The organism is Streptomyces sp. URMC 127 (assembly GCF_051386535.1).
GTDB lineage: Bacteria > Actinomycetota > Actinomycetes > Streptomycetales > Streptomycetaceae > Streptomyces.
Genome location: NZ_JBPQTW010000041.1, coordinates 1 through 42,282 on the forward strand (window position 1 = coordinate 1; position 42,282 = coordinate 42,282).

The window sequence follows — 42,282 nt, forward strand, 5'->3', positions numbered from 1 at the left end:
GGCCCGCCGCGCCTCCCACCGCGCGCCGGGCCTCCTCGACCTCGGCCGGGTCGAGGAGGATGTCGATCCCGCCCGGGGCGTTGCCGAACAGCTCGGGGCGGGTGGCGCGCAGCCGCTCGTACAGAGGGTCGGGACCGGGGTCGGTCAGGGGGCTGGACGGTGAGTCGGACAGGGAGTCCGACGGAGAGTCGTGCAGCCGGTCGTGAGGACTTGCCACGGGCTCTTCGCACACGGGTTCAGTACTCCGGTTCAGTACTCCGGGATGTCGTCCTGGACGGTGGCCGAGCCGGTGGCGGCCGGCGAGCCGCCCTGCTCCCGGTAGCCGGGCAGCCGGCGCACCATGCCGTGGAACCTTTCCCACTCCCGGCTGCTGTCGAACCGGACCGCGGCCATCTCCCGGGCGAACTTCTGCTCGCGTCGTCCCTCCAGCCGGTTGCGGAGCACCAGTTGCACGGAGCCGCCGTACTTGGCCGAGACGCCGCCGAGGCTGCCCGCGACGCTCCAGGACTCGTCACCGGTGATCGCGGTGAACACCGCCCCGCCGACAGTGACGACGACCTCGATGACGGGCAGCCACTTACTGGCCCCGGTCCGCCGGTCGCCGCGGGCCTCGGCGAGGCGGACGATCTCGGAGTTGAGCCGGACGTAGCGCTCGAAGACCGGCCCGACACGCTCCTGGAAGGCCGCCGGGTCGGCGGTCAGCTCGTCGAAGGCGCTGACGTACGCGTCCCAGGGGTCGCTCTGGCGCAGGCTGCAGATGTCCTCCAGGGCGAGCGCGTCGACCGCGGACGGGGTGAGGGCGAGCCGGTCCTGCACCGTGGAGAACGCCTGGCGCTGCAGGAACAGCAGGAGCTGCTCCGGGTCGGTGACCGTCCCGCCCGCCGTCGTACGGACGTCGCGCCACTCCTGGAGCGCGACCCGCCGCAGGCTGCCGGCCGGAGTGAGCGGATACATGCCGAGGGCGTCGGCGAGGTTCACGTTGTAGATGAGGTCGAGGAGCTGTTTGATCTCCGCGGCGAACGGTTTGGCCCGGTCGTACCGGCCCTCGGAGACCGGGACCCCCGGCACCGTCACGAACTCCTCGTAGAGCAGGTTGCGCGTGACGAAGTCACCCCGGATGCTGAGCTCGTTGCTCCGCCGCACCACCTCGCCGATCCGCTCCGCGAACGCCTCGTACCGCTGCTCCGGCACCCCTACCTGCCTGGCCAGGAGGGGGATGTCCTTAGCGGTCAGCGCCTGCACGCGCGCGGCGAACGCGTTGAACAGCGCGCTCCTGGTCGCCTCCCGGTTCTCCTGGTCCTCCCAGGAGAACCGGACGCACTTCACGCGCTCGCCGGCCGGCATCCCTTCGAGGGTCTCCTGCCAGGCGGCGAACGCCCGCGCGTCGTAGTCCACTCCGGGGCGCGGGGGCTCGGCGGGGTCGCGCTCGGTGAGCAGGTAAGGCACCAGGGCCTCCTGCGCCAGCAGCTTCTGGTGCGCGCGGCGGGCCGCGCCGCCCTCCAGGAGATCGCAGCTCACGGCCGCGTTGTTGTAGAAGAACACGCGGTTGGCCACCACCTGGCGAGTGTTGATCAGACTGCGGAAGTACTCGGCCCGCACCTCCTTGTCCCGTACGCTCCCGACCTCCTGGAGCGACTTCCCGCGGGCGATCATCTCCTTGGTCAGCTCGGCGGTCACCCACTGGTTGTCCAGGGACTGCGCGATCACCGCGCCCGGCGCGAGGTCCGCCGGTCTCACCCTGACTGCCGCCTCGGTAGCTTGCCGGCCCATTCCTCCACACCCCCGGTCTCCGTCCCCCGGTGACGCTGTGCTCACGTCCGCATCCACGCTAGCCGTGAACCGGTGGCCCGGACCCGCCCTTGCGTCAACTGGACTGGTGTGCACGGTGGTTGCCGACCGATCCGCCGGCGTCGCGTCTTGCGTGGGGCGCCGCGTCCGAGGGCCTAGACGGTCTGTGCGTCCGAGGGCCTACGCGGTCGGCGCGTCGAGCGCGCGGGCCAGGGCCGCGATGGCCTCCGGCCCCACCCGGCAGCAGCCGCCCAGGAGGCGGGCGCCCGCCGCGCGCCAGGCGCTGACCCGCTCCGGGGCGAAGGTCGGCCGCCCCGTCCAGGAGCGGGCGGCGGCATCCCACTCCTCCCCGCTGTTGGGGTAGACCACCACGGGCTTACGGGCCGCCTCCGCCGCCGACCGGACCGCCTCGTCGGCATCCGCGGGAGTGCAGCAGTTCACCCCCACGGCGACGACCTGGTCGTTCCCGGCGGCCAGGGCGAACGCCTCGCTCAGCGGCTGGCCCGCGCGCGTGCACCCGCCCGCCGCGCTGTACGAGAGCCACACGGGCACCCCGCAGCCCGCCACGGCCCGCAGCAGCGCCTCCGCCTCCGTCACGTCCGGCACGGTCTCCAGCGCCAGGACGTCCGGCTCCGCCTCCACCAGCGCCTCGATCCGCGGCCGGTGGAAGCGCTCCAGCTCGGCGGTGCTCAGCCCGTACCGGCCGCGGTACTCGCTGCCGTCGGCCAGGAAGGCCCCGTACGGGCCGACGGACGCGGCGACCCACACGTTCTTCCCTGCTGCCTTCCCTGCTGCCTCCTTCTCCGCGGCGGTACGGGCCAGCTCCACGCTGCGGCGCAGCAACTCCGCCGCCTCCGGCCGGCCCAGGCCGCGGCGGGCGAAGCCCTCGAACGTGGCCTGGTAGCTGGAGGTGATGAGCACCTGCGCGCCCGCCCGCACGTACGCGGCGTGCGCCTGCTCGATCTGCCCGGGATCGTCGGCGAGCAGCCGGGCCGACCACAGGGCGTCGGACAGGTCGCAGCCCTGCGCCGCCAGCTGGTTGGACAGCCCGCCGTCGAGGACGAGCGGACCGCGCTCCAGCGCATCGGCCAGGGAAAGGGTGGGGGCGGGCGTCACGGGGGTGCTCCTCCGAGGGGACGGCTGCCGGGGCCGGAAGCCGGATGGGGCGGGCGTCAGCTCAGCTGGGACTGGACCTCGGAGGCGATCAGCTCCAGTTGGTCGAGGTCGTCCAGGTCCAGGATCTGGAAGTAGATCCTGGACGAGCCGACGGCCGCGTACCGGCCGATCTTGTCGACCACCTCGGCCGGGGAGCCGGCCAGACCGTTCTCCTTGAGCTCGTCCACCTCACGCCCGATGACCGCCGCCCGTCGCGCGACCTCCGCGTCGTCCTTGCCGACGCAGGCGACGAGCACGTTGGAGTAGACGAGGTCGTCGCCCTTGCGGCCGGCCTCCTCCGCGGCCGCCCGCACCCGGCCGAACTGCCGCTCGCTGTCCGCGACGGAGGCGAACGGGATGTTGAACTCGTCGGCGTACTTCGCGGCGAGGCGCGGCGTACGCTTCGCGCCGTGCCCGCCGATGAGCACGGGCAGCTTCTCCTGGGCCGGCTTGGGCAGCGCAGGGCTGTCGGTGAGCTGGTAGTACATGCCGTCGTAGTCGAAGGTCTTGCCCACCTCCGTCTCCCACAGGCCGGTGATGATGGCGAGCTGCTCCTCCAGCCGTCCGAACTTCTCCCTCGGGAAGGGGATGCCGTAGGCCTTGTGCTCCTCCTCGAACCAGCCCGCACCCAGGCCCAGCTCGACGCGCCCGCCGGACATCCGGTCCACCTGCGCCACCTGGATGGCCAGCACGCCGGGGAGCCGGAAGGTGCCCGCCGTCATCAGGGTGCCGAGCCGGATGCGGCGCGTCTCACGGGCGAGGCCCGCGAGGGTGATCCAGGCGTCGGTCGGGCCGGGCAGGCCGTCCGCGGAGCCCATGGCCAGGTAGTGGTCGGAGCGGAAGAAGGCGTCGAAGCCGAGGTCCTCGGTGGCCTTGGCGACCGTCAGCAGCGTGTCGTAGCTCGCCCCTTGCTGGGGCTCGGTGAAGATTCGCAGATCCATGCCTCCATCCTGCACTGCCGAACAGGCGTCAACCGACTGCGCCCTGCGCCCGTACACCCACCCCGGTCGGGTGAAATTCCCTCGCCCCCGCCGAGCGGGTGAGCCCCGGCCAGTGTCCGCCGCGGCCGGTGGTCGTTGGCTCGGGCGGAGCCGGACCGCCCGGCCCGCGCACCGGTGCACCCTGCCGGTGGCGACGATTGCAACACCGCTCTCCCGCACCGGGAGGGCCGGGGCCGAGGAGGCCGCGATGACCCAGGAAGCCGTGCCCGACGAAACGGCGCCCGCCCAGCCCGCCGCCGGACAGCCCGGCGCGCCGAAGGGCCTGCTGCAGCAGATGGAGGAGCTGATGGCCGCCCTCAACGCCGACCTGTCGCAGCTCGACGCGGACCTGCAGCCGCGCGCCGGACGTCCGGCGCCTGCCGGCGCATCCGCCGGTGCATCCGCAGATGCACCCGTCGACGCGTCCGTCGACGGAGGGGATGCCCGCTGATCCGTAGAGGGATCCGTAGAGAGATCCGTAGAGGGATCCACAGAGGGATCCACAGAGGGACGGGATGCCCGCTGACCGCCCGCGCCTCACGCGGCACCGCCCTCACGCTCTCGCGACGCGAGCCGTCTCTGTAACCAGCGCACTCTGTCGCTCGTCTCGTCGGCGGCGTCTATCGCTTCTATGCACTGCCAGTACATGGCGTCCTCGTCGGAGGAGCAGGCGACCCCCACCAGGGCGATGCCCACTTCCCCGAGCAGCCCGCAGAGCCCCGCCAACGCGCTCCAGGGATCGCGGACTTCGGTCAGCTGCCCGGCGCGTATCGCTCCGGCGCGCAGCGTCTGACGCAGCGCGCCGGACGCACGCGCCCCGGCCTCGCTCAGACTCCCCGCGGCGGCGCGGGCCTCGAAGGGCCCGTGGACCGCGAGGTGGCCGCCGACCGCTCCCGCGAGCGCCTGGGTCTGCCATGCCTCGGTGACGATGTCGTGGACGGCCCTGGCCTGCGCCAGGGCCGTCCGGGTGGCTCCGATGAGCCGCACTGCGTCCATGACCCGGTCCCCAACTTCCCGACTGCTCCGTGCCCGCACCTGCTCACTACCCAGAGTGATGACTAACCGCCGGAAACGCCAGGGGAATTCAGAAATCTGTGGATACCAGATGGGGTGTGGATAACTCAATCACTCCGGAGAGTGACGATTTGGCGAATCCGGAGCGCCCTCGTCCGCATTGGCACCCCCGTCCGGCACCGGGAAGCGCTTCTCGTTGCGTTCGATCTTCGCGGCGAGGGCGGCGGCCGCGTCGATGCCCAGCGCGTCGCAGAACTGCAGCAGGTACGCCAGGACGTCGGCGACCTCGTCCTCGACCCGCTCGGCCGTCCCCGGCCGTTCCATCACCCGCGCCGACTCCTCGGGCGTCAACCACTGGAAGATCTCGACCAGTTCCGCGGCCTCGACGCTGAGCGCCGCGACGAGGTTCTTGGGCGTGTGGTACGGCTGCCACCGGCGCGCGGCGGCGAAGTCCGCGAGGCGCCGCTGCAGCACCCGCAGCTCGCTGCCGCTCTCGCCGGCACGCTCATTTCCATGTTCAGCATTCACCCCCAAGATCTACCACCGAGACCCCGTCCGCCGGTGCACCCCCGTTCCCCGTGCCCCGCACCGCACCCACCAGCCGCACATGCCCCCGCTCCCCCATCCGTACCGCCAAGGTGAGCAGCTCGCGCGCCTGCCGGGCGTCCAGGCAGCGGTCGAAGCCGTCCGCGAGGACGGTGAGCGCCTGCCGCGCCTGCAGCACCTCTCCGACGGGGTCCATGTCGAGCACGCCGGGGCCGGTCATCAGCACCAGACAGAGCGCGAGGTAGCGCAACTCGCCGTCCCCGAGCCGCTCCAGAGGCGTGCCGTCGCCGGCCTTCCGCTCCAGCACGGCCTGCAGAAGGCCGCCGCTCACCTCCCGTACGCCCAGCCCGTCCACCGGCACGCGGCATCCGGCCCCCACCGCCGCCACGAGCGCCGCGTGACGGGTCGCGCACTCGTGGCGCGTACGGTCCAGGACCGCGGCGACGTTGTCGCAGGCGCCGCGCAGCATCCCGTCGCCGGCGGCGGCGGGCGTGCGCATGAGCTCCGGGCGCGGGTCACAGGCGAAGACCGCGCGCAGGGCCACGACGACCTGTTCGGCGGCGTCCAGGACGAGGCGCTGCCCGGCCGTCTTGCCCGCGACGCGCAGGGGCAGCAGGGCGGTACCGAGCCGGTCGTCCGGCAGGGGCGCCCGGGTGACGGGCACGGCCCCGGCGGTGTGCCAGGCGGCTTCCACGGCGCGGCGGCCCGGATCGCGCAGCGCCGTCGAGAGCAGGGTGCGGCCGCCGCCCGTCATCCGTTCTCCGACGATGCGGAGCTCGGGCTCGGCCTGCACGGCGACATCGACCCGCACGGGCCCGACCGGCCCCTCGACCGTACAGCCGATGCGGAAGCCGCGCCGCCCCTGGGCGTCCGGCCGGGCCTGCTGCGGAACGCACGCCCCGGGCCCGCCGTCGACGACGGACAGCGCCTCGTCCAGAGCATCACCACCGGCCAGCCGCGCGAGCACCCCGTACGCCTGGAGGGCACTGGACTTGCCGGACCCGCTCGGCCCCCGGAAGAGGGTCACCGGTCCGAGCGCGAAGGAAGCGTTGCGGTGCGATTTGAAGGCGGAGAGCCGTAACTCCGTTACGACGGGCCGCTGAACAGGGGAGGCCGCAGGAGGGGCAGCGGAAGGCGGGCCGGGGGAAACGTCCGGTCGGGCACAGCGAGTGTCCATGCCCGGACCGTATGTGTCAGATAATCAGCCAAACCGTTTCGGCTGATCACTTTTCCTACGATCGGGGTACCCCGATGCCACCTCCGTCCCTTCGGGGGTCAGCAGGAAGACGTTCGTGTCGACCCGGTGCATGCCACTGCCCAGGCCGAAGACGACACCACTGGAGAAGTCCAGGATGCGCTTGGCGACATCGGTGTCGGCACTGGTGAGGTCCAGCAGCACCGGCACCCGCGCCATCAGGTGCTCGGCGACCTCGCGGGCGTCCGCGAAGACCTGGACCCGCAGCACGACCATGCGCCGCTGACCGGCACCGGGCTCCTGCTCCTCCTCGGGCAGGGCCCGGTGATTGGGCCAGGAGGGCCATGCGTGGTGCCCCCGCAGCGGGACGACCTCGGCCAGCCCCTCCCACTGCTCATCGGTGGCCTCGGACCTGTTCACCGGCTCACCCCTCCGGGGAACGCGCTCGCTATATGCATCCCACAATCCTAGGGACAATCGTCACCCGTCGGGACCAATGACACGCTCGGGCACGGCGCGCTGCGGGAACAGCAGGGCCGGGGCGCCGGCGATCTGCCGGAGCAGGAGCTCGTCCGCGCCGTCGGCGGCTTCGGGCGCCGCACCGGAACCGCTCGCCCGACGGTACGTCCGGCCTGCCATGCGCGGTCAAGCCTTCTTCTCCGCGCCTTCACCGCCTTCATCGCGCACGGCGCTCCTGCACCACCGCGACACCGGACACCACCGGCAGTGCCGGCCCGGCCTGGCCTCCCACGTGTGGTCCGCGCGCCAGGGGCCGGCGTACCGCCGGAGCACGGCCTGCGCCTTCGCCAGGCGCTCGGGGTCCGTGGGGTCGATCACGCGGGCATCGGATCCGCCGGGCCCGAGGATCTCCACTTCGACCCTGGAACCGCCGGGGTCGCCGCCCAGCGCTCCTTGAGCCAGTAGCACGACGGCCAAGGCGAGCTGGGGGTACGCATCGAGGAGGTCACCGGCCGGGCGGGACGCTGCGCGCGTCGTCTCCAGTTCCCGCCACACCCAGGAACCGTCCTCGCGGTAGAGCAGATCGGGCTTGGCGACGACAAGGGCCTGAGCGGCTGTGTCGTGGACGGCGCGGATCGGCTCGGGCTCGGCTCGCTCGATGAGAGCGGCGTCCCGGAACGGGCAGGCGTCCACGTGGTGGAGGAGCATCCTGCGGCCCAGTTCGGCCTCCTCGTCGGGCACCCGCCACCGGCCACGCGTCCAGTTCGCCCCCGGAGCGGGCATGTCGGCCGCCGCGCAGGCCGGCCGTCCGTCGCGCCGGTGCAGCGCCTCTATCCACCCGTGCACGGCCTGACCCAGTTTCACCGCGTCGCCGTACCCGTCGGACTGCGGAAGGTGCAGGGAACGCAGAAAGGCCTGGGCCGGACAGACGGCGTGGTACCGGAGGTCACCGGCCGAGACCTTGCGCAGCGGCAGCTTCCGGGAGGGCAGGGCCAGCGCGCCCGGTGAGCGGCGCACGGCACCGCAACCGGTGAATTGCTTGCAGTCGGCACAGGCGGGGCCGGGCCGTTCGACGCCGCCCTTGACGACGCTCCGGACACGGGCGTCGCCGAAGTCGTCGTAATACGCCCTGACCTCGTCCACGCTGCCCTCGAACTGGATGTTGCGCGAGCCGTCCGCCAGTCCGGTCTCGACGACCCGTACGTGCGTGACCCGCGACGGCGTGGCGTGGAGGGCGAACTCCCGGGGCCAGCGGCGCGGCCACGAGGCGCTGGAGCCGAAGGCCGCGGTGTACGCGGCGATCGCGATCTCGCCCGGCGCCGACGCGCGGGCGCCGGCGTGCCTGAGCCGCCGGTACTCGCGCACGCTGCCGTCGGCCGACTGGTAGCGGCGCCACGACGCGTAGAGCTCCCAGCGCCGCCCGTTGTCCTTGCGCACCACCCAGTACGGCTTGACCGGGGTGAGGCCGTGCGGGTCCGGGCGGCCCGCGTAGAGCCGGACGGCGTGCTCGGCGTAGGCCAGGTGCCCGGGGTGCAGGGGCCGCGGCCGTTCGAGCAGCGCGTCGAGGGCCCGCTCAAGCGGCTCGCCTTCGAACTCGATCAGGTCCAGGACCTCGCACACGGGGCCGAGGGTGAAGGTCTCCAGGTGCTCGTGCGGCAGCCTCGACGGCACCCGCGCCCTGACGCCCGGGCGGGCCTCGGCCGCATCGCGGGCCGGACAGCCGGGCATCTCCTCCGCGCCGGCCCCGGTCCCCGGCCCGATCCGCACGAGGCTCTCGTCCCCCGTCATCCATTGCTGCATCTGCCATGCCGTGTAGTCCGCCATGCCCCACCCTTCCTGCAGGAACGCAGAGTTCGGCCGGCCCGGGCCGAGGTCTCGGCGGGCCGCGCACCACCGAGCGTAGCGCAGAACTTTGGAACTCCTTGGAGCATCTTGGAATTCAATGGCCGGGACGCTATGCTGGGCGCATGACCGCATCGCTGGAAGAGCTGGAGGAGCACCTGTCACGGCTGCGCGCCCAGCTGCGCGAGGCGCGGCGCGCCCGTGACACCGTCGCCGCTTCCCGCATCCGCGGTGAGCTGCGCGAGGTGGAGACCGCTTGGGAGCGGGCACTTGACGCCGAAGAGGCGGCCGCGGGCACCTCGGGGGAGGAGCCGGCCACGCGCGACATCGCCCTGCGCGCTCCGGCGTCCGCCGCGCCCCCGGCCCGGGGGCGGCAGGAAAAACGATCCGTGCAGGGCGCCGTTCCCATCCGGGAACAGGTCCACCAGTCCCTGACGCTGCTCGGGGCACCGGCCTCCCCGAAGCTCATCTCATCCGTGTACGAAGCGTTCTTCACCGAACCGCTCGTCGCCACCAAGCTCGCCTCGCTCCGCCGCGACGAGGAACGGTCCTTCAGCGCACAGGGTTACGCCCGCCCGTACTACATCTGCGCGGCCCTCACGCATGACCGCCTGACGCCCGCCCGCGGCCTGCTGGCCGTCTCGGTCTGGCCCCTGGAGCGGCGCATCATCGCCCCGCTCAGCCAGCGCGCCGACTTCCTGACCCACGCCGTCGGCACCGCGGAGCAGATCCAGCGGCTCAGCGCGGCGGGCCATCCTCCGTCGGAAGCCGCCTGGCAGTTGCTCGGCCGATTCGCGCTCAACATCCCCGGCGCGTGCGACAGCGACGATCTCGACCCCGAACGGGTGATCTCCGCCGCGCGCCTTGAGGCGGCCGTGCATCAGCAGGCCGACGACACCCAGCGCCGCGCGTCCGCGGAGCGCGCACGCACCCAGCTCACCGACGGTCAGCAGCTCTTCGGGGCCGCCCCGCTGCACAACACCCTGCGCAACGCGGGTCACGTCACTCGCTGAGCCGCACACCGGGATTCCTCCCGTACCTCCACGGAACTTCGTATAAGAAGAGAAGATGCCTCCGCAGCACCCCTTCGAGCCCTCCGACGGCAGGCTCGCCGCACTGCGCGGTCCACGCCCTCCTCAGCCGTACACCGCGCGCAAGATCACTGCCCTCACCGCCAATCCGGCGTGCTCCCGCCGCGCGGTCCTGGATGCCGCAGGCATCGACAAGGCGCTCCTGGCCCAACGCATGGGATACGAACCCCGTTTCGGTCAGTCCCCCTTCGCCATCGCGCGCGAGCAGGCCTTCGAAGCCCTGGTGAAGTGGGGCGGCTACGCGGAGCTCGTCCGCCTGCTGCGCGAGCAGCTCAACGCCCCCGTCGAGGAAGCCGCGGTCGCCGATCTGAACGACGTGGGCGGTGACACCTCCGTCGTGCGGCGCGCCGGCGAAACCCACCGTCTCCTGAAGCACCTGGCCTCCGGCAGCGACGCGCGGCTGATCCTCGACCGGCCCGTCCTCACCCTGGAGGTCGCCGGGCAGACGGCCTACCTGGAACCCCACGCACTGACCCACCGCGTCGGCGGGAAGTTCTACGTGGCCGAGATCCGCTCGTTCCCCGCGATCGACGGGCAGGCGAACCCGGCGGCCGTCGCTCAGACGGCGAAGCAGGCCGCCGTGTCCGTGCTCGCACTGCACCACGCCTTCGAAGCCCTCGGCCTGGACACCGGGCAGATCGCCCACGAATTCCTGCTCATCTGCCCGAAAGACTTCTCCAACCGGCCCTACGGACGGCTGGTGGACCTCAGGCAGGAGCTCGACGCCCTGCGCTTCCAGCTGACCCGGCTGCGCCGCGCCGACCAGCTGGCGCTCGGCCTCCCGCCGACAGCGACCCTCGACACCGACCGCGAGGAGACCGAACTCACCGCCTCCGTAGGGGCGCTGGACGCCTCCTACACGCCCGACTGCCTGTCGTTCTGCGAGATGGCACGCTACTGCCGCGACGAGGCGACGGAGTGCGCCTCGCCCACCCGGCTGGGCAGCGTGGTGCGCAACGCCCTTCCCGGCATCGACTCCACCCGCACCGCCCTCGGCTACCTCGGCGGAGTGCACGAGCCGGGGCCCGCGGAAGCCGCCGCCGTCGTCCAACTGCGCGCCGCCGAACGGCTGCGCCGGCTGCGCCGAGGGGATGTCGCATGAGCCCGCTCGCCGCCGTGGCCCGCTTGCACGCCACCGAAGCCGGACGCGCCGAACGGCTGACGACGGTGCGCCACGAACACCTGGAAGAGCGCCCCTTCGTCCTGGTGCCGCTGACGCTCGCCGGGGAGGCCTGCGCTCCCCTGGCCGCCCTCGCCGGAACGGATCCGGACCACCCGGTGCTCCTGACCGTACGGCAACCACGTGACCGCGCCGAACGGTTCCGCTTCGTGGAGCGCCTCGCGGGGCTCCTGCTTCCGTACATCGAGGCGTGCCGCACGGCTGAGACGGATACGTACACCGCCGGCCGCGGCAAGGAGAAGGAGGAGCGCCGGCGGTTCCTGCGCGCGCCGCAGCTCCTCGTGCCGAACGGCGAAGGCATCGCCTACGTCCGGCTGCTCGGCCGGCTGACCAGGATGCGCGCCGTCGAAGGACCGCACGCCGTGGACCCGTCGGTGCCCGCCCTCGGCAAATGGCTGACCTGGTTCGCCGACCGGGCGGAGTTCCCGGGTTCCTGCCTGCTCCAGGCCGCGACCCGGCTGCTCGCCGCCAACTGGGCCACCGGGCAGAGCCCGTCCGAGGACTCGCACCTGGCGTCTCTGCTCGCCTGGATCGACCCGCCTCCCGGACGCAACGGTGCCGAGGCCGCCCGGGAGACGGAGGACCCGACGCGGTGGCCACCCGCCGGTCCGGCGACCGATCCGGTCTTCGACCGCACCCTGATCGAGCTCATGTCCCGCTACGACGAGGCGCAAGGCCGCGGAAGGGAGGCTGCCGGGCGGCAGATCGACCGCGAGCTGGAGGCCCAGATGCTGCCGACCTGGCAGCTGGTGTGGCGCGGCGTGGACCTGCTGCGGGCGCTGCCGGCCGGCGAGCACGTCACGGAGCGCTGGGCGTACGACCGGCGCCTCTTCACCGAGTACGCCGCCTACCTCGACGACGACGGCCGCCCGCAGGCCCGCCGCGATCACGCCGTCGGCGCGGCCAGGCGCTTGGCGCGCCTGGAGGAGGCGACGGCGCGGTACGACGCCCAGCGGGCTTACGACGACCCGCTGGTGATGGCGGAGTACGAACTGGCGGGCGAGGCGTTCACGGGCGAGGTCGTGGCCCGGGATGAGGACCGTTTCGTCCCGGGCACGCGCCCCGGGTCCACGCTGTGGCGTCCGGCGGTCACCGTGCGCAGCGAGCTGCCCGTACGCCTCGCTGCGGGCAAGGAGGTCAAGAGCCCCGCGCGCCCGGGACAGAAGGCCGAGATCGTCGAGGTCCTGCCGGACGGTGACGCCCATCTCGTGGTGGTCCAGCTGAACGGCGGATTCGGCAAACGCAAGCCACCGGCTCCTCCGGGCACGCTGGCCGAGGTCGGCGAGACCGTCATCTACACCTCGGCCGATCCCAAGGCCATGCCGTCCGTCCTGCCCGACGACGAGGACACGCCGTGGACGCACGGTGGTCCGCCGCAACCGTACGAACCCACCGAAGACGACGCGGAGGAGAGCTGGGAATGACAGCCGCCCCGGCACCCGAAACCGATGCCACGCCCGGTGCCCGCGCCGACAGGGCGGTGGCGGGCATCCTGTCGAGCCTGGACACCACCACCGGCCGGGGTGTGGTCGTGGACTCCCCTCCCGGCGCCGGCAAGTCCACGCTCGTCAAGCGCGCCACCGGCCACCTCACGGCGGCCGGCCACCAGCTCATGATCGTCGCGCAGACGAACGAACAGGTGGACGACCTGGTCGACAACATCGCCCGGGAGTACCCCCACCTGGCACTGGGCCGTCTGCACAAGAAGGACTTCACGCTGCCCGAGCGCGTGCGCCGGCACGCCAACGTGACGGGCAGCAAGGACGTGACCGACCTGCGCGACTTGCCCGTGGTGGTCTCCACGGCGAAGAAGTGGTCGCACGTGAGCGCCGACAAGTGCGCCCCGTGGCGCTGGGCCATCGTCGACGAGGCGTATCAGATGCGGTCGGACGCCCTGCTCGCAACGGCTCCGCTGTTCGGCCCCGAGGACTCACGGGTCCTGTTCGTGGGCGACCCCGGCCAGCTCGACCCCTTCGCCACCGTGGAGACCGACCGGTGGCACGGTCTCACCTGGGACCCGCTGCGCAACGCCGTCGACGTCACCCTCGCCCACAACGCGGACCTGGAGCGCCACCAGCTGCCCGTCTCGTGGCGGCTGCCGGAGATGGCAGCGCCACTCGTCCAGCAGGCGTTCTACCCCTTCTATCCCTTCGTCTCCGGCACGCGGGCCGCCGACCGCGTCCTCACCTACAGCAGCGCCGCACACCGCGCGACTCCCCGGGACACCGTTCTGGCCCGCGCCGCGGAATCCGGCTGGGGCCTGCTGGAGCTGCCCGCCCGCCACACCCTCGACGACGACCCCGAGGTCGCCGAAGCCCTCGCGGCGACGGCGGCACGTCTCCTGGAGCGCGGCACCCTGGTCAACGGCGAGCCGCTCGCCGAGTCCCGCATCGCGATCGGCGCGGCGCGCACGGTCCAGGTGGACGCGGTCCGGTCCCGGCTGGCCGCACGCGGTCTCACGGCCGTCACCGTGGACACCGCCAACCGTCTCCAAGGCCGTGAGTTCGACGTGACCCTCGTCTGGCACCCGCTCTCCGGCCGCCAGGACGCCTCCGCCTTCCACCTGGAGACCGGCCGTCTGTGCGTCCTGCTCTCCCGCCACCGGTTCGCCTGCGTCGTGGTGGCCCGTGCCGGCATCACCGACCTGCTCGACCGCCACCCGCGCAGCAGTCCCGTCTACCTGGACGTGCCGCCGAAGTTTCCGGACGGGTGGCGGGCGCACCAGGTGGTCATGGAGCACCTCAAGGACGTGACGGTGTCCTCCCCGGCGGCCTGACCACGCCGGCCCGGCAGGGGCGGAGGCGGGAGGTCCGCCGGGATCGCCCCTGCCGGGCAGCGGTGGGACCGTAACGGAACCGCCCCCACCACCGGTTCATCCCTTGGCGCCGACCACTCCCAGCGCCGCGTGCAGGACCGGCTCGACGCGCAGGCGAGTGCCGTCCCGTTCCAGCGTCTGAAGGGCCTCCAGACACCTCACGGCCCGTCGGGCGTCGTGGGGGGCGAGGCCCGCCAGCTCGGCCGCGTCCCTGGTGTCGAACTCGTCCTGCCAACCGGTGCCGAGCACCTCCAGGATGCCGGAGTACGCGGCCTCCAGGGTCTCGTTCTCCAGGAGGCCCACGGCTTCGACGAACTGCTCGGCGCCGTCGCGCTCCGCCAGCCAGGACACCAGTTCCCGCAGCGCCCTGTCCTGGTCACGGTGCTGCTCGCACAGTGCCCGGGCCTTGTCCAGCAGGAGGGGCCAGCCTCCGGTGACCTCCCCCAGTCGGGTCAGCCGTTCGTCCGCCTCGTACAGGCCGTGGCGCCGGGCCCAGTCCTTGAGGCTCCGCAGGTCGTGCCGGCGCAGCACCACGACGCCGGCATGGGCGGCGTCGTCGCCCATGAGGAGCTCGGACCACAGGCCGAGCTGGGCCACGCCCGAGACCAGGACGACGGACCTGGTGGCCTCGGCGGTGCCGGGCAGCAGGCCCTTGGCCAGCTCGAAGGACTCCCGGCAGGCCTTCTCGCTGCGTTGTGAGAGATCGCTGACGACCAGCCGCCGCTCGCCGGCACGGCCGTCGGAGAGTCCCTGGCGGAACGCCTTGGCGCTGCCGATCACGGGCACCGACCAGCCCCCCACCCGGCCGGTGACCTCCCGCAGGGTCCGCTCCACGTCCGCCACGCCGGTCGCCTGCGTACCGACGACGACACGGACCTGGTTGACGCGCTTCCCCAGCAGACGGTCGATCTGGCTGACGGTGAGCGGGGCGGACCTGCTGTCCGAGAGGACCGGCCGGCTTTCGAGTACGGCGGTCTCCTCCAGCCGCGATTCCTTCGCGGCCCCGAGGAGCCGCGCTTCGATCTCCTGAGCGGTGCCGATCATCCGGAGCGCGTTGGGGCCCCTCAGGTGCCAGCCCTGTCCGTCGTGGTTCGGCGCCAGGACACCGAGGCCGACCATCTCCTGCAGATAGGCGCGGAACCCTTCGCTGTCCAGCTGCTCGAAGCCCTGGGACCACCACGCGGCGCACTCGTCCCTCAGTTCCCGGTCGCTGAGCCGGGTCTCCAGACCGTTGTCCCGGGCGTGCTGGGCCAGGACGTTGGCGATCACGTGGTAGCGGTCGTCGAGGGCGAGGGTGTCCTTGAAGGCCGCGGTGATGTCCGACCGCAGCGAAGCGTCCTGCTCCACCGCGTCCACGTCGGACTCATCGATCGTGTAAGGCGGCGGGCGGAGCGGAAGCCGTGCCCGCTTGTGCTGCATGACCTGCACCATCCGGCTGCCGAAGATCTGCAGCAGGAAGGGCTGGTACGAGCAGAAACCGAGCACGCGGTTCACGAGATCGACATCGGCGAACTCGAAGCCCAGGGCGCGCATGGGGTGCACGATCAGGTCCGCCGCGAACTGCGGGGCGAGGGGCCCGACGACCGTGGGGGTCTGGGCCAGGTGGCTGAACGGGCCGTTCCTGGCCAGCCGGGTGAAACGCTGCACGGAGTGCAGACCGGCGAAGACCACCTTCGCCCGGCCGCGCGAGTCATCACCGAGACCCCGCAGGCGGCGGGTCTCCGTGCACTCGGGCACGTCCGCCTCGAAGAAGCGGTCGCACTCGTCGAGGAGGATGAGCAACCGCCGGTCCGGGTCCTGCTCCAGCCAGTGGGCGATGCCGCCGGTGACCCTCTGCCACGCCTCCTGCAGCGGGTCGCGGCGCCGGGGTTCCTGCAGCACTCCCAGCCTGATGAGCTCCCGGTCCAGGGTGGGCCAGACGGCCTCGGCGCCGAGCGCGGTCCCCCTGCCGATGCCGATCTTGTCCAGGTTGAGGTAGAGCCTGCGGTACGCCCCGGGCCGCTGCTCCTCGAAGCGGTCGCCCGCATCGGCGAGCAGGGCCGACTTGCCGAGCCCCCGTCCGCCGTAGAGGATCTGGGTCCCCGCCGGGTCGTGGATGCTCTTGCGCTCGCGGTCCCGGCCGTAGAACATCTCCCGGCCGATCTGGCCGCGCTTCTCCTTGATGTACGGGTTGACCGCGGAGAACGGCAGCAGCGTCTCGGTCGCGGCGTCGACCCGCCGGTTGCCGTGAGCGGCGAGGTAGGCCAGCGCGGCGTCGTCGACGACCATGATGGGCTTGCTGCCCTGGGACGCCGCGGCCAGCTCGGCCCGCGTCCTGCTGTCCAGCGTCCCGAAGTGGACGACGAGCAGGCTGCTCTCGTCGGGGTCCAGCAGGGCACGGCTGATGAGCAGCTTCGCGGCGGGACTGCCCCAGATCAGCAGGGCGCGCAGCTTGCCTCCCCGGTCCTTGATCTGCGACCCGAAGGCGGGCGCCCAGGCGCGGCCGGTGACGTGTACGTCCACGAGTTCGAAGAACCGGTAGTCCTTGCGGCGCGGCAGGTCGTCCAGAGGGTGGGCCTTCTGCACCTCGTAACCCAGCAGGGACAAGGCCGGGGTGAGGTTCGCCCACCCCTTGATGCGGGCGCGGTCGCCGACCGCGGCGAGGCTGCTCCACAGCTCCAGGGCCGTAGCGGCCCGTTCGGCCTCCCCTTCCGAGAGGGCGGCGTAGTCCAGCACCGCGTGGTCGCGGTACCGGGCGCGGGTCCGGACGGCCTCGATCAGTTCCGCGTCGATGCCGCCGGGCAGTGCGTCGGGCACCGCGGGGAAGAAGGCCTCCAGATGCGAGTCCTCCGACCTGATCTCCGGCACCGGCTCGCCCAGCTCCAGGAAGTAGACGAGCTCGGCCGCGGTGGCCAGGCTGTCGGTGTCCAGGTTGCGCAGGACGCGCTCGCGGTCCTCGGCGCTGACGTCCCTCAGCGCGGCCAGCCGGGCACGCAGCCGGTCAGCGGCCTCCTGCCGGTAACGGGGCAGGAGTTCCTCGACCCGGTCGAGGTTGCGGCGGGCCGCGGCCAGGTCCCGCTGCCCGTCGTTCGCCAGCTCCGCCCTGGCGTCGGCCAGCAGCTCCTGGAGGCTGACGTCCTGTTCGACGGTGAGCGCCTCGTCGGCCTCGGACCGGCGGAGCCGGGCGGCCAGGTGCCGTTCCTTCTCGGTGAGCTCCGCGCGGCGCTCGTTCTCGCGCTCCGTGAGCTGTGCGCGGCGCTGCTCGGAAGAGGTCAGCGTGTGGGCCGCGGGGAGCATCGCGAGGTCGGCGAGATCCGCGATGATGCGGACCGCGCCGAATTCGTCACGGCCGAGCTGGTGGCGGATCGCCTCGTCCCACGTACGGTCCACGGCCTCCAGCAGCGTGTCCACCGCCGGCAACCCGCCGGGCGGAGCGGGCCGCGCCTTGTACAGCTCGACATCCAGCACCTGCCGCACGTCCGGCTCGGGTCCCGTCTCGGCAGGCCTGCTGCCCGCCTCCAGCTCACCGAAGATCTCCTCGAACAGATCCCGGGCAACCGAGGCGGTGGCCTTCGTGAGGACGGCGGAACTTCCTTCCGCCGCCGTAAGATCGCCCACCACCCGCTCGCGCAGTTCGAGGAGGGAGAGCCGCAGAGAGGCAACGGACTGGAACGCCCACGCGTTCTTCTCCGAACGCCCCGTCTCCAGGTCACGCTTGATGGCACGCCAGTCGCGTACGGCGTCCCGAACGCGCTCCAGGTACTGGCGGACGTTGTTGCGGCCCGCACCCTGGATTTCGCTTCCGCCCGTTCGGCGCACGGCGCCGTCCATCTCGTCGATCGCGGCTTCGATTTGCGTCCGCCGGGCGAGGCTCTCCAGCAGTTCGTCCGCTCGCCGTTCCGCGTCCGGGCCGCCGTTCACGATCGCGGTCAGCACGCTGCCGAGGCGGCCCGCCGGAGCCAGCCAGCGCTGCACCATGGCACTGGCGCGCTGGAAGCGCATCCTCGGAGGGACGAGCAGGGTCCGGCAGGCGTCCACGGCCGCGTGGAGCTCACGCTCCGTCTGGGCGACGTCGGCGATGACGGCACGAGGCGGCGCGATCAGCAGTGCGCTCTGCTCGGTGCGCTCGGCCACCACGGTCGCCACCTCGTGCAGTGCGTCCGGCAGCTGGGAAGCGAGCGCCCTCAGGTGCGCTCCGGCGACGTGCACGCCCGTCACCAGGGCCACGCGTACCAGGGTGGGCAGCAGGATCAGGGAGAGCGCGTCGGTTTCGCTCTCCTTGCGCACGTCCCATTCGTGGAGCGACTGCTCGACGAGCTGAGCCGCGCTGCCGGTCCTGGAGCGCAGCAGCGTCGCGGCGGCGGCCAGGCGCAGGACGGCGGACTCGGTCGCCGGCCGGTCGGCGGCCCTCGACAAGTGGGCGGCGAGCCCGAAGCGCTTCTCCTCGATGAGACGGGCGAGGACCGGCTCGATGTCCTCGGCCGGAACACCGCCGGCGGCGTCCGTACCGGTGGTGGCGGACGGGCCGGCCACGTCGGTCACCGCGGCGACCGGCCGGACCGGCTCGGTCTCCGGCTCCGAGGGGCCGGCGGGAAGGGGACCGGGCTCGACCGGAGCGGGCTCGGTACTCACCTGTGCTTCCACCGCGTGCGCGCCGGTGTCCTCACCCGACGCTGCAGCCTCCTCCTGCACCTCCTCCCCGGCATCGTCCGGGCCTTCCGCGGCTTCTTCCTCACCCTCGGAGGGCTCTTCGGTCCCGGGGAAGGCCGTGGTGTCCGTCCGCTCGGCCACGGTGATCTGCTCGGGGAAGACGGCCGCCACGGCGTACGCGGGATGTGTCGCGGACAGCTCTCGCCGGAGGTCGGTGAACGTCCGGGACGAGTCGCCCTGCTCCCTCGTCTCGACAAGGCGCACCAGCAGCGTGAGGACGTGCGCGAAAGCGTCGTCCTCCTCGTCCCACTCCTGCTTCGCGAGGAGTCCTTCAGCACGCTGTCCGGCGTCCGCTATCACTCCGGCCACCGCGCTGTCCGGGGCACAGCCGAGGTTCAGCACGGTAGCCACCGCACGGCGGGTCCGGGCGTCCTTCTCCTTCCTTTCCGCGGTCGTGCGCAACTCCTCGATCGCGCCCCGGATGTCGGAGAGGCGATCGGGGGTGTCGGTGACACCGGCGGCTGCGAGCACGGCCTGCGCACCGGTGAACGCCGGAGCGACGGCGGCAAGCGGCGCCAGGTCGCTGTCGGCCGGCGGGCGGCCGTCCAGCAGGGCGGTGCGCAGGCGGTCGGCCGCGGCGAGCGCCTCGCCGACGACGCGCTCGAGCCCCTCCCCTGCCGAGGCGAGGTCACGGAGGGAAGGAACGGCCACCGGCGCCGTGCCCTCGACCACCGTCCCTTCCTGCCGCGCGGTGTCTACGACGAAGCCGGGAGTCGCGTCGATCACCCGCTGAGCCGCCTTGTGCACCGCGTCCCGTACGGCGTCGTCCGCCCGGATGCCGCACCAGTCGTGCTTCGCTGCCCAGACGAGCAGACGGGCGTCGTATGCCGATGCCTGGAGGTGGGAGAACAGCGCGAGGCCCAGAAGGCGTACTCCCCACCGGTCGGCGAGCCGGTGGTCTCCGCCGGCGGAGCCGGGCCGCAGGGCCACGGCATCGATGTCGCTCATGATGCGGGCCGTCAGGTGGTGTACGGCGTGCTGACGTTTGTGAGCCGGTTCCAGCCGCTGTACCCGCTTGAGGACCTGTTCGCTCAGTACGCGGCCGAAGCGCCGCGGCTCCACCTTACGGAAGCCGAGGTTTCGCATGATGGCCTGGCGGTCCTTGGGCCCGAGGGAGTTGAGTGCGAGCTCGGTCTCCTCGGCGGTGAGCTCGTCGAGGGCCGGGTCCAGGCTCCAGCCGAGCCCGTCGAGCGCCGCGGACAGTTCCTCGAGCAGGCCGACCGGGACATCCGGCGGGGAGAACGGTGGTCCTGCATTCACGGGGTAACGGACGTTCATTCGGTCCCGATCTCTTGTGGCGATGTGCGATGTGCGATGTGGTGCGCGGAGGAGCCGGTGCGGGGAGCCGGCCTCATCCGGTGGTGGAGCTCGGTCAGCGCCGGCGGGAGTGCGCGGTGACGAAGGTGTAGCCGTGGGGCAGCTCCCAGCCGTCCGCCTTCCCGACGTGGCGGCAGTGCTCGCGATAGGCGGCGCGTTGAGCGTCGGTCGGCTCCCAGCCCGCGGGCAGGCGCCGGAGGAAGCCGTGGACGAAGTGTTCCGCCCCCGCTTCCGGTGGGGGAGCACCGGTGCCCGGGCCCGGCCGTGAGACGACCACGGGATCCGGTGCATAGCCGATCAGGGCGATCGCTCGCTCGCCCTGACGTGCCGGGTAGTGGGGCTCACCGTCTCCGCCGCGGCTGCCGGTGGCCGCGTAGAGCTGCTGTGCGGCGAGCAGTTCGTCCACGGCCTGTTCGAGGGCGGTGACCTGGTGCGTGGCCGGAGTCGTGTCGTAGATGCCCCTGGGAAGTGCGCTCCGGTCGAGCAGGGCGTGCCCGTCGGGAGTGAGCCGGCCGAAGCGGCGTACGGCACGCATGACAAGCTGCCGGGTGTCCAGCCCGGCGGCCGAATCACCGTCCCGGCTGCTGCCGGGGGCTCCCTCACGAGTGAGGACCGTGGGGTCGTAGCAGTGGGCGATGAGCTGCCCGTCGACCTCGACGGGATCCTCCAGTTCGACGGTGTGGAGCCGGAAGACCGTACCGCCGCGCGGCCACTGAACATGGAGGCGCAGCCCGGGGAAGAAGTCGATGGGCCACTGGACCTCCCGGAGCATGCCGGTTTCCCCGGTCAGGTCCAAAACGACCCTCTGGACTTCCTCGGACGCTTCGATCTCGCCTCCGGGGTGGCTGATTTCCATGCGCACGGGGGCGGCTTCCAGGCCGGCGGAGACCAGCCCCTCCCGGGCCCTCCGGCTCAGCGGCAGCCTGCCTTCCATGATGTGGGCGAGGCGCACCGGCACCTGCCAGCAGACTTCGCTGTCGTTGATCCTCAGATAGTTCGACGGGCCGAGTTCCCTGTCGTCGACGAGCGGGGAATCGGCAGGCAGGGCGTCGGCCTGCGGCTCCTCCGCGGGAACGCCCTGGGGAGAGAACACCGCTTCGCGGGGGGCGGGCGGGTCCAGCGTCTCCCGCCATCCACGGCCCGCAGGGTGCAGCGGATCGCTGCCGTCCGCCTCTTCGGAGCCCGGGTGGTGGGACCGCCAGATGCCACCGCTCTCGAAGTCGTCGTCCAGGGTGATCCGTACGTCGCTCGCGGTGCGCAGGCCGTCGTCCGTGTCGCCCCGGACGAAGTCGGTGACCGCGAGGTTGGCACGGCACACAGAGACCGCGTACTCCACACCGGTCAGCAGCGGCTCGGCGCCGTCCACGCCGCGCAGCCAGGCTCCGATCGCCGTGTACACGGTGCGCGAGCCGCCCAGGCCGTGCCGCCGGCGGGCGGCCGGGGCGGCTCCGCGTTCCAGAGAGCCGGCGAGGGTGTGCAGATCCGAGCCCCCAAGCGGCCCGTCGTCGCACAGACCGGCCCCGATGCGCCCGCGGGTCAGCGCGTAATGGCCCCAGCTCCGCAGCTTTTCGCTGGTCCGCAAGGCGTGGGCGACCGTGTCCAGCAGCCCCAGGAGGGCGCCCCGCAGCCGGTCCTCCTCGCTGCCGCCGGCCAGGTGGGCGACGGACACGGGCACGAGGGGGCTCACGAGTGATGCCCTCCGGCGGGTGAGCAGGTGCTGCACGAAGGCGGTCGTGCCGCCGGGTTCCGCGTCCTGGACGGAGGCGTACCGGGCGTCGACGATGACGTGTCCGTCCTGGTTGAGCCATTTCCGGCGGGTCCGGAACCGCTTGAGCTTGGCCTCGCTCAGCTCAAGCGCGGGACCGAATGCCGTGAGGTCGGGGACCAGGAGTTCGCGGCGGACGGGGCCGTCCGGAATCCGGTGGTCCCCGGGTTCCCGGGCACCGGCGGGTGCCCCGGATATCCACCCCGGCACGTCGGCTCCCGCCTCGGCACGGGGGTGGCGGCCCTCCTTGTAAACGATCTCCGCGTACAGCGGGTCGGAGCCCGTTTCGATCCGGACGAGCGCTCCGACGGGAAGCGCCGGTATCTCGTCGCCCAGTGTCAGGGAGGGGAAGGAATCGAGGTCGAAGGGGCCGTTCCCATAGCCTTCGCCGCCCGTTTCGTAGCCGAAGTAGGCGGCGTTGAAGGCGACCGCCGTGTGGACGGGGCACCGGCGGTCGGCGACGACCGCCTCAAGGTAGCGGCGGAGCCGGTCCATCTCCTCGGGGGGTGCGGCCTCGTGCCCTCCGGTCATGGCGGGGGTGAGCACGGGCTCTTCGTCGTACGGCAGCCAGGCGTCCGCTCCGGCGGTGGTCATCGTGGTCACGCCTTGCCCTCCTGCTGCTCTGCCGGAACCGAGCCCGGGCGTCGTCCGGGACGAACCGCGCGCCACAGACCGTCCGGTCCTTCGACGACGGCTCCCCCGGCGGCCAGCCTCGTCAGGCTGTCTCCGACTTCGCCGTAGGGGAGGTCGGCGCGCCCCCCGAAATGACGGCTGTCCCGGATGGCCTTCGGCAGGGGGATCATCTTGCGGCTCCTCGGGTTGTAGGCGGATTCGTCGCCGCGCAGCGCATGCCAGATCCGGCGCGGGTGCACCCCCTGGGGCTGGAGCTGCAGCAGCCGGTGGACCTGAAGGTCGACCCGCTGGTTGCGCAGGGACGTGTCGGCACGGCCGCCCGCGCGGGGGCGCGGGCTGTAGAAGGCCTCGGCGATCGCGGGGCGCCGTTCCTCCACGGGCAGGCGGCCGGTGTCCCAGCACGCCGAACAGCGGCAACGGGCGGTGGAGCAACAGCCTTCGGGAAGGTCGTCGACAGCGAAGTAGTCGGCGAAGACCTGCTGAGCACAGACCGTGCTCGAGTCGAAGAACGACTTCAGCCTGGACAGTTCCTCCATCGCCCGGCGACCGCGCCGGGCGAGCAGCGGCAGGTAGCCGCCGGGCAGGGTCCGGGTGCGTACGACCAGGCCGGTGACCAGGCGGCGGCTGGGCGCCGCCGAGACGTCCAGAAGCCCGCGGTCGTGCAGGTCGGCGAGGAGTTCCCAGGTCGCCGCGGGACCGTGGGCGATCGAACGGTAGCCCGTGCACCGGGCGGCGAGTTCCCGGTCAAGGAGCCGGACGTCGACGTTCCGGGGCGTCTCCCAGGCAAGGGCGGTGTCGATGACGGCCCGCTCGATCCGCGCGACCTCGGCTTCCTCCTCCCCCGCCTGCTGCTCCCCCGCCTGTTGCTCCGCGCCGCTGACGGTGAGCTCGGGTCCGTGCCGCGTCGGCCGCAGATCACCGGGCTTGACCGCGCAGTACGGCGGGTGGTCGCCGAGGTCTTCGACGGCTCCCAGGTCGGCGAGTGCGCTGAAGGCCCGCATGATGCCGCTCCGGTAGCGCTCCTGGGTGTACCGGTCCTCCAGCTCGGTCTCACCGAGCACCCCGGCCGCGGCGTCTTCGGCCATGAGGAAATCGGCCAGCCTCACCGGATCGAGCGTTCCCTCGGCCTGTGCGAGGACGAGGGCTCCCATGCGTCGCAGCAGCGAGGCCGCCAGTTCCTGGCCGGTCATGAAGCGAACCATGCGCAGCCCCCGGCTCGTGGCCAGGGCGAGGCCGCTGTTCACGGGCCCCGGCCCGGCCGTTCCCCGGCCCGCACTGTCCCGCCCGGCACGTCCCACCTGCTGGTACAGGGCGGCCAGGTCGGTGGGCGGCGACACGCACATCACGGTGCGGACGTCGGGCCTGTTGACGCCGAGCCCGAACGCGGAAGTGGCGATGATGACGACCGGCACGAAGCCCTCGTCGCCCTCGCGGGGCGCCTCCCGGAACTCCGTCATGACGGCCGCTTTCTCCGCTTCCGTCAGACGGCCGTGGAATCGCAGCACGCGTACGCCGGCGTCACCGACGTACTCGCGTACGTGCGTGTAGAGGGTGTTGACCTCTTTGACGGTGAGGCAATAGAGGATGGCATGACCGTCGAGCACGTCGACGACGCGCTCGACCAGCCCGGCGACACCGCCCTGTCCCGGCCGGTCGAGGGAGCGACGGTAGACGGCCAGTTCGGGCCGGATCGGGTTCTCGCGGACCGTGACCAGGCCGCCGACGACACCGGAACGGCCCGCTTCGGATTCCGCCTCGGCCGAGCCGGGCTCGGGCACCGCGGCGGGCAGCGAGAACAGCCCCTCGCGCAGGGCCTCGTGGACGGCGCGGTTGGCTGTGGCGGTGACCGCGGTGACCGCCACGCCGTGGTCCCGTCGCAGCTCGTGCAGGAACCGGCTGACCCGGCGCATGCTCGGCCTGAAGTCTTCCCATTGCGCCAGCGTGTGCGCCTCGTCGACGGCGATGCGGGTCACCCGGCCCTCCGCCGCGGCCGACCGTACGGTCTCCCGGAAGCGTCGCTGGCAGAGGCGCTCCGGGCTGACGTACACCAGACGGATGCCGTGGTCGGCGCGACCGAGCAGCTGGTCCGTCACTTCCGTCTTGCCGGCCCTGCTGCTGGACTCCCGAAGGGGAGAGATCAGGGCCCGCACCGCTCCCCCGACGGACCGGTTGAGTTCGAGGGCCTGGTCGTGCATGAGGGCGACGAGCGGGCTGACGACCAGCGTGACGCCGGGCAGGACGAGAGCGGGCAGCTGGAAGGTGAAGCTCTTGCCGAAGCCGGTGGGCAGCAGCCCGAGCACGTTCCGGCCCTCGGTCGCGGCCGTGATGACGGCCTGCTGGGCGGGTTTCAGCTCCACGGGCTCGTGGGTGAGCTTCAGCAGGCCACCGATCCGGGCGCAACGGTCCCTGACCTCCTCGGCGAGGAGGCCCTGTTCCCGCAGCTTTCCGGTCTCCTCGGGGGTCAGGGCCAGTTCGCGGATGCGCCGGGTGTGCGGCAGGAGCGTGTGCCGTTCGAGGGCCTCGTCGGTACACAGTTCCGCCGCCCGGGCGGGGTCCAGGAGCCCTTGGCGCGTCATGAACCCCCAGATGCGGCGCCACCCTTCGGCCATGGTGGTGACGTTGCCGCCGCCGGTGTCGCCGGTGTCCGGGCCGGGGCGTTCCAGTCCGTCGTCGAGGCTGCCGAGGAAGGCGCGCCGGTAGGACCGGCGCAGGCTGCTCTGCCCGGCAAGCTTGCGGTCGCTGATGACGACGACACCACGGTGTTCGTCGGACCGGATGAGCCGGCCGACCGCCTGGCGGAGCTGGAGCGCGGCCAACGGCAGGTAGTAGTGCTCGGTGGCGGCGCCGTCCGGATCGGGGTGGCCCGCACGTTCGGCACGCTCGGCCACGGCCGCGCGCCGCGCTTCCACGATCGGGGCGGCGAACGGCGCGAAGGGCAGTTTGTTGATCCAGACGAGACGCAGCCGCCCGGCCTCGGAGACGTCGACCCCCTGCCAGAGACCTTTGGTGCCGACGAGGAAGCCGCCGCCGTCCTCCTTGTCGGTGAAGGCCTGATAAGCACGGCCGTTACCGAGAGTGAGAGCCTCGACGACCGGGGCGTCGAGGGCGCGGGAGCGCAGTTCCTCCACGAGGTGGAAGCCGATGCCCGCGGCGGTCGACCGGGCGGTGGTGAGGATCATGCCGCCGCCGTCGTATCCCTTGCCGTCGGGCCGGGCCCGTGTCATCTCGGCGGCGAACCCGGCCATGTGGTGGGCAACGGTGCGCAGTGCGCCCTCTTCCTGTTCGGCCCAGGAGGGGAAGTCGGAGAAACACACCACCTCGGCCTGGTTCCGCAGGTCGAACGGGGAGGTCAGGGCCAGGGCCGGCAGGTCCTCCGGTAAGCCCAGGCGGCTGCGTACGAACTCCCAGTCACCGCCGACGCGGAGGGTCGCGGAGACGTAGTGGACACGGCGGAAGGAGTCCAGATAGCGCCGCCACTCCGGATCGGCGGGCAGGTCGACGGGGCTGGTGGCGATGCGGAAGCGGTAGGAGCGCAGTTCGGCCTTGGGCTCGGCCAGTTCCTCCATGTGGATGACGCGGGAGGGGAGGGCCTCATCCAGCGTCACGGCGGGGGCGAGGAAGGCACCGATGTCGGACGTGACGCGGTCGAGGGCCGTGACGACGTCGTCGGTGTGCGACGCCAGTGCGTGGAGGCGCTCCCGGACCAGCGGGTCGATGCGGGCCCCGTGCTGGGCGACGTACCGCTCCAGTGCGATGCGGCAGGCCACGAGGGATGCGGCGAGTCGGTCCAGTAACAGCGACAGCCTCCGGGTCTCGCGGCTGCCGGAGGTGCCGGTGTAGGGGCTGGCGAGCGTGGTCGCCCGGCTACCGATGCGTGCGCCCACTCCCTTGGCCTGCGCGTCGAAGGCCTGGGCTGCGAGCCGCGGGAGCCGTTCGTCGTCGAGCAGCCGCTCCAGGTCGGCTGTCGCGGAGACGGCGTCGTCGCGTGCCGCTCCCGGGTGAGCTTCCGCGGACCACGTCCGGTGCTCCGACAGGAGTGCTTCTACGTCCTGGTAGTCGACGGTGATGGTGAGCGCGGACGTGGCAGCGTTCTCCAGCTCGTGCGCTTCGTCGATCACGAGGAGCACGTCCGGCCCGGTGGCCTGCAGGTCGTCCAGATGAGAGAGGACGAGCGCGTGGTTGGCGAGAATGAGGCGATGGCTGCCGATGGCCTCCCGTACCGTGTCGGTGTGCACGGTGAGGGGATTGCCCGCACCGGCACCGTAGTCGCCGTCGCGCTGGGAGAGCGACTCCAGCCACAGGGGCAGACCGGAGCCTGCGTAGTCGGTGAAGAAAGCGGGCAGGTCGACCGGATCGACGGATCTCGCCCCCCATGACTGCGGGGGCTCCTTGGCCGCAAGCAGACGCAGGGCCAGGTAGACGGCGAGCTCCCGGAAGCGGAGCCACTGGGAGAAGCCGGCGCGACCGCGGGGCGCGCCCTTGGAGCGGCTTCGGCGTGTGGCTTCGGAGAGGCACTTCGTGAGGGCCGCGAGCGAGAGCCGGTTGGACTTGCCCTTGACCAGGTCTGCGACGCCGAGGATGCCGGGCAGGGCCCGTTCCAGGCTGTGGATGTCCTTCGCCATCTGGCTCTGCAGCTGTTTGGTGTAGGTGGCGATGACCGCCGTGCGGCCGTCCCCGCCCGCGAGCCAGTCGAGTGCGGCAGCGAGGACCGCGTAGCTCTTGCCGGTGCCGGTGGGTGCTTCCAGCAGACCGCTGCTGCCACGGTCGGTCCATTCGTGCAGTGCTGCCGTCATGCGCTGCTGGGCCGGCCGGGGTTCGACACGGGCGCCGTGCACCACACGGGCCAGCGCGGTCGGCTCGACCCGGCCGTCGGCACCTCGGAGAGCGTCCGGCACGACGACGGGGGCACAGCCCGGTGCCCTGCCCCGGGAGGTGCGGCGCGGCGGATGCTGCGCGAACTCACCGCCCAGCAGCTGGGCTATGCGGGCCTGTTCCCACACGAACGGTTCTCTCTCGGCGGCCCGCTTCCCTTCGGCGAGTTCCCGCATCAGGCGCCACGCGTCGGAATCAGGACAGACGTCGGCGACGAGATCACGTAATGCGGCCGTCCTGCCGGCGAACTCGGCGGCCGCCCGCTCCAGGAACCGGACGAGCAGGACCGCGTCACCGTCGGCGGTGTGGGCACGCAGCCCTGCTCGGGGTATGCCGAGCTCCCCCGCCAGGTCCTGGAGCCGGTGGGAGGGGGCTGTCGGCCACAGGGCGTGCGCGAGGTATAAGGCATCGACAGGTCGTGCCGTGGCCAACGGGTCACTCGCGCCCGCCTTCTTCGCGGCCTCACTGACGACCGGGAAGTCCAGCCCCGTTCCGCTGTAGGCGACGACGACGTCGGCATCCTGGAGGAACGCGTGCAGCTCCGTCCACGCTTGTCGGGCGGCGATCCCGTGCTCTCGCACGGCGTCGCGTACGCCGTGGTCACGCAACTCTTCGGTGTCTCCGGGGAATCGCAGGTACCGCTGCCAGCGGGGCGCCGCCGCCACCCATTCCGGGTCGGCGCCGAACCGGACGGCTGCCGCTTCGAAGACGTGGCGTTCGACGTAGGGGGAGGTCGCTGTCGTGCGGACGACACTCTCGATGTCGAGCGCGACGGCCCGCAGAGCGGACGTCCGGTCCGGTGACGCGTCGCCTTCGGACGGCTTCGGACCGCCCGGCAGCGGCTGTTGACGGCTGCTCGGCTCCGGCGGAGCGGCGGGCAGGATGCGACCGCCCGCAAGGATCAGCAGGCCCCCTCGGACCGCCTCGGTGACCAGCTGGGGCAGCCGTTGCGGCGGGCACGTGCTGAACCGTACGGCCGCCTCCGCCGCAAGCTCCCGCTCGGAGATTCCGGACGGGAACGCACGGACCAGATCCGCGATCTTCCGGGCCGCAGTGGAGACCACCTGTTCCTCGGCCACCAACACCCTCCCCTGTGCATGGCTCCCGGTCGGGTCACTGACCGTACCGCTCGGTGACCTCGGCTTCCCTCCCCCCGGGAACTTCGAGGCACGTGCTCGCGGCACCGCCCACGAGACACTATAGAGCCTTCTTTGGAAAATTTTGGAGTATCCAGGAAGTCAATGGAGCTGTGGCAGTAGCCTCGTCCGCATGAACGAGGCGATACATGAGCCGGCCGAGTCGGCGTCGGAAGCCGGCCGTGACGGCCCCTGGCAGCGGTTATCCGCTTACGCGTACCTCAGCGCACCCGAGCGGCTGGAATACCTCTCGATCATGCGGGTGTTCTGCGGGACGCTCCTCGCGGATCTCGCCGTGCCCGACGTGCTGGCGAAGCTCCAGGACCAGGGCGGCCCGGCGGCGGGGGCCGACACGGAAACCGTCACCGCCCGGCTCGAGCAGCTTATGCGCTGGGGCAACCTGCTGCGCAGCAGTCATACGGTAAAGGCGTCGAGCATCACCGAGTACCAGCGGGCCCGTTCCCGGTACCAGCTGACCAAACTGGGCGAACGGATCCAACGGGACGCGGACGAGGTTCTCTCCGGCGCGGATGCCGCTCGCGAGGTGAGCAGCGAACTGCTCGCACTCGTCGAACGCGGGCTTCGCGAGCTGGCCGGACTGCTCGGCAGGCCGGACGGGGCAGAGCCGCAGGACGCGCTCGAGCGGGTCAGCACGGTCTTCGTGCAGTTCACGGAGTTCGCCGATTCCATCAGGGACTTCTACGCCTACCTGGGACAGGTGCTGACGCGGTACGACCTGAACAGCGCGGAGTACCAGGGCTTCAAGGAACTGCTGCTCGACTACGTCGAGGCCATCTCGGAGGACGTCTCGTTCCGGTCGCCCCGCATCGCGGCCGTTCTCGATGAGCTGTGGCCACAGCTGCCCGGTCTCCTGGCCCGCCTCGATGCTCACGCCGCGGGTCTCACGGGCGCACCCACCGGCGTGAACGGACAGCCGGCGATGCGCGTGCAGCGCAGCCGGGGCCGGGAGCAGGCCGACTGGGAAGGGCTGCGCGGCTGGTTCACCGACACCGACGGGCAGGGGAGCCAGGTCGACCAGTTGCGGGACGCCACCCTCCGTGCGCTGCAGTCGTTGCTCGCGAACGCCAAGCGGATGCTCCGTTCTGCTTCGGGAGAGATGTCGCGGCACAAGGATCTGCTGCGGCTCGCCCGGTGGTTCGACGAAGCGGCCCCGGAGGAGGCGCATGACATCGCGGTGGCCGCCTTCGGTCTCTACAGCGCCCGGCACCTGGGTGTTCCACCGGCCACGGACGAAGTGGTGCCCGCGTACACGAGTTGGTGGACCGGTCCGGTCGTCGAAGTCCCGGTAGCGCTCCGCGAGCGAGGGAGCCGCGCCCACCGCGGCCGCACTTCGGCCGCGGAAGACCACTCGGAGCAGAAGCGGCGGCTCCAGCAGGCGGCGCGCGAGCGCGCGGAGGACAGACAAGCGGCCGCGGACGAGCTGCGCAGCGCTTCCGGGCGCTTCGCTCAGGTCCGGCTCACCTCCGCCGCCCTCGCGCTGCTGCTGGAGCTCCTGGCGACCGCGTTGGGCAACGCCCGGCTCCGCAGGTCCGAAGAGGGCGGCGCGGGACAGCCTCACGGCTTCGCTCTGCATGCCGCCCGCAGCGAGGACGCCGAGCTCGACATCCGCCTCACCGTTCACCGCAGGACCGGTGCCCGGACAGTGGTGGATTCGGTCGACGGGGAGCTGCTGCTGGACGAGCTGGAGCTGTGCGTGGAGAGTTGCGCCCCTCCCCGGGAAGGACGGACGGGGGTGAGCGCGTCGTGACGCTCCCTTCGGCACACGATGCCGGCCTCGCGGCGGAGCGCCGCAGCGCGGGCCGCCTGCTTCTGGCCCATCCGCTGGTGACGGCGAACGGCCCGCACGCCGATGTCTTCCCCCTGATCCGCAGGCACGCCGACTGGCTGCAGAAGCGATTCCAGCAGGTGCTCGGCTACCGCCTGCTCGTCGACACGTCCTATGCCCGGCTGTTCAAGGCCGGTCTGGGTACGGGAGCGGGGCACCGTCTCGAGCGTTCCACCGGCACGCCCTTCACCCCGCGCACCTATGCCTGCCTCGCCCTGGCGCTGTCGGTGCTGGTGACGGCCCCGGAGCAAGTGCTGCTGTCACGGCTGGTGGCCGATATCAGGGCCGCGGCAGCCGACGCCGGCATCGTGCTGGAGGACACGGGGCGGGCCGCGGAGAAGCGGGCGCTGGCCGCGGCGCTGCGTCAGCTCGTCGAATGGGGTGTGCTCACGGAGACCGAGGGGAGCGTCGGCGCGGTCAAACAGGAGGACGGCGGCGAAGCGTTGATCACGGTGGACAGGGAAATCGCCCGTGTCGTCGTCGCCGGGCCGCTCACGCAGAGCCGGAGCGGCGCTGATCTGATCCGAAGGGCAGCCGATCCGGGTTTCGGCGGTCCCCGTACCTACGTGCGCCGGATGCTCGTGGAGACACCGGCAGTCCATCTCGACGAGCTGACCACCGCCGAGCGGGACTGGCTGCGCACCCGGCAGCGACGGGAAGCCCAGGCGTTCTCCGAGCTGCTCGGCCTGGAGGCCGAGATCCGGGCCGAAGGCATGGTCCTGGTTGACCCGGAAGAAGAGGTGACCGATCTGCACCTGCCGGGTACCGGCACCCTCGCCCAGGCCTCGCTGCTCCTGGTGGAGCGGCTGGTGGAGAGGCTGCGGCCGCCGGACCCCGGGCACCCGGCGACCGGTGGCCGGCTGGTGATCGGCGTGGCCGTTCCGGACGGGCTGGTGGCGGAACTGCTGGCCGGGCTGGTGACGGAGTACGGGCAACGCAGCAACTGGCAGCGGGGATATCTGGACGACCCGCACGCCCTGCAGGAGGCGGTGCTGGACCTCCTCGTCCGCATGCGCCTCATGGCCCGCACCGGGCCCCTGCGTTCCGAAGGACGGGACGTTCCCGAAGGATACGACGGGGAGGTCCCGGAGGGCCGCCTTGTCACCGACGTGACCGGCGCACGCGCTCGGGAGAGCGGCCTGGTGCTGCTCGCCGCTGCCGCCCGCTATGCCACGAGCGTCACTGTTGGCCGGACCGCCGGGGAGCGACCCGGCCCCGCTGTTCAAGAGGAGTTGCCGCTGTGAGCCGACACACGCACACCGCCGTTCCGCTGCGGCCTTCCGCGCCGCGGTTCTCCCACCGCTTCCGGTTGCACCGCGCGGGAATTCACAACGTCTGGCAGTACGACGAGCAGGAGTTCTCGTTCAGCGACGGCCGGCTGCTGCTGCGCGGCAAGAACGGCGCGGGGAAGTCCAAGGCGCTGGAAATGCTGCTGCCGTACCTGCTGGACGGTGACGCCAGGGCTTTGGACGCCACCGGAACCGGTCGGACCACGCTCGCGTGGCTGATGCTGGACGGCTTCGAGCAGACCAACCGCTTGGGCTACCTCTGGGTAGAGCTCCGCATGGAAGCGGCCGACGGCGACGATCGCTTCCTCACGCTCGGTGCCGCGATCAGAGCCTCGAAATCGACGAAGAAGGCCGTGCCGTTCTTCTTCACCACTCCGCTTCGGGTCGGTGAGGACTTGCGACTCGTAGAGGGCGGCATCCCCCTTCCGATCGACAAACTCAAGGCGCGCGTCGGCGCGGACAACGTCACAGAACAGGCGGTCCGGCACCGGGCCCGTGTCGCGCGCGAGCTGTTCGGCATCACCGACATGACCCGGTACCGCAATCTCACCCAGCTTCTCCACCGGCTGCGGCGCCCGACCGTCGGAGACCGCATCGAAGCCGGCGGACTCGTCTCCCTGCTCGCTGAGACGCTGCCGGGGCTGGAGGAAGAAGTCGTCGAGAAGGTGGCGCGCAACCTTCACGATCTGGACGCGGTGCGGGACGAACTCGGCCGGCTGGAGAAGACCGACGCGGCACTTCGCACCTTCCTCACCGGCTACCGCGACTACATGAGCGGCGTTCTCCGCACATCCTCGGCCGCAGTGATCGGGGAGCTGGACCTCCTGGGGAAGCGGCGCAGAGAAGCCGGGGACGCCGCCAAGCGAACCGGCGATCTGCTCGCCCAGGAGGCGGAGGCGGACAAGCGGCTGCAGGAATTGCAGCAGAGACAGCAGAAGGCTGAAACCGAGCTCAAAGCCCTTCGGGCGAGCGAGGGATACCGCAGCCTTGCCGAGCTGGTGGAGCGCCGCGAGACGGTTGCGGCGTTGCACCAGGCGGCCGACACAGCGTTCTCCGCTGTGATGACCGCCCACCTCGTCGAGAAGAGCACCGCGAAACGGCTTGCCGAAGGCACCCGCCGTCTGGGCACCCGCATCGCGGAACTGGGATCGGAACACCGGGAACTGGTCTCGGCTGCCGAGAAGGCAGGGCTGTCAACAGGTCACCTCGGTGACACGGTCGCGCTGCGGCAGCACAATGTCAGCGGCTCCGCCGAGCTGGAACTCGCCAGTCCCGACGGTGACATACACACCGTGCGCCACCAGCCCGTGGCCGCCCCGGACGTGGCGGACACTAAGGACGCCCTGGAAGTCTGGCACGCTCAGCTGGAGAACTCCCAGTCGGTGGTGAAACACCGCTTGAGAATGCTCCAAGAAGTCGAAAGCCTCGCCGCGAAGGCCCACGAAGCCCAAACCGACGCTGCTCTTGCCGACACCGAACGGGAGCGCGCAGAGGCAGCAGTCGAACAGGCGTCGGACCGTCTGGAAGCCGGCCGGAAGCAAGTCGCCGAAGAGAGCACCTCGTACGCAGGCGAGGTCGCCGGGTGGGCAGACCGCGTCTCCGCGGCGGTCGGGCCGCATTGCCCTGCGGTCCACGCGCTCAAGGCGGCAGTGCGCTGCGAGAGCTCGCCTGACGTCCCATTCTCGGAGCGGGTCCTGCGTGCGGGAATCGATGCCGAGGTCCAGCAGGTCGCTCACGCTCTGCTGGACCCTTACGGAGAAGATCTCGCCCAGCAGCGGGACCGCCTGGCTCTGAGTGTCGGAAAGCTCACCGAGGAACGCGATCTCCTCATCGAAGAACGAAAGAAATGGGACCGGCAGACCGACCCGGAGCCGCCTGTTCCGTACCACCGTGTCACACAACGAACACCTGGTACCGGAGCGCCCTTCTTCCACCTGGTGGACTTCGTGCCGGGACTGTCCGTGCCCGAACAGGCGGGCTTGGAGGCAGCCCTTGAGGCAAGCGGCATCCTGGACGCCTGGGTCACCGCGGACGGCACTGTTCTCGACCCGCTCACGCGCGACACCCTTCTCCTTCCGACCGCACCGGAAGGACAAGGCCCGACGGCCGCCGACGTGCTGCGCCCGGTCACCTCTCCTGACAGCGGAGTCACCGCTGAGCGCGTGGGACGGATTCTCCGCGCGATAGCGCTGGCACCGGCCGGGGAAGCCGCCTCCGCCGGCGCCGTGCACCATGACGGAAGCTGGCGGCTCGGAGCCCTCCGCGGACGGCACATGAAGGACACCGCCGAATACATCGGTGCTGCCGTACGCGCGGAGACCCGCCGCCGGAAGCTGGCCGAACTGGACCTCGCGCTCGGTGAGACGGATCAGCAGCTCGCCGTCCGGCGCGGTCAACTGGACGAGGTCGAATCGTGGCGCCGGGCCCTCGCCCTCCACATGCGCACATTCCCGCAATCCCGGAGCCTGGCGCATGCCTGGGACCGGATGGAGAGTGCCGAATCCGCTCTGCGCAGTGCGACCGGCAGGGTGGCCGAGGCCGTACGCAAGGCGGAAGAGGCCCGCGCCGCCGCCGTCGCCGCACGGGGGGAGGCAGAGGCCACTGCCACCGCGCACGATCTCCCGGCCGATCCCGGCGGACTGTCCCGGGTGCGCACTGCGCTGACCACCTTGCAGACCGGGATCGGGCACCTCGGCCGGGCCATCAGCAACGCCGCAAGGGACGTCGGCGACAGCCGCGGCGATCGCGAGGCGTACGAGCGCGCCCACGACGACCGCCTGCGTTCGGAAGAGCGCTATCAGATCAGCCTTGACCAGCTGCGTCCCGCTCGCCAGGCCCTCCGGACGCTCGAAGAGGTCGTCGGCGCCGCCGAAGACGAGATCCTGGCGCGCGAAACCGAAACCAAGGAACGCATCACGGCCACCGTCCGGGCCCTGCCGGGGGCCCAGCGCTCCCTGGCCGGCCTGCGTGACGCGCGCATCCGCGCGGAGGAGCGGGAGAAGGACCACCGCCAGCAGCTCGTGGACCAGGAAAGCAGCGTCATCGAAGCCGGGAGCACGCTTCGTCACGCGCTCGCCAGGCCCGAAGTGCTCCGCGGTGCGGGCCTGGACCGGCCGGACCTTCCGGAACTCCCTCGGGACGAGCCCGCGTCGGACGCCCGAAGCCGCATCCGGGCGCTGCGCGAACTGGCCGACGCGGTGCAGGAACGCCTCGCCGGGCACCGCAACGACGTGTCGGACACCTCGCTGCTCAACAGGTACAACGTACTCCGTGACCAGCTCGTCGGCGGCTACGACGCACAGCTCGAAGAGCTCGACGGGATCAAGGTCTGCAGGCTGATCGACGACCACGGTTCGCACGACGTCGCGCTCGTCGGCGAACGGATCGCCGACCAAGCGGCAGCGGCTCGCGGCCGGCTCACCGACCGGGAGCGCGAGGTGTTCCAGAGGTTCCTCGCGGGCGAACTCGGTGATCACCTGTCGGCACAGGTCATCGCCGCGGCGAATCTGGTCGCCGCCCTCAACGACACCCTGGAGACCGTGCGCACGTCCCACGGCCTCGGTGTGGAGCTGCAGTGGAAGCTCGACGACGAAGCGGGCGCCGACGTCCGGGCAGCCGTGGAATTGCTGCGCAGCCCTTCCGGACTGCGCGCCCGTGAGCAGACCGATCAACTCCGCGAGGTCCTCCAACGGCGTGTCGAGGACGCCCGCAGGACCGACCCGTCCGCCGGCTACGCCGTCCATCTGCGCACAGCCCTGGACTACCGCAGCTGGTTCCGTTTCCACGTCTTCGTGGTCGACGACGCGGCCCCGGGCCGCAAGCGCAGGCTCACCGGTCGCACGGGGCTCAGTCAGGGCGAGCAGCGCGTGCTCTCCTACCTCGTGCTCTTCGCCGCTGCCGCCGCCCACTTCACGACCCTCGGCGAGAGCGCGCCGCACGCTCCGAGGATGATCCTCCTCGACGACGCCTTCGCCAAGGTCGACGAACCCACCCACGGCCGGCTGGGCAGCATCCTCGTCGACCTGGACCTCGACTTCGTCCTCACCAGCGAGCGGCTCATGGGCAACTGGCCCGAGGTCCCGTCCCTGGACATCTACGAATGTCTGCGCGACCCCCACGTGCGCGGCGTGGCCACCTTGCACTACACGTGGAACGGCCGCCACCGGCGCCTGATGCCGGTATGAGCACGCTTCCGGCCGGGACACGGGAGTGGCTGGCGGGGCCGGGCCTCGACCGCCTGTGGAAAGCCGCACGCAAGCGCCTGGAGGGCAACGGCCTCGAAGCCAAGGGCGCCTTGCGGATATCCGGTCTGGACATCCAGGAGAGGACCGCCCTGTCCCAATTGCTGGGCAGGACCCTGACGAGCGTCACGGTGACCGTGCGACTCGACGCTCTGGACGCGCGGCTGCGCGAGTCGGCCGCCGGCCTGGGGCTGGCCGACACCCTCCGAGCTCTCGGACACCCCCTGACCGACCGCCGGACGATCCGGGCCGTCGCCGAGGCCCGGCGGGAGCAGGTGTGGTCGGCGGTGGCCGCTTGTCTGGACGCCTCTCCGCTGCAGGCGCAGGCGTGGGCCCCCCAGTGGTACGACTGGCTGCGTCGCACGGGCTTGCCCAAAGGGGTGGCTCCGGAGACTGCCGTTCCCGCTCTCCAGCAAGCCGTGCACCTGCTCACCGTGCTTCTCGGAGCGGAGCAGCCGGTCACGCGTGGCCGCGGTGAGCTGGCGGCGGAGACGACCGGCTCCGCCCATGGCCTGGACGACGGGACATGGCTCGCCCGGCTCGTCCAGCGAGGCATCGCCCTCGCGCACGGCGTCGAGTTCCCGGACGACGCCGCCGGGCGGCGTGCCTTGTGGCGTCTGGCCGCAGTGACACCGGACGAGGTGTCCAGCACCGTGCTCGCCTACGGTCTGAGGCCGATCGGCGAGGGCTGGCGCGAACGGAGCCTGCGGGAGAGGGCATCGCATCACGCCGAGGCCCACCTCACCCTGCGCGATCTGCACGCCTTCCCGCTCGCGCTGCCCCCGGGCACTCTGGTCCGGATCTGTGAGAACCCCCGCGTCGTGGAAGCCGCCGCCGACGCCCGGTGCCCCCAGCCCCTCGTCTGTACCTCGGGCAGCGCCACCACGGTGGTGCTCACCCTCCTGGACGCCCTGGCCGCCGGCGGTTGCCGCTTCGCCTATCACGGCGACTTCGACTGGCCCGGCCTCGCCCTGGCCAACCGCATCATGCACCGCTACGCCGCCTCGCCCTGGAGACTGCGCGCCGAGGACTACGAACAGCTCGCCGCCCGCACCCAGGACCGGGGCGTCCCGCAGCTCCCGCTCGCCGGCCCGCCTGTGGTGGCCGGCTGGGATCCGGGCCTGACGCCCGCCATGAGCGCCCTGGGGATCGCCCTCCACGAGGAAGTCACGCTCGACCTCCTGGTGGACGATCTCGGCGAGCCCTGACGGCACGTGAGCGTCCTGCCCTGCCATGCGGTGAGGTCGGGTCAGGCCGGCCACGGCGGACCAACCAGCTCAGGCGTCCTTGGCCACGCGCTTCAGGATCGCCACGCACTCCACGTGGTGCGTCATCGGGAAGAGGTCGAAGGCTCGCAGGGTTGCCGGCTTGTAGCCCTCTTGCGCGAAGTACTTGAGGTCGCGGGCCAGGGCCGCCGGGTCGCAGGCCACGTAGGCGATGCGGCGGGCGCCCAGGGAGGCGAGGTGGCGGACGGTCTGCTTGCCGGCGCCGGCGCGGGGCGGGTCGAGGACGATGATGTCGGCCTCCTTGATGCCCGTGCGCGGGAGGACCTGTTCGACCTTGCCCTGTTCGATGCGGACGCGGTCGAGGTCCTGGAGGTTGTGGCGGGCGTCCTCGACCGCGCGCTTGCCGGACTCGATGCCGAGGACCGCGCCCTTGTCGCCCACGCGCTCGCCGAGGGCGCCGGCGAAGAGGCCGACGCCGCAGTAGAGGTCGAGGGCCATGTCGCCCTTGCGGGGCATGAGGCCCTGCATGACGGCCTTGATCAGGGTGTCGGCGGCCTGCGGGTGGACCTGCCAGAAGCCGCCCTCGCCGACGCGGTACGTGCGCTCGTCGGCGCGCTCGCGGACGAACGGGCGGCCGTGGACGCGGTGGACCTGCTTGTCCCCGTGGCGGTTCTCGGCGACGCGCAGCACCGAGACCGGCTTGTCCAGCTCCACGATCGGGAGGCGGCCGCCCGGCTTCGGGGTGAGGATGACCTGGCGGTCCGCGGAGCCCGAGGCCGCGATGGCCTCGACCGTCGCGATCTGCGGCCACTCGCGCTTCTCGATGCCCAGTTCCGTCACGCCCGGGGCGGCGATCATGCAGTGGTCGATCACCTGGACCTCGTGCGAGCGGTGCTTGCGCAGGCCCGCGCGGCCCTCGGCGTCGACGGCGTACTGGACGCGGGTGCGCCAGGCGGGCACCTGGCCCGCGGGGAGCTTGTCGCCCTCGGCCGGCATCACGGTGCCGTCCCAGCCGGCCTCCTCGGGGGTCAGGCCCGCGAGGCGCGCCAGCTGCTCGGCGATGACCTCGCCCTTCAGGCGGCGCTGGGCGCCGGGCTTGGCGTGCTGCCAGTCGCAGCCGCCGCACTTGCCGGGGCCGGAGAAGGGGCAGGGGGCGGGGACCCGGTCCTTCGACGCCTCCAGGACCTCCACCGCGTCCGCGCGCAGGAAGCGGGAGGTCTCCCCGCCCTCCGTGATCCTTGCGATCACGCGCTCGCCCGGCAGGGCGTGGCGGACGAAGAGGACCCGGCCCGACTCCGTACGCGCCACGCAGTGGCCGCCGTGCGCCACCGGGCCGACCTCGACCTCGTACTCCTCGCCGACCAGCGATTCCTGCGGTTCGTTCTGCATGGGGTCGGCTCCAGAGTCGAGGAAAGAGAAGAAGGTGAGGCGGGACAGCCGTCCAGTCTACGGGGCGTCCCACCTCACCTGCGAATTCGCGGCTTCCGCTACTTCTTCGTCGCCGCCTTCTCCTTCTTCGGCTGCGCCACCGGGCCCCTGCGCACCGAACCCGGCGCGTTCCACTCCGCGCGCTTGCGCGCCCGCAGCTTCGCCGCCTCGGAGGAGTCGAGCTGCCACGGCACCGAGGTGACCATGACGCCCGGCGTGAAGAGCAGGCGGCCCTTGAGACGCAGGGCGCTCTGGTTGTGCAGCAGGTGCTCGTACCAGTGACCCACCACGTACTCGGGGATGTAGACGCTGACGACGTCGCGCGGGCTCTCCTTGCGGAGGCTCTTGACGTAGTCGATGACGGGCCGCGTGATCTCGCGGTACGGCGAGTCGAGGATCTTCAGCGGGACGTCGAGGGAGCGGCGCTGCCACTCGTCGCGCAGCAGCTTGGTCTCGGCCGGGTCGACGCTGATGCTGAGCGCTTCGAGGGTGTCGGAGCGCATGAGCTTGGCGTACGCCAGGGCCCGCAGCGTCGGCTTGTGGATCTTGGAGACCAGGACGATCGAGTGGACGCGGGACGGGCGGACGGTCTCGTCGCCCGGGCCCTCGTCGGCGGCGATCTCCTCGGCCACCCGGTCGTAGTGCTTCCGGATCGCCGTCATCGTCGCGTAGAAGATCACCATGCCGAGCAGGGCGACCCACGCGCCGTGGGTGAACTTCGTCAGCAGGACGACGACCAGGACCAGGCCGGTGAGGAAGGCGCCGAAGGTGTTGATCGCGCGGGAGCGGATCATGTGGCGGCGCTTGGCCGGGTCGGTCTCGGTGGCCAGGTGGCGGTTCCAGTGCCGCACCATGCCGGTCTGGCTGAGGGTGAAGGAGACGAAGACGCCGACGATGTAGAGCTGGATCAGCTTGGTCGAGTCCGCGCCGTAGATGTAGGTGAGGACCGCGGCCGCTCCGGCGAGGAGCACGATGCCGTTCGAGAAGGCCAGGCGGTCGCCGCGGGTGTGCAGCTGGCGCGGCAGGTAGCGGTCCTGGGCGAGGATCGAGCCGAGCAGCGGGAAGCCGTTGTACGCGGTGTTCGCGGCCAGGAAGAGGACGAGCGCGGTCGCGGCGGCGAGCACGACGAAGAAGAACGACCCGCTGCCGAAGACGGCCTCGGCGACCTGCGAGATCACCGGGTTCTGGGTGTAGTCGTCGCCCAGCGGCGTGCCGTTCTTGAGCAGGTCGGTGGCCGGGTTCTCGGCCATCCGGACGTTGGTCGCCATGGCCAGGCCGATGATGCCGCAGAACATCGTCACGGCCAGGGCGCCCATCAGCGCCAGCGTGGTGGCGGCGTTCTTGCTCTTGGGCTTGCGGAAGGCCGGCACGCCGTTGCTGATGGCCTCGACGCCGGTGAGGGCGGCGCAGCCGGAGGAGAAGGCGCGCAGCAGCAGGAAGACGAGGGCGAAGCCCGCGAGGCCCTGGTGCTCGGCGTGGATCGTGTAGTCGGCGGTGGGGGCCTTCATGGTGTCGCCCATGAAGATGCCGCGGACGGCACCCCAGGCGATCATGACGAAGACGCCGCCCACGAAGACGTACGTGGGGATCGCGAAGAGCTTGCCGGACTCCTTGACGCCGCGCAGGTTCATCAGGGTGAGCAGCACGATCACGCCGATGGCGCAGGCCGTCTTGTGCTCGATGACGAAGGGGATGGCGGAGCCGAGGTTCTCGATGCCGGAGGCGATGGAGACCGCGACGGTCAGGACGTAGTCGACGAGCAGGGCGCTCGCGACGGTCAGGCCGGCCTTCGGGCCGAGGTTGACGTTGGCGACCTCGTAGTCGCCGCCGCCGCTGGGGTAAGCGTGGACGTTCTGGCGGTACGAGGCGACCACCGTGAACATCAGCACCACGACGGCGACGGCGATCCAGGGGCTGAAGTGGTAGGCCGACACGCCTGCCGCGGAGAGCACGAGGAGCACTTCGCCCGGCGCGTACGCCACGGAGGAGAGCGGGTCGGAGGCGAAGACGGGCAGGGCGATGCGCTTGGGGAGAAGGGTTTCTCCCAGCTTGCTGCTGTGCAGCGCCCGGCCGATGAGGATCCGTTTCGGCAGGTCGGTCAGTTTGGACACAACAGAGGATCGTAAGCGCTCACCCGTACGGTCGCCCACCCGCCACCCGCCGGAGCGCGAATGTGGCGTACGCCTCGTCCCGGTCCGGCGTATGTCTTGCCCGGTCCGGCGTACGCCTCGCCGGCGGTCCGGCGCACGCCTCGCCGGTGGTCCGGCGCACGCCGCACCACAGTTCCGCGTACGCCGTTGCCGGTCAGCCGTGCAACAGGGCCGGCAGCTCCCGGTGCCCGTTCGAGATGAACGACTCCACCGGCCGCAGCTCCTCCTCCCCCACCGCGAGCCGCATCCGCGGGAAGCGGTCGAAGAGGGCGGGCAGGGCGACGGCCGCCTCCAGCCGGGCGAGGGGCGCGCCGAGACAGAAGTGGACGCCGTGCCCGAAGGCGAGGTGGTCCTTGACGGCCCGGGTGACGTCGAAGCTCTCCGCGTCCGCGCCGTGCAGCTGCGGGTCGCGGCCCGCCGCGGCGTACGCGGCGAGGATCGCGTCGCCCTTGCGCAGGGTGACTCCTCCCCCGGGTCCGCCGAGCTCGATGTCCTCGGTGGCGTACCGCAGCGGGAGGCTGGCGACCGGGGACCGGTGGCGCAGGGTCTCCTCGATCACGTCGTCCCAGCTCGCCGCGCCCGAGCGGACCAGGGCGAGCTGGTCCGGACGGGTGAGCAGGGCGTGGACGGCGTTGTCGAGCAGGTTGACGGTGGTCTCGTGCCCGGCGCTGATCACCAGCAGCAGCGTGTCGAGGAGCTCCTGCTCGCTCAGGCGGGAGCCGTCCTCCTCGCGCGCGGAGATCAGCACGCTGGTCATGTCGTCGCCGGGGGCGGTGCGCTTGGCGGCGACGAGGGCGCCGAGGAGCTCGTACGTCCGGGCGTACGTGGCGGTGACCTCGGCCGGGTCGGCGGAGGTGTGGAAGATGCTGTCGACGCAGCCCCGCAGCCCCTCGCGGAGGTCCGGGTCGGTCACGCCGAACAACTCGCAGATGACCTGGATGGGGATCGGGTACGCGTAGCGCTCGCGCAGGTCGACGACCTCGCCGGGCGGGGTCGCGGCCAGGCCGTCGAGGAGGTCCGCGGTCAGCGCCTCGATGCGCGGGCGCAGGGCGGCGGTGCGGCGGGCGGTGAAGGCCTTGGCGACGAGGGCGCGCAGCCGCTTGTGGTCGGCGCCGTAGGCGGTGAACATGTTCCGCACCGCCACCCAGGTGAACAGGGGCCACTCGGGCGAGATGTCACCGCCGATCCAGGCCGGCCAGTGCTGGTTGGGGTCCTTGGAGACGCGCGGGTCGGTCAGGAGCTCCTTCAGCAGCGGCTGGGTGGTCACTGCCCATGCCACCACTCCGCCAGGAAGCTCCACGGGCGTCGCCGCGCCGCGGGCCCGGATGCGGGCGGCCTCGCCGTGGATGTCACGGCCGGCGGGATCGATCCGGAAGGGGTCATTCCGGGAGACGTCGTTCTCGGAAGGGTCGTTCCCGGAAGGGTCGTTCCCGGAGGGTTCGTCCCGGGAGCGGTCTGTCCGGGAGGGGTCGGTCCGGAGGGAGGCGGGCCGGACCGGTGCGGCGCCGGGCCGGGGTTCCGTGCTGGGGTTGCGTTCCATCGGCTGTCTCCAGGGAGGTCGGCCCGCTGCGGGGACGGGGACGGGGCGGACTGGGCGGAGCGGGGCTGCTCGTACGGCGGTACGG

24 protein-coding genes and 1 pseudogene are annotated in these 42,282 nt (G+C 71.7%); 9 read left to right on the top strand and 16 right to left on the bottom strand.

From position 1 onward, the window contains the following. The 4 genes and pseudogenes from ACSNOH_RS12360 to ACSNOH_RS12375 all read right to left on the bottom strand — a co-directional run. Window positions 1-217, bottom strand: a pseudogene (locus ACSNOH_RS12360) (hypothetical protein); the annotation flags it as partial. A gap of 32 nt (window positions 218-249) precedes the next feature. Next, a complete protein-coding gene (locus ACSNOH_RS12365; RefSeq protein ID WP_436721313.1) occupies window positions 250-1,737 on the bottom strand; it encodes a hypothetical protein in 1,488 nt (495 codons plus the stop codon). 231 nt (window positions 1,738-1,968) lie between these two features. Beyond that, window positions 1,969-2,904, bottom strand: coding sequence for a homocysteine S-methyltransferase (mmuM, locus tag ACSNOH_RS12370; protein ID WP_436721314.1), 936 nt, complete (start codon window positions 2,902-2,904; stop codon window positions 1,969-1,971). A 56-nt stretch (window positions 2,905-2,960) separates the two neighbouring features. Continuing rightward, window positions 2,961-3,884: an LLM class F420-dependent oxidoreductase gene (locus ACSNOH_RS12375; RefSeq protein WP_436721315.1), complete on the bottom strand. Its 924-nt coding sequence runs from the start codon at window positions 3,882-3,884 to the stop codon at window positions 2,961-2,963. Between the two features lie 247 nt (window positions 3,885-4,131). Between ACSNOH_RS12375 and ACSNOH_RS12380 the strand changes: the two genes are divergently transcribed. Continuing rightward, window positions 4,132-4,374: a hypothetical protein gene (locus tag ACSNOH_RS12380; RefSeq protein ID WP_436721316.1), complete on the top strand. Its 243-nt coding sequence runs from the start codon at window positions 4,132-4,134 to the stop codon at window positions 4,372-4,374. A gap of 86 nt (window positions 4,375-4,460) precedes the next feature. On the opposite strand, the gene ACSNOH_RS12385 is transcribed toward ACSNOH_RS12380, so the two are convergent. The 6 genes from ACSNOH_RS12385 to ACSNOH_RS12410 form a co-directional block, all read right to left on the bottom strand. Further along, window positions 4,461-4,919 (bottom strand): DUF6099 family protein, encoded by a 459-nt coding sequence (locus tag ACSNOH_RS12385; protein WP_030365992.1) that lies wholly within the window; start codon window positions 4,917-4,919, stop codon window positions 4,461-4,463. A 129-nt stretch (window positions 4,920-5,048) separates the two neighbouring features. Beyond that, window positions 5,049-5,417 carry a nucleotide pyrophosphohydrolase gene (locus ACSNOH_RS12390; RefSeq protein ID WP_436721334.1) on the bottom strand — a complete coding sequence of 123 codons (369 nt, stop codon included), beginning with the start codon at window positions 5,415-5,417 and terminating at the stop codon, window positions 5,049-5,051. A gap of 37 nt (window positions 5,418-5,454) precedes the next feature. Beyond that, window positions 5,455-6,660: an ATP-binding protein gene (locus ACSNOH_RS12395; RefSeq protein WP_436721317.1), complete on the bottom strand. Its 1,206-nt coding sequence runs from the start codon at window positions 6,658-6,660 to the stop codon at window positions 5,455-5,457. 24 nt (window positions 6,661-6,684) lie between these two features. After that, a complete protein-coding gene (locus ACSNOH_RS12400; RefSeq protein ID WP_436721318.1) occupies window positions 6,685-7,098 on the bottom strand; it encodes a cell division protein SepF in 414 nt (137 codons plus the stop codon). A 60-nt stretch (window positions 7,099-7,158) separates the two neighbouring features. Next, a complete protein-coding gene (locus ACSNOH_RS12405) occupies window positions 7,159-7,317 on the bottom strand; it encodes a hypothetical protein (RefSeq protein WP_436721319.1) in 159 nt (52 codons plus the stop codon). A gap of 6 nt (window positions 7,318-7,323) precedes the next feature. Then, a complete protein-coding gene (locus ACSNOH_RS12410) occupies window positions 7,324-8,961 on the bottom strand; it encodes a PD-(D/E)XK nuclease family protein (RefSeq protein ID WP_436721320.1) in 1,638 nt (545 codons plus the stop codon). A gap of 143 nt (window positions 8,962-9,104) precedes the next feature. On the opposite strand from ACSNOH_RS12410, the gene ACSNOH_RS12415 reads away from it, so the two are divergent. The 4 genes from ACSNOH_RS12415 to ACSNOH_RS12430 are packed head-to-tail and all read left to right on the top strand — an operon-like array spanning window position 9,105 to window position 14,026. After that, complete coding sequence (locus ACSNOH_RS12415; protein ID WP_436721321.1) at window positions 9,105-9,992, top strand: hypothetical protein; 888 nt, start codon at window positions 9,105-9,107, stop codon at window positions 9,990-9,992. A 55-nt stretch (window positions 9,993-10,047) separates the two neighbouring features. Then, window positions 10,048-11,172 carry a hypothetical protein gene (locus ACSNOH_RS12420; RefSeq protein ID WP_436721322.1) on the top strand — a complete coding sequence of 375 codons (1,125 nt, stop codon included), beginning with the start codon at window positions 10,048-10,050 and terminating at the stop codon, window positions 11,170-11,172. After that, window positions 11,169-12,674 carry a hypothetical protein gene (locus ACSNOH_RS12425; protein ID WP_436721323.1) on the top strand — a complete coding sequence of 502 codons (1,506 nt, stop codon included), beginning with the start codon at window positions 11,169-11,171 and terminating at the stop codon, window positions 12,672-12,674. The genes ACSNOH_RS12420 and ACSNOH_RS12425 overlap by 4 nt, the downstream gene beginning before the upstream one ends. Beyond that, on the top strand, window positions 12,671-14,026 hold the full coding sequence (locus tag ACSNOH_RS12430; protein WP_436721324.1) for an AAA family ATPase: 1,356 nt from the start codon (window positions 12,671-12,673) through the stop codon (window positions 14,024-14,026). Before ACSNOH_RS12425 ends, ACSNOH_RS12430 begins: the two co-directional genes overlap by 4 nt. A 96-nt stretch (window positions 14,027-14,122) precedes the next feature. Here ACSNOH_RS12430 and ACSNOH_RS12435 read toward each other — a convergent pair whose 3' ends face one another. The 3 genes from ACSNOH_RS12435 to ACSNOH_RS12445 form a co-directional block, all read right to left on the bottom strand. After that, window positions 14,123-20,014, bottom strand: a complete 5,892-nt coding sequence (locus ACSNOH_RS12435; protein ID WP_436721325.1) for a hypothetical protein — start codon at window positions 20,012-20,014, stop codon at window positions 14,123-14,125. A 112-nt stretch (window positions 20,015-20,126) separates the two neighbouring features. After that, window positions 20,127-22,430, bottom strand: a complete 2,304-nt coding sequence (locus tag ACSNOH_RS12440; protein ID WP_436721335.1) for a hypothetical protein — start codon at window positions 22,428-22,430, stop codon at window positions 20,127-20,129. A gap of 5 nt (window positions 22,431-22,435) precedes the next feature. Then, the gene (locus ACSNOH_RS12445; protein WP_436721326.1) at window positions 22,436-28,420 is read right to left on the bottom strand and encodes a DEAD/DEAH box helicase; all 5,985 of its coding nucleotides are present in this window, start codon (window positions 28,418-28,420) and stop codon (window positions 22,436-22,438) included. A 190-nt stretch (window positions 28,421-28,610) separates the two neighbouring features. Here ACSNOH_RS12445 and ACSNOH_RS12450 point away from each other — a divergent pair, with 190 nt between their 5' ends. From ACSNOH_RS12450 to ACSNOH_RS12465, 4 genes are all read left to right on the top strand, one after another. Next, window positions 28,611-30,245: a TIGR02677 family protein gene (locus ACSNOH_RS12450; RefSeq protein WP_436721327.1), complete on the top strand. Its 1,635-nt coding sequence runs from the start codon at window positions 28,611-28,613 to the stop codon at window positions 30,243-30,245. After that, entirely contained in the window at window positions 30,242-31,567 is a 1,326-nt protein-coding gene (locus tag ACSNOH_RS12455) for a TIGR02678 family protein (protein ID WP_436721328.1), read from the top strand. Before ACSNOH_RS12450 ends, ACSNOH_RS12455 begins: the two co-directional genes overlap by 4 nt. Window positions 31,568-31,632: 65 nt before the next feature. Further along, a complete protein-coding gene (locus ACSNOH_RS12460; RefSeq protein ID WP_436721329.1) occupies window positions 31,633-35,796 on the top strand; it encodes a TIGR02680 family protein in 4,164 nt (1,387 codons plus the stop codon). Continuing rightward, a complete protein-coding gene (locus ACSNOH_RS12465; protein WP_436721330.1) occupies window positions 35,793-37,061 on the top strand; it encodes a TIGR02679 family protein in 1,269 nt (422 codons plus the stop codon). Before ACSNOH_RS12460 ends, ACSNOH_RS12465 begins: the two co-directional genes overlap by 4 nt. Window positions 37,062-37,130: 69 nt before the next feature. Here ACSNOH_RS12465 and ACSNOH_RS12470 read toward each other — a convergent pair whose 3' ends face one another. The 3 genes from ACSNOH_RS12470 to ACSNOH_RS12480 all read right to left on the bottom strand — a co-directional run bounded on the left by ACSNOH_RS12470 (window position 37,131) and on the right by ACSNOH_RS12480 (window position 42,197). Next, window positions 37,131-38,468, bottom strand: coding sequence for a class I SAM-dependent RNA methyltransferase (locus tag ACSNOH_RS12470; protein ID WP_436721331.1), 1,338 nt, complete (start codon window positions 38,466-38,468; stop codon window positions 37,131-37,133). Between the two features lie 98 nt (window positions 38,469-38,566). Beyond that, window positions 38,567-40,618, bottom strand: coding sequence for an APC family permease (locus ACSNOH_RS12475; RefSeq protein WP_436721332.1), 2,052 nt, complete (start codon window positions 40,616-40,618; stop codon window positions 38,567-38,569). Window positions 40,619-40,811: 193 nt separating this feature from the next. Next, a complete protein-coding gene (locus ACSNOH_RS12480; RefSeq protein WP_436721333.1) occupies window positions 40,812-42,197 on the bottom strand; it encodes a cytochrome P450 family protein in 1,386 nt (461 codons plus the stop codon). Between the last annotated feature and the right edge of the window lie 85 nt (window positions 42,198-42,282).

Bases quoted from the DNA above. Each gene is read 5' to 3' on its own strand.
- ACSNOH_RS12375 (WP_436721315.1), bottom strand. From the start codon at position 3,884: ATGGATCTGCGAATCTTCACCGAGCCCCAGCAAGGGGCGAGCTACGAC.
- ACSNOH_RS12380 (WP_436721316.1), top strand. From the start codon at position 4,132: ATGACCCAGGAAGCCGTGCCCGACGAAACGGCGCCCGCCCAGCCCGCC.
- ACSNOH_RS12385 (WP_030365992.1), bottom strand. From the start codon at position 4,919: ATGGACGCAGTGCGGCTCATCGGAGCCACCCGGACGGCCCTGGCGCAG.
- ACSNOH_RS12395 (WP_436721317.1), bottom strand. From the start codon at position 6,660: ATGGACACTCGCTGTGCCCGACCGGACGTTTCCCCCGGCCCGCCTTCC.
- ACSNOH_RS12405 (WP_436721319.1), bottom strand. From the start codon at position 7,317: ATGGCAGGCCGGACGTACCGTCGGGCGAGCGGTTCCGGTGCGGCGCCC.
- ACSNOH_RS12410 (WP_436721320.1), bottom strand. From the start codon at position 8,961: ATGGCGGACTACACGGCATGGCAGATGCAGCAATGGATGACGGGGGAC.
- ACSNOH_RS12415 (WP_436721321.1), top strand. From the start codon at position 9,105: ATGACCGCATCGCTGGAAGAGCTGGAGGAGCACCTGTCACGGCTGCGC.
- ACSNOH_RS12420 (WP_436721322.1), top strand. From the start codon at position 10,048: ATGCCTCCGCAGCACCCCTTCGAGCCCTCCGACGGCAGGCTCGCCGCA.
- ACSNOH_RS12425 (WP_436721323.1), top strand. From the start codon at position 11,169: ATGAGCCCGCTCGCCGCCGTGGCCCGCTTGCACGCCACCGAAGCCGGA.
- ACSNOH_RS12430 (WP_436721324.1), top strand. From the start codon at position 12,671: ATGACAGCCGCCCCGGCACCCGAAACCGATGCCACGCCCGGTGCCCGC.
- ACSNOH_RS12440 (WP_436721335.1), bottom strand. From the start codon at position 22,430: ATGACCACCGCCGGAGCGGACGCCTGGCTGCCGTACGACGAAGAGCCC.
- ACSNOH_RS12450 (WP_436721327.1), top strand. From the start codon at position 28,611: ATGAACGAGGCGATACATGAGCCGGCCGAGTCGGCGTCGGAAGCCGGC.
- ACSNOH_RS12465 (WP_436721330.1), top strand. From the start codon at position 35,793: ATGAGCACGCTTCCGGCCGGGACACGGGAGTGGCTGGCGGGGCCGGGC.
- ACSNOH_RS12470 (WP_436721331.1), bottom strand. From the start codon at position 38,468: ATGCAGAACGAACCGCAGGAATCGCTGGTCGGCGAGGAGTACGAGGTC.
- ACSNOH_RS12480 (WP_436721333.1), bottom strand. From the start codon at position 42,197: ATGGAACGCAACCCCAGCACGGAACCCCGGCCCGGCGCCGCACCGGTC.